This window comes from Acinetobacter sp. ANC 4204, assembly GCF_002135205.1.
GTDB lineage: Bacteria > Pseudomonadota > Gammaproteobacteria > Pseudomonadales > Moraxellaceae > Acinetobacter.
The window spans coordinates 457721-515391 of the sequence record NZ_NEFZ01000001.1 but is presented as its reverse complement, the minus strand read 5'-3'; the positions used below and the strand labels follow the sequence as shown (position 1 = coordinate 515391).

The 57671-nt window shown below is 40.5% G+C and carries 51 protein-coding genes, 4 tRNA genes and 2 pseudogenes (1 of these 57 cut by a window edge); 24 read left to right on the top strand and 33 right to left on the bottom strand.

From position 1 onward, the window contains the following. The 5 genes from folE to B9T36_RS02620 all read right to left on the bottom strand — a co-directional run. Positions 1–300: the 5' portion of a GTP cyclohydrolase I FolE gene (gene folE / locus B9T36_RS02640; RefSeq protein ID WP_171264403.1), read on the bottom strand. 249 nt of this gene lie to the left of the window's left edge; 300 of the gene's 549 nt are visible here — the first part of the coding sequence; it begins with the start codon at positions 298–300; its stop codon lies beyond the left edge, outside the window. Between the two features lie 93 nt (positions 301–393). Continuing rightward, positions 394–1080 (bottom strand): Smr/MutS family protein, encoded by a 687-nt coding sequence (locus tag B9T36_RS02635; RefSeq protein WP_086208014.1) that lies wholly within the window; start codon positions 1078–1080, stop codon positions 394–396. A gap of 254 nt (positions 1081–1334) precedes the next feature. Then, entirely contained in the window at positions 1335–2156 is an 822-nt protein-coding gene (locus B9T36_RS02630; RefSeq protein ID WP_228146957.1) for an SDR family NAD(P)-dependent oxidoreductase, read from the bottom strand. Positions 2157–2193: 37 nt separating this feature from the next. Continuing rightward, complete coding sequence (locus B9T36_RS02625) at positions 2194–3828, bottom strand: long-chain fatty acid--CoA ligase (RefSeq protein WP_086208013.1); 1635 nt, start codon at positions 3826–3828, stop codon at positions 2194–2196. Between the two features lie 72 nt (positions 3829–3900). After that, entirely contained in the window at positions 3901–4395 is a 495-nt protein-coding gene (locus B9T36_RS02620; protein ID WP_086208249.1) for a 2,4'-dihydroxyacetophenone dioxygenase family protein, read from the bottom strand. A 355-nt stretch (positions 4396–4750) separates the two neighbouring features. On the opposite strand from B9T36_RS02620, the gene B9T36_RS02615 reads away from it, so the two are divergent. Then, entirely contained in the window at positions 4751–7408 is a 2658-nt protein-coding gene (locus B9T36_RS02615; protein WP_086208012.1) for a LuxR C-terminal-related transcriptional regulator, read from the top strand. Between the two features lie 117 nt (positions 7409–7525). On the opposite strand, the gene trpC is transcribed toward B9T36_RS02615, so the two are convergent. The 4 genes from trpC to B9T36_RS19200 all read right to left on the bottom strand — a co-directional run bounded on the left by trpC (position 7526) and on the right by B9T36_RS19200 (position 10343). Further along, on the bottom strand, positions 7526–8332 hold the full coding sequence (trpC, locus tag B9T36_RS02610) for an indole-3-glycerol phosphate synthase TrpC (RefSeq protein WP_086208011.1): 807 nt from the start codon (positions 8330–8332) through the stop codon (positions 7526–7528). Between the two features lie 16 nt (positions 8333–8348). Beyond that, the gene (gene trpD, locus B9T36_RS02605) at positions 8349–9395 is read right to left on the bottom strand and encodes an anthranilate phosphoribosyltransferase (protein ID WP_086208010.1); all 1047 of its coding nucleotides are present in this window, start codon (positions 9393–9395) and stop codon (positions 8349–8351) included. Between the two features lie 16 nt (positions 9396–9411). Beyond that, complete coding sequence (locus B9T36_RS02600) at positions 9412–9996, bottom strand: anthranilate synthase component II (RefSeq protein ID WP_086208248.1); 585 nt, start codon at positions 9994–9996, stop codon at positions 9412–9414. 119 nt (positions 9997–10115) lie between these two features. Next, entirely contained in the window at positions 10116–10343 is a 228-nt protein-coding gene (locus tag B9T36_RS19200) for a hypothetical protein (protein ID WP_086208009.1), read from the bottom strand. A 148-nt stretch (positions 10344–10491) separates the two neighbouring features. Here B9T36_RS19200 and B9T36_RS02590 point away from each other — a divergent pair, with 148 nt between their 5' ends. The 9 genes and pseudogenes from B9T36_RS02590 (at position 10492) to B9T36_RS02555 (ending at position 17981) form a co-directional block, all read left to right on the top strand. Then, positions 10492–11211, top strand: coding sequence for a hypothetical protein (locus B9T36_RS02590; RefSeq protein ID WP_139841339.1), 720 nt, complete (start codon positions 10492–10494; stop codon positions 11209–11211). Between the two features lie 80 nt (positions 11212–11291). After that, a pseudogene (locus tag B9T36_RS02585) lies at positions 11292–11780 on the top strand (DUF2280 domain-containing protein). 10 nt (positions 11781–11790) lie between these two features. Continuing rightward, the gene (locus B9T36_RS18930) at positions 11791–11970 is read left to right on the top strand and encodes a hypothetical protein (protein WP_139841338.1); all 180 of its coding nucleotides are present in this window, start codon (positions 11791–11793) and stop codon (positions 11968–11970) included. Between the two features lie 883 nt (positions 11971–12853). Next, positions 12854–14269 (top strand): type I glutamate--ammonia ligase, encoded by a 1416-nt coding sequence (glnA, locus tag B9T36_RS02580; RefSeq protein WP_171264393.1) that lies wholly within the window; start codon positions 12854–12856, stop codon positions 14267–14269. 89 nt (positions 14270–14358) lie between these two features. Continuing rightward, the gene (locus B9T36_RS02575; RefSeq protein WP_086208006.1) at positions 14359–14634 is read left to right on the top strand and encodes a hypothetical protein; all 276 of its coding nucleotides are present in this window, start codon (positions 14359–14361) and stop codon (positions 14632–14634) included. A gap of 86 nt (positions 14635–14720) precedes the next feature. Beyond that, positions 14721–15206 (top strand): chorismate--pyruvate lyase family protein, encoded by a 486-nt coding sequence (locus tag B9T36_RS02570; RefSeq protein ID WP_086208005.1) that lies wholly within the window; start codon positions 14721–14723, stop codon positions 15204–15206. Beyond that, complete coding sequence (gene ubiA, locus B9T36_RS02565; protein ID WP_086208004.1) at positions 15203–16084, top strand: 4-hydroxybenzoate octaprenyltransferase; 882 nt, start codon at positions 15203–15205, stop codon at positions 16082–16084. The genes B9T36_RS02570 and ubiA overlap by 4 nt, the downstream gene beginning before the upstream one ends. Positions 16085–16192: 108 nt before the next feature. Continuing rightward, complete coding sequence (locus B9T36_RS02560; protein ID WP_086208003.1) at positions 16193–17647, top strand: alpha/beta hydrolase family protein; 1455 nt, start codon at positions 16193–16195, stop codon at positions 17645–17647. Between the two features lie 103 nt (positions 17648–17750). Beyond that, entirely contained in the window at positions 17751–17981 is a 231-nt protein-coding gene (locus B9T36_RS02555; RefSeq protein WP_086208002.1) for a hypothetical protein, read from the top strand. Position 17982: 1 nt separating this feature from the next. Here the strand turns inward: B9T36_RS02555 and B9T36_RS02550 are convergent, their stop codons facing one another. The 8 genes from B9T36_RS02550 to B9T36_RS02515 all read right to left on the bottom strand — a co-directional run bounded on the left by B9T36_RS02550 (position 17983) and on the right by B9T36_RS02515 (position 22005). Beyond that, a complete protein-coding gene (locus B9T36_RS02550; protein WP_139841337.1) occupies positions 17983–18450 on the bottom strand; it encodes a DUF2726 domain-containing protein in 468 nt (155 codons plus the stop codon). Between the two features lie 56 nt (positions 18451–18506). Then, positions 18507–18582 (bottom strand) — tRNA-Asn (locus B9T36_RS02545). Between the two features lie 281 nt (positions 18583–18863). Then, positions 18864–18939: transfer RNA gene (locus B9T36_RS02540), tRNA-Asn, on the bottom strand. Between the two features lie 200 nt (positions 18940–19139). Continuing rightward, a tRNA-Asn gene (locus B9T36_RS02535) sits at positions 19140–19215 on the bottom strand. A gap of 4 nt (positions 19216–19219) precedes the next feature. Continuing rightward, positions 19220–19295 (bottom strand) — tRNA-Asn (locus B9T36_RS02530). A gap of 144 nt (positions 19296–19439) precedes the next feature. Beyond that, positions 19440–20066 (bottom strand): superoxide dismutase, encoded by a 627-nt coding sequence (locus B9T36_RS02525; protein WP_086208000.1) that lies wholly within the window; start codon positions 20064–20066, stop codon positions 19440–19442. A 229-nt stretch (positions 20067–20295) separates the two neighbouring features. Then, positions 20296–20916 carry a superoxide dismutase gene (locus tag B9T36_RS02520; protein ID WP_086207999.1) on the bottom strand — a complete coding sequence of 207 codons (621 nt, stop codon included), beginning with the start codon at positions 20914–20916 and terminating at the stop codon, positions 20296–20298. A gap of 330 nt (positions 20917–21246) precedes the next feature. Beyond that, positions 21247–22005: a Nif3-like dinuclear metal center hexameric protein gene (locus B9T36_RS02515; protein WP_086207998.1), complete on the bottom strand. Its 759-nt coding sequence runs from the start codon at positions 22003–22005 to the stop codon at positions 21247–21249. A gap of 168 nt (positions 22006–22173) precedes the next feature. Between B9T36_RS02515 and B9T36_RS02510 the strand changes: the two genes are divergently transcribed. Next, a complete protein-coding gene (locus tag B9T36_RS02510; RefSeq protein ID WP_086207997.1) occupies positions 22174–23352 on the top strand; it encodes a S1C family serine protease in 1179 nt (392 codons plus the stop codon). Between the two features lie 733 nt (positions 23353–24085). Here the strand turns inward: B9T36_RS02510 and B9T36_RS02505 are convergent. The 3 genes from B9T36_RS02505 to B9T36_RS02495 all read right to left on the bottom strand — a co-directional run bounded on the left by B9T36_RS02505 (position 24086) and on the right by B9T36_RS02495 (position 28027). Continuing rightward, the gene (locus tag B9T36_RS02505) at positions 24086–25048 is read right to left on the bottom strand and encodes a Tim44 domain-containing protein (protein ID WP_086207996.1); all 963 of its coding nucleotides are present in this window, start codon (positions 25046–25048) and stop codon (positions 24086–24088) included. A gap of 87 nt (positions 25049–25135) precedes the next feature. Beyond that, positions 25136–26527, bottom strand: a complete 1392-nt coding sequence (radA, locus tag B9T36_RS02500; protein ID WP_086207995.1) for a DNA repair protein RadA — start codon at positions 26525–26527, stop codon at positions 25136–25138. A gap of 138 nt (positions 26528–26665) precedes the next feature. Further along, positions 26666–28027 (bottom strand): alanine/glycine:cation symporter family protein, encoded by a 1362-nt coding sequence (locus B9T36_RS02495; RefSeq protein ID WP_086207994.1) that lies wholly within the window; start codon positions 28025–28027, stop codon positions 26666–26668. 332 nt (positions 28028–28359) lie between these two features. Between B9T36_RS02495 and B9T36_RS02490 the strand changes: the two genes are divergently transcribed. The 6 genes from B9T36_RS02490 to B9T36_RS02465 all read left to right on the top strand — a co-directional run bounded on the left by B9T36_RS02490 (position 28360) and on the right by B9T36_RS02465 (position 34029). Beyond that, positions 28360–29763, top strand: a complete 1404-nt coding sequence (locus tag B9T36_RS02490) for an amino acid permease (protein ID WP_086207993.1) — start codon at positions 28360–28362, stop codon at positions 29761–29763. 133 nt (positions 29764–29896) lie between these two features. After that, entirely contained in the window at positions 29897–30121 is a 225-nt protein-coding gene (lptM, locus tag B9T36_RS02485; RefSeq protein WP_086207992.1) for an LPS translocon maturation chaperone LptM, read from the top strand. A gap of 32 nt (positions 30122–30153) precedes the next feature. Then, complete coding sequence (gene lysA, locus B9T36_RS02480; RefSeq protein ID WP_086207991.1) at positions 30154–31404, top strand: diaminopimelate decarboxylase; 1251 nt, start codon at positions 30154–30156, stop codon at positions 31402–31404. Positions 31405–31409: 5 nt separating this feature from the next. Next, entirely contained in the window at positions 31410–32255 is an 846-nt protein-coding gene (gene dapF / locus B9T36_RS02475; protein WP_086208247.1) for a diaminopimelate epimerase, read from the top strand. A gap of 149 nt (positions 32256–32404) precedes the next feature. Then, complete coding sequence (locus tag B9T36_RS02470; RefSeq protein WP_086207990.1) at positions 32405–33316, top strand: tyrosine recombinase XerC; 912 nt, start codon at positions 32405–32407, stop codon at positions 33314–33316. 341 nt (positions 33317–33657) lie between these two features. Further along, on the top strand, positions 33658–34029 hold the full coding sequence (locus B9T36_RS02465) for a hypothetical protein (protein WP_086207989.1): 372 nt from the start codon (positions 33658–33660) through the stop codon (positions 34027–34029). Here B9T36_RS02465 and B9T36_RS02460 read toward each other — a convergent pair. Both B9T36_RS02460 and B9T36_RS02455 read right to left on the bottom strand, forming a co-directional pair. Beyond that, positions 33956–34560 (bottom strand): annotated as a pseudogene (locus tag B9T36_RS02460) (GNAT family N-acetyltransferase). The gene B9T36_RS02465 and the pseudogene B9T36_RS02460 overlap by 74 nt on opposite strands. After that, positions 34560–35054, bottom strand: coding sequence for an Lrp/AsnC family transcriptional regulator (locus tag B9T36_RS02455; RefSeq protein WP_086207988.1), 495 nt, complete (start codon positions 35052–35054; stop codon positions 34560–34562). Before B9T36_RS02455 ends, B9T36_RS02460 begins: the two are co-directional and overlap by 1 nt. Before the next feature lie 114 nt (positions 35055–35168). Between B9T36_RS02455 and B9T36_RS02450 the strand changes: the two genes are divergently transcribed. The 6 genes from B9T36_RS02450 (at position 35169) to B9T36_RS02425 (ending at position 42668) form a co-directional block, all read left to right on the top strand. Next, a complete protein-coding gene (locus B9T36_RS02450; RefSeq protein ID WP_086207987.1) occupies positions 35169–35774 on the top strand; it encodes a LysE family translocator in 606 nt (201 codons plus the stop codon). A gap of 484 nt (positions 35775–36258) precedes the next feature. Next, the gene (locus B9T36_RS02445; protein ID WP_086207986.1) at positions 36259–37011 is read left to right on the top strand and encodes an electron transfer flavoprotein subunit beta/FixA family protein; all 753 of its coding nucleotides are present in this window, start codon (positions 36259–36261) and stop codon (positions 37009–37011) included. Between the two features lie 17 nt (positions 37012–37028). Next, positions 37029–37964, top strand: a complete 936-nt coding sequence (locus tag B9T36_RS02440) for an FAD-binding protein (RefSeq protein WP_086207985.1) — start codon at positions 37029–37031, stop codon at positions 37962–37964. 304 nt (positions 37965–38268) lie between these two features. Beyond that, a complete protein-coding gene (locus B9T36_RS02435) occupies positions 38269–38874 on the top strand; it encodes a hypothetical protein (RefSeq protein WP_086208246.1) in 606 nt (201 codons plus the stop codon). Between the two features lie 305 nt (positions 38875–39179). Continuing rightward, complete coding sequence (gyrA, locus tag B9T36_RS02430; protein ID WP_086207984.1) at positions 39180–42152, top strand: DNA gyrase subunit A; 2973 nt, start codon at positions 39180–39182, stop codon at positions 42150–42152. A gap of 72 nt (positions 42153–42224) precedes the next feature. Then, positions 42225–42668 (top strand): DUF3887 domain-containing protein, encoded by a 444-nt coding sequence (locus tag B9T36_RS02425; protein WP_086207983.1) that lies wholly within the window; start codon positions 42225–42227, stop codon positions 42666–42668. A 33-nt stretch (positions 42669–42701) separates the two neighbouring features. On the opposite strand, the gene B9T36_RS02420 is transcribed toward B9T36_RS02425, so the two are convergent. From B9T36_RS02420 to B9T36_RS02405, 4 genes are read right to left on the bottom strand one after another with little or no spacing between them, the layout of a single operon-like run. Further along, entirely contained in the window at positions 42702–43790 is a 1089-nt protein-coding gene (locus B9T36_RS02420) for an ABC transporter permease (RefSeq protein ID WP_086207982.1), read from the bottom strand. Further along, the gene (locus B9T36_RS02415; protein WP_086207981.1) at positions 43787–44917 is read right to left on the bottom strand and encodes an ABC transporter permease; all 1131 of its coding nucleotides are present in this window, start codon (positions 44915–44917) and stop codon (positions 43787–43789) included. Before B9T36_RS02415 ends, B9T36_RS02420 begins: the two co-directional genes overlap by 4 nt. Continuing rightward, positions 44917–46068: an HlyD family secretion protein gene (locus tag B9T36_RS02410; RefSeq protein ID WP_086207980.1), complete on the bottom strand. Its 1152-nt coding sequence runs from the start codon at positions 46066–46068 to the stop codon at positions 44917–44919. Before B9T36_RS02410 ends, B9T36_RS02415 begins: the two co-directional genes overlap by 1 nt. Positions 46069–46089: 21 nt before the next feature. Further along, positions 46090–47520, bottom strand: coding sequence for a TolC family protein (locus B9T36_RS02405; RefSeq protein ID WP_086207979.1), 1431 nt, complete (start codon positions 47518–47520; stop codon positions 46090–46092). A 428-nt stretch (positions 47521–47948) separates the two neighbouring features. Here B9T36_RS02405 and serC point away from each other — a divergent pair, with 428 nt between their 5' ends. Next, complete coding sequence (gene serC / locus B9T36_RS02400) at positions 47949–49028, top strand: 3-phosphoserine/phosphohydroxythreonine transaminase (protein ID WP_086207978.1); 1080 nt, start codon at positions 47949–47951, stop codon at positions 49026–49028. A gap of 424 nt (positions 49029–49452) precedes the next feature. On the opposite strand, the gene B9T36_RS02395 is transcribed toward serC, so the two are convergent. From B9T36_RS02395 to map, 7 genes are all read right to left on the bottom strand, one after another. Then, on the bottom strand, positions 49453–50409 hold the full coding sequence (locus B9T36_RS02395) for a TauD/TfdA dioxygenase family protein (protein WP_086207977.1): 957 nt from the start codon (positions 50407–50409) through the stop codon (positions 49453–49455). A gap of 159 nt (positions 50410–50568) precedes the next feature. Next, positions 50569–50703 carry a hypothetical protein gene (locus B9T36_RS19305; RefSeq protein ID WP_265733394.1) on the bottom strand — a complete coding sequence of 45 codons (135 nt, stop codon included), beginning with the start codon at positions 50701–50703 and terminating at the stop codon, positions 50569–50571. Continuing rightward, positions 50696–51904 (bottom strand): MFS transporter, encoded by a 1209-nt coding sequence (locus B9T36_RS02390; RefSeq protein WP_086207976.1) that lies wholly within the window; start codon positions 51902–51904, stop codon positions 50696–50698. Before B9T36_RS02390 ends, B9T36_RS19305 begins: the two co-directional genes overlap by 8 nt. A gap of 330 nt (positions 51905–52234) precedes the next feature. Then, the gene (locus B9T36_RS02385; RefSeq protein WP_086207975.1) at positions 52235–53449 is read right to left on the bottom strand and encodes an alginate export family protein; all 1215 of its coding nucleotides are present in this window, start codon (positions 53447–53449) and stop codon (positions 52235–52237) included. A gap of 89 nt (positions 53450–53538) precedes the next feature. Continuing rightward, positions 53539–54888: an MFS transporter gene (locus B9T36_RS02380; protein ID WP_086207974.1), complete on the bottom strand. Its 1350-nt coding sequence runs from the start codon at positions 54886–54888 to the stop codon at positions 53539–53541. Between the two features lie 414 nt (positions 54889–55302). Continuing rightward, entirely contained in the window at positions 55303–56361 is a 1059-nt protein-coding gene (locus B9T36_RS02375; RefSeq protein WP_086207973.1) for an OmpW/AlkL family protein, read from the bottom strand. 327 nt (positions 56362–56688) lie between these two features. After that, positions 56689–57516: a type I methionyl aminopeptidase gene (gene map / locus B9T36_RS02370; protein WP_086207972.1), complete on the bottom strand. Its 828-nt coding sequence runs from the start codon at positions 57514–57516 to the stop codon at positions 56689–56691. Between the last annotated feature and the right edge of the window lie 155 nt (positions 57517–57671).

Sequence of the window (57671 nt, the reverse complement as noted above, 5' to 3'; positions counted from 1 at the left end):
ACGTGCAAATTTAGACAAACCAAGTACATGGCCTTCAGGCAAATACGCAATATGTACGCGACCATAGAACGGTAGTAAATGATGTTCGCACAATGAATAAAATTCGATATTTTTAACCAATACCATTTCACGGTTGTCCGATGGGAAAACCGCATTGTTGGTCACTTCTTCTAAGCTTTTGCTATAACCAGACGTTAAATACGAAAAAGCTTTAGCAGCACGCATAGGCGTATCGAGGAGACCCGGACGATTTAGGTCTTCACCAACGGCAGTTAGAATGTTAGCGTAGGATTGCTGCATAGACATAAGACGTGTTCACTTACACTGATATTGAACAAGGACGGCATTGTAGCAGAAAACTATTGCAATGCCTTGTTTTGGACTAAAATCCGATTACTGTTTAAACTTTGGATTTTTCTCGCTGCGTTTAAGTAAGACTAAAACAGCACCAGTACCACCTTGTTTTTCTGGAGCGCTTACAAAAGCGAGGACATCACGGTGTTGGCGTAGCCAGCCATTCACATAGGTTTTTAAAATGGCTTCTGGACCTTTACCATGTACAATTTTAATCACATTTTGATTTTCATCTTTCGCCATTTGAATAATTTGCAAGACAGCCACACGTGCTTCTTCAACGGTACAACCATGCAAATCAACAGCTTCAAACCAGCGGATGTTACCTGCTTTTAAGTCTTCAAATACTTTATGTTGTAGCGTAGCAATACGATAACTGAGCGCTGCTTGGCTCGCTACAGGGTTGAGCATCGCTTGAGTATCGGACAGCTCAGTTGCATCAGTTTGCATTGGACCTTCGGCTGCCGCACGTTTAGCTAAAGTTTGTGCATCCATTTTTTTCTTTGGATTTTTTTCTATTTTGGCAATATTTGCAGTCTCCATTTTCTGGACACCGTGCATTTGTTTTTGAAACAACGCGAAATCATCTTCTGGCTCAGCTTGAGCGACTTGAGCTTTGGCTTCAGACTGTTTGATGGCAGTCGAATGCGGATTGGTGATCTGCTTTTTAAAGTCTTTCAGTAAATTAAACTGCTCTTTAGAAAGCGATGAATCATGTTTGCTCATAGGGTCAGAAAAATACGCAAAATAAGGAATGAGGTAGTAATTATAGTCTGAATTTGCAATGATTTGAACTGAATTGCACTTATAGGGAATAGTAATCAATTGAAGGGAAAATGATAGGTTATTTTAAAAACATGAGATTAAGTATCGCTTTTATCAGAGGCTGAAAATCATTGAATCTAAGTCAATGTTGTCCCGATAGGGCTCAACACATGACTTAGATTCAAGTTTGGCGTATTGCTTATACTTTAGGCAACTTAGCTTGCGTGTAAGCGACTGATGATTTTATCGAGCTTTTTATCAATTTGACCACGATATACATCAGGCAAAACACGTGAAATTTTTGCAAGTATACGGGCTTGAGTGCCAGGGATGATCATAAATTGAGAAGATAAAATTCCATCGTAAATTTCTGCGCAGGCTTTTTCAACGGGCATGCTACCTCCGAGTTGCTTTAAGGCTGCTGTAATTGGAGAACCATTTTTACGTTCCTCTGCCACGAGCGGCGTATCCACTTCTGGTGGACAGACTACAGCGACATCAATATTTTGACTGCGAAGTTCCATACGCAATACTTCAGCCAAGCCAACCACCCCAAATTTAGAAGAGCAGTAGCCTGTATAGCCATAGCAACCAACTAAACCTGCAGCAGAGGCAATAAACACTAGTTTAGGGTGTTTACCTTGTTGAACGGCTTGCTTGAGATATGCTAATGCAGCATGGGCTACGTTTCGGCTCCCGACAAGGTTGATGTTGATCTGACGTAAAAACTCCTCAGCACTCATGTCTTCAAAGGATTTGGCAACCACGATTCCAGCTGAGTTAATCAGTAGATCAGGCGGACCAAAGGCAGTAACGGCTTCTGCAAATTTTGCCTGTAGGGTATTTTCATTTTGTACATCAATTTCAAATCCACATACAGCAGGTGAGCGTTTTTGTAAGTCAATAACCGCTTCTTCAATCCCTGTATGAGCAAAAATACATACTTGATAGCGGTCTTGAAGTAAGCGTTTGCTGAGTTCAAGACCGATACCACTACTGCCGCCAGTAACCCATGCTGTTTTCATATTCTTTTTCATTTCAATCTCCTGATGTGTATTTTAATTGTTAGGGCGATCAGATCACTTCACTTGGGAGTAATGCATCCGCAAACAGTGTACGAAGTTCAGCTTTTACAATCTTCCCCGTACCATTAATGGGTAAAGCATCCACAAAAATGACTGCATCAGGAATCTGCCAACGCGCAAGTTTATTTTCAAAATAGGCCCGTGCTTCTTCTTCGGTTAGCGTTGAGTTTTCTTGTTTCACGGCAATTAGAATTGGACGTTCATCCCATTTTGGATGACGCGCGGCAATCGCTGCTGCCATACGAATTTCAGGGTGGCCGACGGCAATATTTTCAATTTCAACTGAAGAAATCCACTCACCGCCTGATTTGATCAGATCTTTGGCACGGTCGCAAATGGTCATATAGCCATCTGCATCAAGGGTAGCGATGTCGCCTGTATCAAACCAACCATCTGCTGTGGTGGCACTTTTTTCTTGATTGAAATAGTGATCAACAATCCAAGCACCACGGACTTGTAGATTGCCTTGGGTCTGACCATCGTTTGGCAATGGGCTCAGGCTATCACCATCCACAATACGGAGTTCAACACCAAAAGGTGGACGACCTTGCGTCAAACGCAGTTGTTCAAACTCTTCAGCACTTAAAGAGGCATGTTTTGCTTTAGGCTGGTTGACTGTACCAAGTGGGCTAGTTTCTGACATGCCCCAAGCATGAATGGTGTCACATGCGTAATTGTCTTTAAAATCGCGAATGATGGATGGTGGGCAAGCGGCACCGCCAACGACATTTCGGTTCATACTGGCTAAAGTTGTGCCACGCTTTTTCGCCGTTGCCAGTAAACCTTGCCAAATGGTTGGAACGCCTAAAGCCACGGTTACTTTATAGTCGTCAATTAAGCTGACTAGGCTGTCCCCATCAAGATTTGGTCCAGGAAGGACAACACTTGAACCTACCATGGCTGCTGCATAGGGGACTCCCCATGCATTTACGTGGAACATTGGCACCACAGGCATGACCGTATCATTGGCAGATAAATTTAAAGAATCTGGCAAAGCAATTGCCATGCTATGCAGTAAAGTAGAACGATGGCTGTACAACACTCCTTTAGGATTACCTGTTGTACCTGAGGTATAACATAATGAACTTGGAGTTTCTTCACTCAGCTGTGGCCAGTTAAAGTCAGTAGATTGATTTAGAATTAACTCATCATAGAAAATGACATTTGGTAGTACGGCCAAGACTTTTTCATCAGGTGAACCGTAGCAAATGAATTTTTCTACAGTGGGTACCTTGTCTTGAATCGCAGTGATTAAAGGTAAAAAGGTTGAGTCAAAGAAAATCACTTTGTCTTGCGCGTCATTAATAATAAAAATCAGCTGCTCGGGGAATAAGCGTGGATTAATGGTATGACAAACATAGCCACTCCCTGAAATTGCATACCAAGACTCTAAATGGCGGTGATTGTTCCATGCGATCGTGGCAAGGCGGTCACCTAAGTCAAGGTGAAATGATTTCAATGCGTGAGCAAGACGTTTGCTATTTTGTTGAACTTCGTGCCAATTGGTTGTGGTGATTTGTCCAGTGACTTCTCGAGAAATAATGGTGGTATCAGCATGATATCTTGCAGCATGCTCAATTAAGTTACTAATTAACAAAGATTGGTGCATCATTTTGCCAAACATTTCGGTCATCCTTGGATTGAGTCATTGTTTTATAAATGAGTTTTTTAAGGTGAGTTAAAAACCTTTCGGCTTTTATTGAGCGCTCATTACAACTTCTGAGCCAGGCTTGATATAACCTGGCATTTTCTGTCCTGTTTGTTCTGCTATCACATGCAGTGTGCGCTCAATCCAGCCTGCATCCATAATGAACATGAGTGAGTCATCATCATTCAAATTCACATTTGCACCATCAATTACCATAAAGCCTTCAGCCCCGTCAGGTGTTGCTAAGGTGTGGATGGAACCTGCAGGTTCGAATAAATAGCTGCCCGCAGTTTGAACATCTTCTGGATATTCGACATAATGCCAAGAACCTGCTGTGGTGTAAAAATGTACAACACCTGTATGGAAATGGCGCGGTAGCACTGTACCTGCATCAAAGCGTGCATAAATCACCCATTTACCATTATCAGGATCTAAAAAGCACGGTGTTACGTGTACACCTGGTAAAGCATTTTTGATTTCGCCATCTTTAATGTTCATTGTTAATAAGCGATCTTGATGTTTGATTGACTGTGCAATGCTCATGACAAACTCCATGTATGTCTTCAATTTTAAAAAACAGGTATCAATTTCTTGAAATATAGATACCTGTGATTTCCACTTTTTGAGCATAACAATCTTGTAGAGGATGCAAACCATTCGAAAGAATGGATTTTCTATGCTTTAGCTAAACTCCAAAAGAATGGTTTAAGGTATGGGGGATCATGATTTTGGCTCAATATCACCTTATTCCATCAAACAGGCCAGACTAATTTATCAGTGTATTTGGTGTAGAATCGACTTAAGATGACCACTCCATGACAGTGTTGTGTTTTATGCAAAATTCAGGGAAATGAAGGTTGCTGCAACAATGTAATCAGAAAGATTGGATGAATAAAAAATGCAAGTGTTAAAGACCAAACTCAGTCGCCCAAGCATGGCAAGTGACCGAGCCATGCAACGCCCTCAACTGCTCAGTCAGATGGTGAATTATTGTCAGTCTTCCTTGGTTTTTATACATGCTGCAGCTGGGTATGGAAAAACGACACTCATGTACCAACTGAGTGAAAGGCTTGCTGCAAATGGAAAAAGAGTGGGTTGGTTAACTTTAGATAGTGATGATAATGACCCCATTCGTTTATATCAGTATTTACAATTGGCACTACTTCCCAGAGAGCAGTTAGTCGCCATTGCACATGGTCAAATACATAAGCAACATATTATTGAACTCGCCCAACAAGTCGCTTTAATAGAGATTGATACCGTTTTATTTATTGATGAACTTGATGTTTTAGACAACCAAGAAAGCTTAAATATCCTGTGGTGGTTATATCAATATTTACCTCAAAATGCCCATTTGGTGATTGCTTCAAGGGTTAAACCAAACTGGAGTTTTGTCAAAGAGTATCTCTTAGGACGCTTAAAATGGGTAACGGAAGAGCATTTAAGTATCAAGTCGCAAGAAAGCCCTGAGTTAATTCACTTTTTACAACAACAAAATTTCGATCATGTAAGTTTAAGCCCTGAATTGGCTGAACAACTGATCCATAAAACAGAGGGGTGGTTTACAGGTATTCAGCTTACCAATTTATATTTGAAGGAAAATCAAGATATTCATGGGTTTATTCAAAATTTAAATGGTGCGCATCATCAGATTGTTAATTATTTGAGTGAGCAAGTTTTTTTACAGCAGGATGCTGAGATTCAACAATTTTTATTGCAAATTAGTGTCTTGAGAAAACTGAATGTGGCATTGGTGATTGCACTTACAGCGAACAATACTGCACAGCAAATGCTAGATGCTATCAGTCAAAAGAGTCTGTTTATACAAGCTTTAGATGATCAAAGAATGTGGTATCGCATACATCATTTATTTCGAGATTTTCTACAAGCGAAGTTTAAACTTTTACAACCCGACTGCTATAAACAAATGCATTGTAAAGCAGCAGAATGGTTTAAGCAGCAACGTTATTTGATGGACGCGATCTATCATGCTCAGCAGGCAGAAGATCAACAACTGATTCTGTCTTTGCTCAATTCAGTTTGTCGTGAATTAATTTTAGAAGGGCGACATTATACTTTTTTGGAGTTAGTCAAACAGTTACCAGATGCTATTTTGCTGCAAAATCCTAAGTTACTCTATGACATTATTTGGTCTCTGGTGCTGACTCATCAAGCGACTTTAGCCAATCATTATCTACAGCTTTGGCATAGTGTTGATCAGCATGAGGCTTTGTTACAACATGAAGACCAATTGGGTTTAGCGCCTTTAATTGCCGTCTTGGAAGATAAGTTGGAACTCGCTTATACACAAGCACAGCAAAACTTGGCACAACTGGCAAGCACAGCCTATTTTTCTCGTGCTCCGCTTATTGGGATTGGGGCGCTCTATCAGATTTGTTCAGGACATATGACTGAAGGGCGGAAGCTACTCTTACAGACGCGTATTCTCTATTTGCAAGGCCATAACTTATATGGTTTAGCGATGGTCGATTGTGTTGATGCTTTATGTGACTATTTGCTTGGAGATTTAACACTTGCAGCAGAGAAATTTAGTCAAATTGGGCAAAGTGACGAATACCGTAATCTAGGCTTAGATGCGGATAATAAAGCGGCCATTATGAATATTCTGAGTAGTTTTAAAGCCGATCTATATTATGAAATGAATCGAATATCGCAGGTTGAAGATGCATTAATTGATTTCAATGGCGGTGACCATTTGGCCATGCCTGATATGGTTATGGTCGGCTATATTCTTCAGATGCGTTTAGCGACTTTGCGCCAAGATCAGGCCGCAATACAGCTGTGTTCAAATCAAGCCCATACCCGTAGTAGTCAATGGTCACTTCCACGACTTGCACATACGGTGCAACTTTATGTGCAACAACAGTTAAACCCTTATTCAGACTTGGCTGACGTTGGACAAGGCACCTTTAAACCTTTTCTAAATTTTACTCATTTGCTACGTGGGGACGATTTAATTCCTATTCGCACACAAATTTTTACAGGCCAAGTACGGCTCGCTGTAGAGTATCTTAGTCAACAGTTAGACTTTTTTAAGATTTATCCTATACGGCAGGCACGAGTTCAAGTTTTACTGGCATTAGCACTATATCAGTTGAAACAGGCTGAACAGGCTTTAGACCATTTACAACAAGCGCTTGAGCGACTCATGCCCACACACGCTGTGCGCGTCATTTTAGATGAGCATCCGTTCATTTGGGATATGTTAGCTGATTTAAGTCAGCATCTAGCTCGACAGCAACAAAAACATCTGACCACGCTTATAGCGTATATCCAGCACTTACAAAAGTTGCATCAAACTGAAACCAGTGGGGGTGTTTCGTTAAATAGCACGAAGGTTGAACCTTTATCGAAGCGTGAAATACAAATTCTGGAAAAATTAAGTCAGGGCTGTACTGATGCAGAAATATCCGAGTCGATTTTTTTATCCATCAATACGGTGAAGTGGCATTTGCGTAAAATCTATAACAAGCTACAGGTACGATCGAGAATGGAAGCAGTGAATGAAGCCAAAAAACAGGGTTTAATTGAATAATTTGAGATCGCATCAGTTTTGTAGGTGGTGTTATTTGACAAGATCTTCAACAGCTTTTTGAAAGGACATATCACAAAGTATTCAGGGCAAGACTTAGCTCTTACCCTGAAATTTTGATTAGAGTGTTTCGGGTGTTCCAAACAGCTCAGTGAAAGCGTGGTCAGGTCGTGGTTGTTTCATAAAACTTTCACCGACCAAGAAAGCATGGATGTCATGCTCTTGCATCATTGCCACATCTGCAGGTGTTGCAATACCGCTTTCAGTGACCAGTAAACGTGAGGGTTCAAGCAGTTTTTTCAAACGAATCGAGGTGTTTAGGTCGACATCAAAGGTTTTTAAATTGCGATTATTTACACCTAACAAACAACGTTCAGAGAGGCGTAGTGCACGTTCAAGCTCTGCTTCATCATGTACTTCAACCAACACATCCAAATTCTGCTCAAAAGCTGTTTTGGACATTTCTTCGAGTTGTTGATCAGATAAACACGCCACAATCAGAAGAATACAGTCAGCATGTAAAGCACGTGCTTCAATCACCCCATAAGGGTCAATTAGAAAGTCTTTACGCAATGCTGGTAGGCCACAGTGAGAACGTGCAATTTGGATGTTTTCATCGGCACCTTGGAAGAAGTCGGCATCAGTAAGCACAGACAAACAGGCTGCGCCTGCTGCTTCATACTGTTGCGCAATTTCAGCAGGATCAAAGTTTTCACGAATGATCCCTTTAGACGGAGATGCTTTTTTAATTTCAGCAATCACACCAGGTTTTTTACTTAGTAAAGACTGAGCAAAACCACGTACAGGCGTTGCCTCAAGTGCCCATTCTTCAACATCTTTATAGCTACGTTGTTTGAGGCGTGCAGCAAACTCTTCCTGCTTACGATCTACAATTTTGCCTAAAATCGTATTTGCGATATCTACCATGACAAAATCCTGTCTATCAAGCGTCGTATTGTTTAAGAGTTTTAGTGAATTCGGCAAGGATGCTCATTTTTTCTAAAGCCTGACCACCATAGATAATGTCATGTGCCAAAGCCACACCTTGCTTATAGCTGGTGCAAAGTCCTGAGACATACAGACCAGCACCTGCGTTTAAAGCAATCATATTGGCTGCTTTTTCACCTTTTTCAGATTTCTTTTTACCTAAAGCATCTTTAATCAAAGTCAGGCTTTCCGCAGAGTCTTGGATCATCAAACCGGTTAAGGTTTGCGATTCGATACCAACATCTTCAGGTTGGATTTCCCACTCGACCACCTCACCATGTTTCAGTTCAGCCACATAGGTACTTGATGCAAGGCTAATTTCATCCAAACCATCTTTAGAATGAACCACCATGACATGTTCTGCACCCAGTTGTTTCATGACTTCTGCAATTGGACGGCACAATTCAGTCGAAAAGACGCCAATCACTAGACGTTTTACCCCAGCCGGATTCGTAAGCGGGCCGAGTAAATTGAAAATACTGCGGATGCCTAACTCACGACGTGGGCCGACTGCATATTTCATGGCCTTATGATGATTTGGTGCAAACAAGAAACCAACGCCCATTTCACGAATACAACGTTCAGTTTGTTGCATGTTTAAGTCAAGCTGGATGCCTGCTTGTTCTAACAAGTCAGATGAACCTGATTTGGTTGAAACACCACGGTTACCATGTTTAGCAATGGTTGCACCTGCTGCTGCAATCACAAAAGCAGATGCGGTCGAGACGTTAAATAAATTCTGACCGTCGCCACCTGTACCTACAATATCGACTAAATAAGGCACATCACTGACATCAATTTTGATGGCAAACTCGCGCATGACACGAGCTGCGGCGGTAATTTCATCAATACTTTCGCCTTTTAAGCGTAAACCCATCATCAGTGCACCAATTTGGGCATCTGTTGCTTCACCATTCATGATGGTACGCATGACCTCTTCCATTTGCGGTTGGGTCAATTCAATATTTTTGGTGATGTTATTTAAAGCCTGTTGAATATTCATTTTTCACTGCACTCATTTATGCATAAATTTCTAAAAAGTTCTTAAAGATTTGATGGCCATGCTGACTCAAGATAGATTCAGGGTGAAACTGAACGCCTTCAACGGCAAGCGTCTTATGTTTTACACCCATGATTTCTTCAATGGAACCATCTGTTTCATTGGTCCAGCAGGTCACTTCTAAGCATTCAGGCAAAGTTGCTTGATCAATCACCAGTGAGTGATAGCGCGTTGCTGAAAATGGAGACGGCAGGTTGCTAAAAATGCCTTTATTGGAGTGATGCATATCAGACAAACGACCATGCATTACTTTTTTGGCACGAATGATATCGCCGCCAAAAGCTTGACCAATTGCTTGATGTCCTAAGCACACACCTAATAATGGAATTTTTCCAGCAAAGTGCTGAATAGCTGGAATGGAAATTCCTGCTTCTGATGGTGAACATGGGCCAGGACCAATCACCAGATACTTAGGTTGCCATCGCTCAATATCTTCTAATGTCACGGCATCATTACGCACTACTTTTACTTCTTGATTTAACTCGCCAAAATACTGGACGATGTTGTATGTAAAAGAGTCATAGTTGTCGATCATGAGAAGCATTTTGAGCATAACCTCTTGAAATTTATTATAGTAATTAACATTGCTAAATAGTGTTTCTCACAATGTTACTCACTTTGCATAAAGTTATTAATAAGTGAAGGCCTGAAAAAAGCCACTTATTAGGCGGCTACTGTATCAGATTCTGATGTATTTGTAACAACTGACTGAACATAAGAAAGAAGCCAGTAGCTCTTTCGGCCATCCTTACATGGCTTATTATACCGACCCTCTCGAATACGTGAATCTAGTGTTTCAGGTTCAATATTTAGCATGTGAGCAAACTCTTGTCGCCCAATGCACCTTTCAATTAAATTTTGCTTTAAGAGTTGTTCAACAGCATTAGTCATGCGCTCTAGAACTGCAGAATCAACTTTATCTGCGTGTTGTGGGAACTGTGTGATTAATTGAACTACATAAAAGATTTAATTTAAATTATTCAGATATTTAATGTATATTATTGACGCTTAATTGAAGAAACAAAGAAGAAAATAAACGATGAAATTACGAATAGTAACTAGCTCTATTTTATTATGTATTTGCAGTGGGTTTACTCAAGCAGGGAGTGCATCACAAGCTATGGCATCTCTGCCACACTATCAACAGGGAAACACTGGTAGTTCAACCAGCAAAGTAGATGATAAATACGCTTATACTAAAGAGCTAAGAATTATTACACGCGGTACAAGAGCTAAAACTTCTACAGCTCAAGTAGCTAAACTACTTTTATTGGGTAGTAATACGGCAATTTATAAAGACGAGCTGGTTGGGAATGTGATTGAAGATATTCAAGACAGATCTAAACTTCAAAACCCACAAGAAGATATTAATAAAAATCTAAAGGACTATGTGGCTTCGGGAGCATATAAAAATATTCAAAAAACTGAAGTAAATAGCATTAACAGTATTGCTGTCGTGGCAGCTCGCCCATACTGGTCATTGGTTTACGACTCAAGCGATAAGAATATAGAAAACGGCTATAGTTTGAATTTTGGAGTGATTACAAAAGCATTTGCTCCTTATAGTGCAGATAATTTCACAGTGAATTTTGACGTGAATAACAAATCGTGCAGCTATAATAGCGGACCGCAATCATTAGAGGCGTGGAAAGAAAATGATTATGCACTTGTTAAAGTACATCGCGACAAAGCAATTGAATCTTGTACCAAGAAATATATTGAAGATATAAATACGGCTATACATAAGGCTGAAATCTAAAGTGATTTAAGTAAAAGAGATCGGCAATCGCCGGTCTTTTTTGGCTATCTTGTTATACGTAGCTATATAAAGGGGTATTTATGGTAGCACTTAATGATCCTGTAAAAATGTTTATAATTCAGTATTTTGCATACTTTGAAACTCCCTCAACAAGTAGTAAAAGCTGTAAAGCAAGAATATAAGATTGAAATCACACGCCAACAGGTAGCACTTTATGACCCAACCAAGGTTGCAGGTCGAAATCTCAGTAAGAAATTAAAAGACTTGTTTACCCGCACATGCAAAGACTTCCGAGCAAATATCGAAGACATTGCGATAGCTAACAAGGCATTTCGCCTTAAAGAGCTTCAAGGTATGTACGATGATTCAGGAAAAACAAAGGGCTTAAACAGAATTTACTGAAACAAGCCTTCCAAGAAACGGATGGCCGTGTAACAAAGCAAGAGATCACGGGCAAAGATGGCAAGCCAATCGAGACTTTAAATTCCAATGTTTCAACTGAGAGCTACAAGAAAAATTTGAATAACTATTTTTGCTTTAGGTATAGACAAAAATATTTAAAAAACTGAAGTCAATAGTATGAACAGAATAGAAATCGAGCTGGCTCGCCCATACTGGTCATTGGTCTATAACGTTAGCGATAAAACCGTAGATGATGGCTACAGTATGAATTTGGGGGTACTTAAAAAAGTATTTGCGTCCCATAGTACAGATAAGTTTACTGCGAGTTTCAACCTGAATAACAAAGGGTATTTATAGCAGTGAAGTACAACCACTGGCGACATGGAAAGAAAATGATTATGTGCTGGTCAAAGTTCATCGCGATAAAGCCAAAGAGGCTTGTACTCAAAAATATATATTGAAGAAATAGATGTTGCTCTACTCAAAGCTGAAATTTCATTTTATATCGGTCAAATGCTTGGCTAAATGTCGATTTTTTTATTGATGTTGTTGTATCTCACTATGCAAAGCGAGCTTAATGGTAGGGCGAAAGTGCTTATGAAATTTGTATAATTCAGTCTATTGTCTGCTTTGTGAATGTTTTCATTATAGTCTTGGGGCAAACAGCAACTGGACTTGATTTTATGTGTGATTTTGGTGTGTGAATGGCGATAAAGTAGAGTGAAGGTGTAAGCACAGTTCAATCACCAGTAAAATGTCACCAAAACAGAGCATATTTTTTTGAATAGACTGAACTATTCGGCTTGTAGCTACTTGTGTATGATGCTTTGTTGTTTTTTTATTTCATATAAAAACATATACTTGTAATCAATATGCAATTTTTTTTAGATAATCTTCATTTGGAAATATGTGCAATATATAGAAATAAAGATCAAAATAATGGACGATATACTCGCATATTTTAGAAAAAATGAGTAAAAAAAGCACAGAAAATACAAAAACGCACCATTATGAATCATGCTGAAAATCTTTTAGATTAAATATCATGAAGCATGCGTGAATATGGTGCATTTAGTTTTTAGCTCAGTATAATAGAGTAAAAGCAAACGCTTCAAAACGGTTATTCTAATAAGGAATTCAACATTTTAGCTAAGCTTTTTAAAGTTGGTACGGTAATTGCTTTAAAAGAACCAACTACTAACACGCACTGAAGAGTGCAACAAAAAATCATCGGAGTAAAATGAGCATGGCGAATAAGGTCCTACAACTCATCCAAGAAAGTGGTGCAAAATGGGTCGATTTCCGTTTTACGGATACGAAGGGTAAAGAGCAACACGTAACTTACCCAGCAGATACTATCGATGAAGATACTTTTGAAGACGGTAAAATGTTTGATGGTTCTTCAATTGCGGGTTGGAAAGGCATTGAAGCATCAGACATGATCTTACGCCCAGATGCTGCAACTGGTTTTATTGACCCATTCTTCGCTGAGCCAACAGTAGTTGTTACTTGTGATGTTATCGAACCATCAACTGGTCAAGGTTATGACCGTGATCCACGTTCGATTGCTCGCCGTGCTGAAGAATACCTAAAATCGACAGGTATTGGTGATACTGCATTCTTTGGTCCTGAACCAGAATTCTTCGTATTTGACGAAGTGAAGTGGGAAGTTGACATGTCTGGCGCACGCCATACATTGATCGCGGAAGAAGCTGCTTGGTCTACAGGTAAAGATTACGAATCAGGTAACTCTGGTCACCGTCCACGTGTGAAAGGTGGTTATTTCCCAGTTCCTCCAGTTGACTCTTCACATGACATGCGTGCTGATATGTGTGCACGTATTGAAGACATCATGGGCCCAGGTCGTGTAGAAGTACATCACCACGAAGTTGCATCTTGCCAGTTAGAAATTGGTGTAAGCTTCAATACAATGGTTCGTAAAGCAGACGAAGTACAACAGTTCAAATATGCTGTTTGGAACGTTGCACACCAATATGCAAAAACCGCAACTTTCATGCCTAAACCAATGGTGGGTGATAACGGTTCTGGTATGCACGTTCACATGTCTATCTCTAAAGATGGCAAGAACTTGTTTGCTGGTGATGAATATGCTGGTCTTTCTGAGATGGCGCTTTACTTCATCGGTGGTGTAATCAAGCATGCTCGCGCATTGAACGCAATTACTAACCCTTCTACTAACTCGTACAAGCGTTTAGTTCCACACTTCGAAGCACCAATTATGCTTGCTTACTCAGCACGTAACCGTTCTGCTTCTATCCGTATTCCTTACGTTTCTAGCCCGAAAGGCAAACGTATTGAAGCTCGTTTCCCAGATCCAATGATGAACCCGTACTTAGGTTTCGCAGCATTATTGATGGCGGGTATCGACGGTATTCAAAACAAGATTCACCCAGGTGAAGCTGCTGACAAGAACTTATATGATCTTCCTCCAGAAGAAGAAGCAAAAATCCCTACAGTTGCGCACAGCCTAGATATGGCTCTTGAAGCGCTTCAAGCGGATCATGAATTCTTACTGAAAGGTGGTGTATTCACTAAAGAAATGCTTGATGCATATATCGAACTTAAAACTGAAGAAGTGCGTCGCTTGAATACGACAACTCACCCAGTTGAATTTGATATGTACTACAGCTTGTAATTCTGAACTGAATTTCACTGAAAAAAACCCGCGTTAGTCGCGGGTTTTTTTGTATCATCTGTTTAACTTGAAAAAAAGTGATGAGAGTGATGGCACAACGTAAGAAGCACACCAGTTTTTATCCTTGGGTTGACCCTAAGAATCATGACAAAGGGTTTAAGTTAAATTTTTCGATGGTGACGTATATCGAAGTTGGTCGTACCTCTGAAGGTTATAAGCAGGCAGAGTTTGTTGCATTGAAAAGCCCTGAGTTGGCATTGGATTATGATTATCCCCAAAGTTTTTATTTGAGTGCCGAAGGTTTTATTTTAGTGAAAACACCACAAGGTACATTTGAAACCATTGCAAAGACAGATAATTGTTAGTGGCTGATCTTAGAATAGCATCAAAGGCATTTTCATAACTCAATAAGCGTGAAGTGCGCAGTAAAATCAATGGTACAGGTAGGCTTATGCAGCAGATTCCAACGGAACTAAAAACATGGTTATATGCTTCGGGTTCACTTACGCAACAACTAACGGATTTGGCAGATGGAGCGTTTAGGGTTCAACCTACCAAAGAGCATTTTCAGCGTCTTCAATTTATTGATGCTAAATGGATGAATATGCCGTATCAGCATATTTCATGGGTGCGAGAAAGTTTTTTATATGGCAGTGATGCAGAGCCTTGGGTTAAAGCTAAAAGTATTTTTCCGATTTTAAGTTTACAAGGTCGTGCTCGACTATTTAAACATATTGGAAAAAAACCTATAGGTTGGTTTTTATTTCAGCGTACCAATCCAGCATGTGAACGCCGTGTTATTTGGTTGGATGATGGCTGGACAAGACAGAGCTGTTATACTTGGCATGGCTGCAAGTTTATTGTTCAAGAAACGTTTTTAGCGAGCTTTGAACAGTTCTTGCAGAAGCAAAATTCAGCAAGTGAAGGACAGTCATGACCGCTGCACATCAGATTACTTGGCGTGAACGTTTAGAAGCCTATTATTATTTATGTCGTTTTGACAAGCCAATTGGTACGGAGTTGGTATTTTGGCCCACCATGTGGGCATTATGGATTGCTAACCGAGGTATGCCGACTCTAAACATCTTAATTCCGATGATTTTAGGCACAATTTTTATGCGTGCAGCAGGCTGTGCCATCAATGATTTTGCTGACCGTAAAGTTGATGCACATGTAGAACGCACCAAGACACGTCCATTAGCAACAGGGATTATTAGCGCTAAAGAAGCAATTTATGTGTTTTTAGCTTTGGTTTTCGCTAGTGCTTGTATGTTGTTGTTTTTACCAATTGAAACGTTCTATTGCTCCTTTGGCGCGTTGTTCCTTGCCTTTATTTATCCTTTTATGAAGCGCTATACCCATTTGCCACAGGTGTTTTTGGGTGCGGCATTTTCATGGTCAATTCCTATGGCCTATACCGCTGTTGGAGAGCCTTTAGGCCTTACATGTTGGTTATTGTATTTTGGCAATCTTGCTTGGACAGTTGCTTACGATACTCAGTATGCAATCACTGACCGTGAATATGATTTAAAAATTGGGGTGAAATCAACAGCCATCCTATTTGGTCGTTTTGATATTCAAATTATTGCGCTATTACAAGTTGCGAGTGTTGTCTTAATTGGGACGGCACTTTACTTAGAAAGTTTATTGATACCGTTTGGTTTAATAGCATTATTTATGGTTATGCTGGATTTTCTTTACCAATGGACTAAAACCAGAGACAAAAATCCACAGCGTTGTTTTTGGGCATTTCGTCATAATCGTTGGGTAGGTTTGATTATTTTTGTTGGAATCTTTTTAGAATTAAATATTTAAAATAAACTTTTGTTCAAAAAGCATCCTATACAGGGTGCTTTTTTTATGCCTTAATAAAATGGCATGTAGTTTCATGCTTAAAAAACAATGATCAAAAAAGGATATTTTATGAAACATTCGAAAATAGCTTTAGCCCTGACAGTTGCTGTTTCAACACTGTCTTTAACCGCTTGTAATGATGATGACAATTCGTCTAGTTCACATCAACAATCAAGCTATGTGTCTGAAGGGAACTATGCTTTAGATACCGTGGAAAATAGTTCATCTATTAAAGTCATGACTTATAACCTGACGAATGTGCAGGGGAAGACAGCGACCGCAACGGCAATGGTTTTATTTCCACAGGTAACTCAACCTAAAGATGGTTATCGTGTGGTGGTCTGGGAGCATGGAACGGTTGGAGGTGCAGATGATTGTGCCCCAAGTAAAAACGTCATTCATCCTCGCTTCAAAATTTTAGCAAATAGCTTATTGGCTGCAGGTTATGTCATTGTTGCCCCTGATTATGAGGGGTTGGGTACACCAGGTGTACATCCTTATTTGAACTTATCTAGTCAGGCTAATTCCGCAATTGCAGCGGTAAAAGCGGCAAAAGAGCATTACGGTAAGCAGTTAAATGGCGCTTGGATGTCGATTGGTCAATCACAAGGTGGGCATGCTTCTTTGGGTACAGCAGAATTTGCCAATACAGATACAACTTATAAGGGGGCAGTAGCAGGTGCACCTGCATCTAGTCTAGGGCAAATTATTCAAATTTATCTTGATCCACAGTTTAATCTGGATACGAATGGCGTGCCCAAAGCACATGGTCTTAATAGGTTAGATGAGCAATTACAACAGGTTCGTTATGCAGTTGCAAACAAGATCATTACAGCAGAACAAGGACAAGCGACAATTGATCAAATTGCAGATGGTTATGCTGAACTTTTGGCTTATGCAGCACTGGCAAGCTCAGGTATTAAAGCGTATCAACCTGATTATGATTTAAAAAATATCTTTACCGCTGATGCTGCTGATATTGCAGAAAGTGCGTATGGTCGTAATGGTGATGATGGTGCCTGTTTGAGTTATCCAGAACCGAATAGTGCCAATGGATTACAAGAACAATTTAAAGCTGGCGTTGTAGAGTTTTTGGCAGATCCAACCCATTGGACTTCACAGTATGGTATTGATTTAAATAAAATGAAATCAGATCCAGTGGTTCAGAAATTCTTGGTTGATAATCAGCCTGCAACTAATGCGACTGCTGCGAAAGTGATTAAAACTCCTGTATTTATTATTCAAGGTGCAAATGATCAAGCCGTACTGCCTGTGGTAACACAAGCCTTATATGCAAACATGAAAGCGAACGCGACCAGCTACTTCCCACAACAGGCTTATGCTGATGGTTATAAATTAACGATTGTACCGAATGCGAGTCACACCCAAGCTATTGTTTGTCAAAATGCAAATGCGGTTGATTTTATACAGACTTATATGTCTGCGGGGACAGGTATAGTGTTAACTGATGCAGAAAAAGATGCGAGTAGCAACCAACATTGCACAGGTATCGTGCCATCATAGTATAGATGGAATGATTTGATTGTAGAAAGAGCCTCATGATTAAGGCTCTTTTTGTTATAGTGTTGGCCCATTGAAATTTTAATATGTGAAAAATAGGCTTATTATGGTGAAATCAGCAAATAAATTAAGCCCAAAAGTCATACTGGTGGCAAGTCTAGGAATTGTGATCCCGCTTTTTATTTTGACGATGGCCTATGTAGCAGTAAAAAGTGATGCGAAAAACCAGGCTGAATATCAACGGATTAAAGAGAAGCAGCAGCAACTCATTCAAGAAAAAATGGCGGCTGAAAAGCGATTAGCAGAACAAAAGGCGAGTGGAGCAGTAGAGCGCTAGCCTATGCGCTTTTTGCAGAAGCATAATAATCCAGTTGTTTGTGTAATTGTCGTATGCTGGGAATTTCAGTAAAACGTAGAACCATATAACCTGCTTCATTCAACATCGCATCACGCTCTGCATCTTCTTGTTCTTTGCCTAGGTGGGAAGGGTCATCCAACTCAATAATGACCACCACATCCAATTGCTCATTCAATAAAACAAAATCGGTAACTTTACGGTTAAATTTGGCCCGTATTTTATAGTGATCACTGGTAATCAACGAACTAAATGAAACTTGAGCGAGAATATGATAGCGCGGAAAGGCTTCTTTTAAGCGAATAAACATTTTACGTTCAAACGGCGTAATGACGTGTTTGGCATAAAATTTTTGCTTAGAGCGAAACAGGTCAGGGTAGACCATCATCACTAAGATAATAGTGGCGAAGCAGCCGATGATAAAAAAGATGATTTGACTCAGATTGAACACAATATTTTCTATCGCAAAGAAAAAACCCACTCGAATGGAGTGGGTTTTTAGAATTTTGGCTCTCCAACCTGGGCTCGAACCAGGGACCTGCGGATTAACAGTCCGTCGCTCTACCGACTGAGCTATTGGAGAATCTGCACGCATTCTATGTGCCAAAGCACGCAGGGTCAAGTCTTTGCGCTGATATTTTTATGAAATTTACGTTAAATGATTTAAAAATAAACGCTTTAGCTTTTATCGAAGCTGTGCTGAATACTATATCTTTAGCGTCATCAACTTAGCTTAATATTTAATGGTATTGGTCAGTTCTATGAAAACATGGATTGAGAAGGAGTAGATATGGGTTTCTTGATTGCACACTGATGATATAAAAGAAAAAAGCCCAAGGCATTGTGCTTGGGCTTTTTAAAATTTGGCTCTCCAACCTGGGCTCGAACCAGGGACCTGCGGATTAACAGTCCGTCGCTCTACCGACTGAGCTATTGGAGAATCTGAAATGCAGTATAGAGAAATTTATACATGGGTCAAGTTACAAAGCCAAAAAAAGCTAAATTTTAGATTAATTGTTTTTTTTCTAAGCAGATTGATAGGCTTATCTGCATTTTTAGGCAAAAGAGAAGGCGCTGATGTTTGAAAAAGTTGATCTATAAAAAAAGCCCAAGTCATTATGCTTGGGCTTTTTAGAATCTTGGCTCTTCCACCTGGGCTCGAACCAGGGACCTGCGGATTAACAGTCCGTCGCTCTACCGACTGAGCTATGGAAGAATAGTGGCTCTCCAACCTGGGCTCGAACCAGGGACCTGCGGATTAACAGTCCGTCGCTCTACCGACTGAGCTATTGGAGAATCTGATGCGCATTTTAGGGAGGAAAGGGAAATGGGTCAAGTAAATAATATAAAGAAATGAATTGTTTGCTTTATAAATATGCGTTTAGGCATCAAAAACAAAAAACCGCTCAAAAAGAGCGGTTTTTTCAAATAAGACGAATCTTATTTTTCAACGCCAGCAGCTTGACCTGCATATTTCGCGTTTGCATAATCCCAGTTTACAAGGCTTTCAAGGAAAGTTTTGATGTAAACAGGACGTGCATTACGGAAGTCAATGTAGTAAGCATGTTCCCAAACGTCAATGGTTAACACTGCAACTTTACCGTGTGCAAGTGGAGTGTCTGCATTTGAAGTTTTAAGGATAGAAAGGTTGCCATTTACTTCGTCAGCAACTAACCAAGCCCAACCTGAACCAAATTGAGTTGTAGCAGCAGCAGCAAATTCTTCAGCGAATTTTTCGTAAGAACCGAATGCTTCATCAATTTTAGCAGCTAAAGCACCTGTTGCTTTACCACCACCGTTTTTAGCCATACAGTTCCAGTAGAATGTGTGGTTCCAAACTTGCGCTGCATTGTTGAAGATACCTGCTTTAGATGCATCGCTAGCAGAAGCTGTGATGATTTCTTCTAAAGTTTTACCTTCAAGGTCAGTACCCTTGATTAGGTTGTTTAGGTTAACAACGTAAGTATTGTGGTGTTTGTCGTGGTGGAATTCTAAAGTTTCTTTGCTGATGTGCGGAGCAAGATCTTCGTAGCCATATGGAAGTGCAGGTAAAGTAATGGTTGTCATGTTTCATTCCTTGCAAATTTGCTGGGTTTTACTTTAAGTGCATTTATTGTAAATGATTCTAGAGACAATAGGGCAGTCTTTTAATACACAAAATATGCAAAAATTTTCGCAAGGAGACATATCGGATACACAAGATGTAGTTAGAGCCTTTTGCACGAAATATGTGCATTTGAGCAGGCTCTAAGTTACTTTAATGGGTTTACTGATCTGAATAGACTGCGATCAATAACTAATCTTTAGATTGTAGAGCCATATCATAACGACGATTAACTTCATCCCAATCGACCACATTATAAAAGGCATTGATATATTCAGGACGACGGTTCTGATATTTCAGATAATAGGCATGTTCCCATACATCTAAACCGAGAATGGGGGTATGCCCCCACATAATCGGGGAGTCCTGATTTGCACTACTTTCAACAATGAGTTTGTTTGTAGGGGTCACGCTCAGCCATGCCCAGCCACTGCCAAAACGGCTAATCGCTGCTTTGGTAAATGCATCTTTAAACGCATCAAAACCATCGAGTTGCTCATCAATAGCCGTTGCCACAGCTCCTGTAGGTTGTCCACCGCCTTGTGGACTCATGACGGTCCAAAACAGTGAGTGGTTGGCATGACCACCTGCATTATTGATCACCATATTTTTAAGATCAGTAGGAACATCATTCACTTTTGCAACCAGTTCCTCTACTGAAAGTTTCTCCCATTCTGTGCCGGCAATCGCGCCATTAATGTTATTGATATAAGTTTGGTGGTGTTTACTGTGGTGAATTTCCATCGTTTTTGTATCAATATTAGGTTCGAGCGCATCGTATGCATAAGGAAGAGTGGGTAAAGAATATGCCATGTGTTTGATTCCTTTAATCATTCAAAATTGTTTATGGATGTTTTTCAAAGCAGTTTTATTATCTGCTTAAAAGTAAATGAGAATCAATATGTTTATTATTTACAATTTTATGGTATGAATTGAAATAAATTTTATGATTCATATTCGTTTGAATCTTAAGCGTATATGAAACAATGATTTTTTGAGTTGATGCTATGCTCTGATACAAGAATAAAAATATTGAAAATAGTATTTTAAATTAATGGCTTGTTTAAATTATGGTTTGGGCTGATATGGTCAGTAAAAGCTTATGGGAGAGCGGGATGAAAAGAGCTTCATCCCAGTGATTGCTTAAATCGGGTTATTTAATTCGAAATAAACATACTCAACATCAAATTGTGCTACAAGGGCTTGACCTAATCGTTGCACGCCATAGCGCTCAGTCGCATGGTGTCCGCAAGCAAAATAATGCACATCGAGTTCTTTGGCTTCATAGAAAGTACGTTCACTGACTTCACCTGAAATATAGGCATCACAGCCTTGTTCAGCGGCTTTGACAATAAAATCTTGCGCACCACCAGTACAAAAACCGACTTTTTGGATCATGGTCTTGTCTGCAGGAAGATGGGTCACATCAAACTTTAATTTTTCAGAAATGAATTGTTTAAAGTCTTCCACAGGCATCGGTTGTTTTAAATAACCGATATTGCCAATAGGATGACGTTCAGAGGGGTCAAGCGCTTCAATCTGTTCTAGATCGAGCAAATCAGCAATCGCTGCATTGTTTCCAAGACTTGGATGGCTATCGAGTGGAAGGTGATACGCAACTAAAGAAAGATCATGCTGAATGAGACTCTTAATACGTTTACCGCGCATCCCTGTGATAGGGTAAGCTTCACCTTTCCAAAAATAGCCATGGTGCACCAGTAACAGATCCGCATTTTCTCGAACTGCAGCATCAATCGCATCTTGTGATGCTGTAACCGCAGCTAAAATTTTACGCACTTCAGCCTTACCCTCAATCTGCAGACCATTGGGTGCATAGTCCTTAAATTCGGGAGATTTTAGGGTTTGGTCACACCATTGGATAATGTCTTTTAATTTTGCCATATCGACTTAAAAACTCATTTAAATTGATTAGATCGGAACTTATTGTTTATTGTAACTAAAGCATGACAAAACTCTTGCTTATTTTTGTGCTAGAGGTTGAATTTCGCTTTACAATAGGCATAAATTACTTAGTCATCAATGAATTAAAACATTTTAGAGGGTGGAATCGTGCGCAGGACTTTTTCCTGGTTACCTTGGGTATTACTCATTTTAGTCATTGCTGGATTTTTTGCGTGGCAGCAGTATCAAAAACCAAAAGCGCCTGTAGCTTCGGACGGTATCAAAATGCCTGCTGAAAAGGTCGAACCTTTAATTAATACGACGCGTACGGGTGGGGTGGTTTCTTATAGTGCTGCGGTGAAAGTGGCTGCGCCAGCAGTGGTGAATATTTTTACTACACAGAAAGTTAAACAACTCGATCATCCTCTACTTAATGATCCTGCATTCCGTGAGTTTTTTGGTAATCAAATTCCAGATCAGTTTAGTCAAAATAAAAATGAAAACAGTTTGGGGTCTGGAGTAATTGTTCGCCCAGATGGTTATATTTTGACAAATAACCATGTGATTGCTCAAGCAGATCAAATTGTGGTCGCACTGAATGATGGCCGCCGTGCAGTGGCAAAGGTGATTGGTACAGATCCTGATACGGATTTGGCTGTGATTAAAATAGAACTATCCGATTTGCCTGTCTTACCGTTTAAGTTGAGTGGTAATGAAGTAGGTGATGTTGTATTGGCGATTGGTAATCCCTTTGGTGTGGGTCAAACAGTAACTCAGGGGATTGTGTCGGCAACTGGGCGCTCTGATTTAGGCATTAATACCTATGAAGATTTTATTCAAACCGATGCTGCGATTAACCCAGGTAACTCAGGTGGCGCGCTGATTGATGTTGCAGGGAATTTAATCGGGGTCAATACCGCAATTTTCTCGCAATCTGGTGGTTCTTTAGGCATTGGTTTTGCGATTCCTGCAAAAATTTGTCAACAGGTACTAAATTCTATTCTCAAAGATGGTCGTGTTGTTCGTGGCTGGTTAGGTATTAGCTTACTTCCTGTCGAGCAAGTGAATATTTTAGAGCCGAAAGGACCAGGTGTGGTTGTAGCGGACGTATTGAAAAATGGCCCAGCTGCCAATGCTGGTTTAAAGAAAGGCGATAAAATTATTAAAGTAAATGAAGAGGTGATTACTTCAACTTCACATTTAATTAACTTTGTTGCGTTACAAGCTCCCAATAGCACCATTCAAATCTCGATTGAGCGTGATGGAAAACCAATGAATGTTGCTGTGGTCGTGGGGGAGAGAAAAGAGCAAAGTCAAGATTCACAGTTTATACCCTTACCTGAATAATACTGTAAACCATAAAACTAGAATGCCTCTGTACTCAGAGGCATTTTTTATGGATGCTATGAATCAATGTAATTAAAGTTGCGGGTGGGTACAGGTTCTGGGCTTAAGAATCATTTGGTTATTTAGAGTTAAGGAATCGAAGACACTTACTGACTTTTTATCTCATTGTGTATGAGTTGTCCTTAACAAGATCGAGATGCTTTGGATACTTTCTGCAATTTATAGTGAAATCTATACGAGCCTGTGACAGACAGAGCAGTCTATTTACTTGTAGTTGACTGAAATATTAATTCAAGCTCTTTGAAAAATTGTCTGGGTGGAGACTTATCAAATTTTCATGCAATTTATCATTAGCTCTATTGGATTTAGTTGAAATTTGAACAACTTATCATGATGATGAATCATCTTCGCCATACGGTAAGGCTAAAACTATACTTGAGCATAAACGAATCCCTTTGTGTGTCTTGAGCTACGTTACAGTTTGGAGATATTTAGGTTACATATGCCTTTTCTAAATATATTCTTCATCGAATTCAGTTTGTTAGTACAGTGGATGGTTTCCGTTATAGGCAATTATGGCTCGATTTTTAGATAGAACAGTCTCTGGAGAATTGCTATTTATGAGGTGTTTTATATAAGTGAAGTTGGAGGGTGTTTTGAATCGACAAGCCTGTTTTAGAGATACGATGCGTAAAAAAATAGCGACCGAAGTCGCTATTTTTGTATTTAAAAATTAAGCTTCTTGTTGGATACCTGCAACTAACCAGTCTTGGCTAGAACCCGCAGGTTTTACAAAATGCCAAACTTCAGTAAACGGCTGAGGTAAGCTGTTAAGATCTTCACTTACTGTGCCCGTAAAACGTACACTTACTACGTATTGACCATTTTCAGTTGCAGAATCTGCAACCATCGCATTCAGGTTTGAAAATTCAGCTACATCCTGATCTTGATTTGCCATGATATCTTGATACATAGACTGATAAAGATCTGGTGTTAAATAACGCTGAATCTCAGAAATGTTACTTGCTGTATTCATAGATTGAATATGGTTAAAACGTTGACGCGCGATACGTAAGAACGCAGCGGGCTCTGTACCATCAGGAAGCTGACTGCCACTGTTGGTATATGCTGCGCCAAAAGGTGCATTGTTCTGCGGAGCAGCAGTTGAGCCACCTACGGATTGACCAAAGATGTTGGTACTGTCGTTAGATGTACGTGGTGCAGCTTGTTGGCCAAACGGTGATTGATTAGAACCACTGTTTGGCGCATAAGGATTAGCCGCTACTTTTTTTTTTGCGCCCATTTTACGGAAAATGAAGAAAGCAACAGCAGCGGCAAGTAAAATCCAAATCCAACTTGGAATGCCACCTTTTTCTTCCTGTGCTTGCGCTTGAGAAGCAGAATTGTCATCTGCCAATGCATTTGCAGCAACAGCACCAATTGCAGCACCCGCTACACCTGCTGCAACCATACCCCCTACGCCTGGGCCAGATTTAGCTGGAGCCGTTGCAGGCGCAGTAGGTTGTTGAGCTGGAGTTGCTTGACGAGGTTGTTGATAAGACTGAGTTGGTGCAGCTTGACGGCTCATGCCGTGGCTTTTACCACCACCTGCACGTTTAGCTTCTGCAGCTAAAGGTGCAACTAAAAGAGCCGCTGTTAATAAACCAGCAATCAAGCCACGCTGTCGAACTTCCATCAAATTTTCCTACTCTATAAAAAATAAATATTGACTCTACCTTTATGCAGTCTTTTATCCTAAATTTCAATAAAAAACGTGTATATTTTAGTTGAGTTCATCACTTAAGCTCATTGCTTCGGTTAAAGCTTCATGTAAGCGTGCAACTGAAATGACGGTAACACCTGCAATATCTTTTTGTGGTGCATTACCACGAGGCAGAATAATGTACTTAAATCCATGTTTAATGGCTTCTTTTAAACGCTCTTGACCATTAGGAACAGGGCGAATTTCACCTGAGAGTCCGACTTCACCAAAAACAGCTAACTGTTGTGGCAAGGCTTTCGCTCGAAGACTAGAGGCACAGGCCAATAAGACGGCTAAATCAGAGCCTGTTTCGGTGATCTTTAACCCTCCAACCACGTTCACGTAAACATCTTGTCCAGATGTTTGCACGCCACCATGACGATGCATGACTGCCAAAAGCATATTTAAACGGTTTTGTTCTAAGCCTAAAGCGACCCGACGTGGTTGACCATGCGCATCATCCACCAAAGCTTGCACTTCGACCAAGAGTGGGCGAGTACCTTCACGGCTAATCATCACGATTGAACCGGGAATCGCCTCATCATAACGGCTTAAAAAAATTGCCGATGGATTCGCTACTTCTCTTAAGCCTTTATCTGTCATGCCAAAAACACCGAGTTCATTGACTGCGCCAAAACGGTTTTTAACAGCACGAATCATTCGGTAACGTGAGTCGGATTGACCTTCAAAATACAACACGCAGTCCACCATATGCTCAAGTACACGGGGCCCTGCCAGTGAACCTTCTTTGGTGACGTGTCCTACAATAAACAGTGCGGTTCCACTATTTTTAGCAAAACGTGTCAGTAAGGCTGCAGATTCACGAATTTGAGATACACCACCCGGTGCAGATTGGAGTGTCTCGGTATACAGTGTTTGGATCGAATCCAGAATAGCCACAGCAGGGCGTTCATGTGCAAGTACTTCACAAATACGCTCAACACAGGTTTCTGCCATAACTTTGAGTTTATCTGTTGGTAGGTCGAGGCGGCTTGCACGTAAAGCAACTTGAGAGAGTGATTCTTCACCAGTGACATACAAGGCTGCGCTATTGGCTGCCGCCATATGGGTTGCTGTTTGCAGTAAAATGGTCGATTTACCAATACCAGGATCCCCCCCGATTAGGACGACAGAACCTGTAACTAAGCCCCCCCCTAACACCCGATCAAATTCGCCTATCCCTGTTGCTAGGCGTGTTTCATGCGAAACTGAAATTTGGTTTAATGTGGTAATTGCTGCGGCTTGACCTGCATAACCCCCGCCCATTTTAGGCTGTGCGCGATGGCTGACAGCAGGGGCAATACTGACTTCATTTAAGCTGTTCCATTCACCACACTCTGAACATTGGCCTGCCCATTTTGGGTGATCTGCGCCACATTGTTCGCAACGATATACACTTTTTACTTTTGCCATGCTCGATTGGGTGCACTATTTTAAGATTAGACTGCTTCACAGCATACAGAGGATTGGATTTGAAATGAATGCTCAAAATCAAAAAGCCACCCGAAGGTGGCTTTGATATACAGACTTGCAAAGGAATTTTCAAAGAGACTAATACAACTCACCTGATTTTCGTTTTTCGATAAAATCACGTGACTCTTTCACAATGACTGTTGAGAGTAATAGCAAAGCAATTAAGTTTGGAACGGCCATCAAACCATTAAAGGTGTCTGCAAATAACCATACGAGATCAAGAGATGCAACGCAGCCAATGAAAACGGATGCGATGTAAATAATGCGGTACAAGAGGACATACTTTTCGCCCAGTAAATAAGTACAGCATTTTTCACCGTAGTAGCACCAACCTAAAATGGTCGAATAAGCAAAGAACACAATACCAAAAGTCACGATCCAACCACCGACTCCAGGAAGTAACTTATCGAAAACATGGGTTGTTAAAACTGCGCCTGTTTCTCCTCCAAAGCTATTGCCAGCCATGATAAAGCCCATGACCAATACAATCCCCGTAATACTACAAACAATAATAGTGTCAATGAAGGTGCCTGTCATAGAGACCAAACCTTGACGCGCAGGGTGATCTGTTTTTGCAGCAGCGGCGGCAATTGGTGCTGAGCCCATACCTGCTTCATTTGAGAAGACGCCACGTGCAACACCATAACGAATCACCGCACCAATCGCACCACCCGCTACTGCTTCACCAGTAAAGGCATCCCGGAAAATTAGCTCAAGTGCAGGCATAACCAATTCAAGATGGTTAAAGATAATGATCAGACCGCCGAGGACATAGCCGATAGCCATGATGGGAACAATGAAAGAAGCTGCTTTGGAAATAGACTTAATTCCACCCAAAATCACTAAGGCAGAAAATACAGTAATGACGATGCCTGTGATCCATGTTGCAACTCCTGTGCTGTTTTCTATAGCCAGTGCAACGGTGTTGGACTGTACGGAACTACCAATACCAAATGAAGCCAATGTGCCAAAAAGGGCGAAAATTAGTGCCAACCATTTCCATTTTAAGCCACGTTCAATGTAGTACATTGGGCCACCCGACATTTCGCCTTTTTCATTTTTGATGCGGTATTTTACGGCCAGTACACCTTCACCATATTTGGTGGCCATACCGAACAGCGCAGTCATCCACATCCAAAACACAGCCCCTGGACCACCTAAAACACAGGCTGTTGCCACACCTGCAATATTACCTGTACCAATAGTCGCTGATAGCGCGGTCATCAATGACGCAAAATGAGAAATATCTCCTGCATGTGATTTGGCATCCTCGTGTTTTCCAAAAACTTGTTTAAAGGCCAAAGGCAACATGCGAATTTGCCAAAAAAATAAACGTAGGGTGAGAAATATACCTGTCCCAACAATGAGGACCAGCATGTAGGGCCCCCAGACCCAGCCACTAATCATTTCCATAAATGTTTGTAAATTTTCTGTATTCATTTTTCTTTTGATCCTCTATGTTTTAAAACTTGAAATTTCTATAAAAAATTTGAGTTTTATTAAGCAATTGATATGCCATAGTCATGCATCCTGCACGATTTCTTGTCTTTTTTAGTCTTGGTCTATTTGTTGCATGGAATTTATTTTTTGACAAGCATTTTGAGATTTTTTTCTGAACAGCCCTTGGAGCATGATTTATTTCAAGGGAAATATAAGAAAAATTAATTAACTTTTCAAAATATGTTGAAAAAATAGATTAATGCAATTTTGTTTTTATTTTTGTGTTTTTTTCGGGTAATTTTGGCGGTTGGATATATAAGATGACATCAAGAATGAGTTTAGAAAATACAGAATCGACCTCTGAACAAGGCGATTTAAAACGGAGTTTGTCCAATAGGCATTTACAATTAATTGCGATTGGCGGTGCAATTGGTACAGGTCTCTTTATGGGGTCGGGGAAGACCATTAGCCTTGCTGGGCCGTCTATTCTCATCATCTACATGATTATTGGTTTTATGGTGTTTTTGGTCATGCGTGCGCTTGGCGAATTACTACTATCGAACTTGAAATATAAGTCATTTATTGACTTTTCAACGGATTTGATTGGGCCGTGGGCAGGTTATTTTGTCGGTTGGACATACTGGTTATGTTGGATCACCATTGGTATTGCTGACTTATCAGCCATTATTTATTACCTGCAGTTCTTTAATGGAGGCTTGCCTTTCACTCCGGGTGAAGGGGTGATGATCAGTATTGCCGCCATAGTCTTTATCATGGGTTTAAACCTAGTGACGGTGAAGTTGTTTGGTGAGCTTGAATTTTGGTTTGCACTGATCAAAATTATTGCAATTGTTGTGCTCATCGCTGTGGGTTTGTGGATGATCTTCACAGGGTTTACCTCAACAGCAGGTGAGGTCGCATCCTTTACGCATCTTTGGTCACATGGTGGGATTTTCCCTACAGGCGTGACAGGCTTCCTTGCTGGTTTCCAAATCGCTATTTTTGCCTTTGTTGGGGTGGAATTGGTAGGTACGACTGCTGCTGAAACCAAAGATCCTGAAAAGAATTTGCCTAAAGCAGTCAACTCGATTCCAATCCGTATCATCATTTTCTATGTGTTGGCTTTAGTGATTGTGATGTCTGTGACTCCATGGAACACAATTGACCCTACAGTCTCGCCATTTGTGAACTTGTTTAGCCAAGCGGGGATTGCTGCTGCTGCCATCATCATGAATTTGGTGGTGCTGTCTTCTGTGATGTCATCCATGAACAGTGGTGTGTTTTCAACTTCGCGCATGTTGTTTGGTTTGTCACGTGAAGAGCAAGGTCCAAAAGCATTTGGTCATTTAAACAAACGTGCTGTTCCTGCCAATGCACTGTATTTTTCTGCAGTGTGTTTGTTGTTGGGCGCAGCGCTTCAATATTTTGTTCCAAATACAGTTGAAGCCTTTACTTTGGCAACCACACTTTCGACGATTTTGTTTATCTGTGTTTGGATTATGATTATCTGGAGCTACATTGTTTACTATAAAACTCGTCCAGAATTACATGCAAAATCAACCTTTAAACTACCAGGCGGTTTATTTACCTGTTGGTTTGTGATTATTTTCTTCATTGGTGTGATTTATGTGCTGTCTTTAGAAGCCGACACCATGAAAGCTTTAATGGTGAGCCCAATTTGGTTCATTATTTTAATTATTGGTTATTTTGGTTTTTACAAACCGAAAAATAAATAATCACTGTGATTGAGAAAAACACCAGTCTTTAACTGGTGTTTTTTTTTCACACACTATAATCTTTAGCGCTTAGTGGTTTGGTCATGTCTCTTGATCAGGTTATACTTCTTCAAAATATTAAATAGGTGGTCAGATGCGTTCTGTCATTTGCTGCATCAGTGTCTTGGTGATGAGTACTGCATTCATTGGTTGTGGTCAATCTGGTGCATTACATATGCCAAATGATCCAAACTACGACAAACGGGCAAAATATTTGCTTTATAAAGATGCCGCTGAAAAACCAGTTGCACAAAAGGAAGACTCAACATCCGTTAAGCAAGAGTTTGCTGCACCTTTAGTTGAAACCAATCAACCTTAATCCCTTAAACGCTTCATAGAAAGGATACATTCATGAGTTTTACCCGCAATCATGGGGTTTTGCAGGCCGAGCAATGCTCACTGCAACAGCTTGCGCAGCAATTTGGTACGCCACTGTATGTTTATTCAAAGGCCACTTTTGAAAAGCATTACACAGAAATGGATCGTGCTTTTGATTTTATTGATCATCAAATTTGCTTTGCGGTCAAGTCGAACTCAAACATTGCAGTATTGAATGTTCTTGCGAAGCTGGGTGCTGGTTTTGACATTGTGACGGGTGGGGAACTGGCTCGAGTGCTAAAAGCTGGTGGTGATGCTTCTAAAATCGTATTTTCGGGTTTAGGTAAAACTGAAGCAGACGTTCAAAAAGCCTTAGAAGTGGGTATTGCATGCTTCAATGTCGAGTCTTATGCAGAGTTGGATCGGATTCAAAAAGTTGCAGCCAAGCTCGGCAAAAAAGCACCGATTTCACTGCGCGTTAATCCAGATGTAGATGCGAAAACGCATCCTTATATTTCAACAGGCTTGAAAGAAAATAAATTTGGAATTCCGTCTGATGCGGTCTTTGAAACCTATGCCTATGCTGCAACCCTACCGAATTTAGAGATTATTGGGATTGACTGCCATATTGGTTCACAGTTGACTGAGACACAACCTTTTGTTGATGCCTTAGATCGTATGATTTTGATGATCAATCAACTGAAAGCGATGGGCATTCAGTTGAAACATATCGACATTGGTGGTGGTTTAGGCGTGACTTATAAAGATGAAGTCCCACCAACTGTGTTTGAATATGCCAATGCAATGAAGCCTGCTTTAGAAAAATTAGGTTTGAAAGTGTATATGGAGCCAGGACGTAGTATTTCTGCAAATGCAGGTGTGTTACTGACCAAAGTTGATTTATTGAAGCCGACTGTGCATCGTAACTTTGCCATTATTGATGCAGCTATGAATGACTTGATTCGTCCTGCGTTGTATGAGGCGTGGATGGATATTCAGCCCGTTACACCTCGTTCGGATGTTGAGGAACAAGCGTGGGATGTGGTTGGGGCGATTTGTGAAACGGGTGACTTCTTAGGTAAAGAGCGCATGCTTGCACTGAAAGAAAATGACCTGCTTGCTGTATTGGGTGCCGGAGCCTATGGTTTTGCCATGAGCTCAAACTATAACAGTCGTGGCAGAGCTGCTGAGGTGATGGTGGATGGTGATCAAGCGCATTTGATTCGTGAGCGTGAAACCATTGAGTCACTTTGGGATAAAGAACGTTTATTGCCTGAAGGATAATGCAGATGTTTTTAGAATTTACCAAAATGCATGGTCTAGGCAATGACTTTATGGTGGTTGACCTCATTAGCCAAAGAGCTTTTTTGGATACGGTAACGATTCAACGTTTGGCTGACCGTCATTTTGGCATCGGGTTTGATCAGCTTTTGATTGTTGAACCACCTGACTTACCCAATGTTGACTTCAAATATCGCATTTTTAATGCCGATGGTTCTGAAGTTGAACAGTGTGGTAACGGGGTTCGCTGTTTTGCCCGCTTTGTGCATGAGCGTCAATTGACCACGAAAACCAAGATTAAAGTACAAACCAAAGCAGGAATTGTGGAACCTGAACTCGGCCAAAATGGCTGGGTGCGGGTGAACATGGGCTATCCAAAATTTTTGCCGCAGGAAATTCCATTTATTGCGGATGCGCCTGAAGCTTTGTATGACATTGCTTTGGCAAATGATGAACAGCTTACAATTGATGTGGTCAACATGGGTAATCCGCATGCAGTCACTATTGTTCCTGATGTGATTAGAGCTGATGTTGCAAGGATTGGTCCTCAGGTGGAGTCACATGAGCGTTTTCCACAACGTGTCAATGCTGGTTTTATGCAGATTATTGATGAAAAACATGCGCGTTTGCGTGTGTTCGAGCGTGGCGTAGGCGAAACACTTGCATGTGGTACAGGGGCATGCGCCGCAGCAGTTTCTGGTATGCGCCGTGGCTTACTAGCCCCATCAGTTGAGATCGAGCTAGCTGGTGGTAAGTTACATATCGAATGGCGTGACGGCGATGTGGTTTGGATGACAGGTCCAACCGCAAATGTCTACGAAGGACGTATTGATCTGAGTTATTACCAAAACTAATTGAGACTCACATAAGAAGCACTGATTCGTCAGTGCTTTTTTATGCAAAATGAAAGACACATCTAAAAAGCTTAGACAGTGTTACTATGCAAAATATAAGCATTCTTTATTTGACTGAACAATAGAGGCGATTTGTGACCTTGGAGCCCATGCAACTGCTCGCGATGTGGTTAAAACAACGAGAAATACAAAACCAGTCTGTGCATACTTTGCAGGCTTATGAGCGTGATGTGTCTGATTTTTTACTGTTCTGTGAGCAGAAAAAACTTCAACTTAATGATGTTGAAGCAACCGATTTGCGTGAATATGTGGCACAAAAAGTTGAACATCAACAACTTAGTTCTAGCAGTTTACAGCGGATGTTGTCTGCGATTCGTCAATTTATGAAATGGGCTGAGCAAGGGCAATATTTGGCTTTTAATCCTAGTGATGACTTTCAGCTTAAACGTAAACCACGTCCTTTACCGGGCTTGGTCGATATTGAAACCATCAATCAAATTTTGGATCAGGCTTTACCTGAAAAAGAAGTCGAACAGCAAATGTGGTACCGCGACAAAGCATTGCTTGAGTTGCTCTATGCCAGTGGATTACGCCTAGCAGAAGTACAAGGCTTAAGAATTAAAGATATTGATTTCAATCGACAGTTACTACGTATTACAGGTAAAGGGAATAAAACTAGAGTCGTGCCATTTGGTTCTAAAGCCAAAGAGGCAGTGATGAAATGGCTAAGCATTTATCCACTGTGGAATGGGGACTTTGTTCCTGATGCACAAGTTTTTATTACACAAAAGGGCAATCCTTTGGGGATGCGCCAGATTGAAAATCGGGTCAAGTTTCAAGCACAGCGTGCAGGGGTAAATATTGATCTGCATCCGCACTTACTCAGGCACTGTTTTGCCAGTCACATGCTGTCAAATAGTGGTGACTTACGCGCGGTGCAGGAAATGCTAGGGCATAGTAATTTAAGTACTACACAAATTTATACGCATGTTGATTTTGACCGCCTAGCGCAGGTGTATGACCAGACGCATCCCAGAGCACAGCAGAAATCTAAAAATTAGTGCATTGGTTTTTAAAAATAAAGTCACAAAAGTTTGGTAATATTTCGTTGAATGTTTTCAGCCAAAAGTTGATTTAAGTGAGCTAAGAATAAAGTGGATACAAAAAAAGCAGAATATTAATAAAAAATTCGGCATTATTTTTGCTTTGTAATCATTGAAATAAACCCATTTGGTGACTGCGCTTAACTCGAAAAAACACTATTATGAACTTTTGTAGAATAATCATTTAGCAAAAATTAGAGTATAAACTTAAAAATAGGATTGGCTTGTTGTTCCCTGTTCAGAAAAATGGTGACTTTAAGCTTATATTGAAAATGACAAGTGTGAATATAGGTCAGTAGATGATTTCAGATATACAAGCAAAGTATGATCAACTTAGTTCAGCGCAAAAAGATATTTTTGCGGGTTATGGACTACGTCAAGTTAAACACTTTGTTGAAATTAGTTTAGCCAATATTGAGCCAGTACTGCCTGAAAATGCATTTGTTCAAGGGGTTAATGCTGCGGGTAAAGTTCAGGCGTTCAATCCAGAAACTGGACAATATTATCTTTGGATTTCTGATTTACAGTGGCAAGCAACAACTCAGCCATCAAATAGCATTGATTTGAAAGAGGACTTTCTTGAAGTCTGGAAAATTTTTAATCTTGAACAATATGAATTGATTGATTTAAGTCATATTCATCGTGATTTTTTAGAAAGTCAGTTGGCTTAATGCTATAGAGTGTATGCTCAAATAGCGGGCTGTTTTGATCGAGTTTTGGATGATTAAAATAGCCACGATGTTGCATGGCCAGACGTTTCATCATGGCTTCAGAAGCTATGTCCTGAACTGCGGTAAAGGCAACGATTTCATTTAATTTTAAAATAGAAAAAGCAAAAAATAAGCAAGCCTGTGCCGCTTCAGTTGCATAACCTTGATGCCAAAACTTTGGATCAAATTGCCAACTGATTTTAATACAAGGTGAAAAATCAAAGCGTTCAGGTTGAATATGTAAACCTGTATATCCAATAAACTTTCGCTTGTACTTCAATTCAACCGCTCAAAAGCCCAACCATTTTGATTGATGAATTGTTGAAATGTTGGCGCAAGGGCATCGTTTTCTGTTTGCGTGAGCGGACTTGGAAAATAACCTATCACTTGGGCATCGGCATTTAACTTTGCAAACGCATCAAAATCATTTGCATGCCATGATCTTCAGCGTAAACGCTGAGTTTCAATGCTAAAAGGTTTTGACCTGGTCATCAAATTTCATCAAGCGGGAGTTGAAAACTTTGCTTAATAATTTGGCTAGGCAGGTCTGTTTTGACACTGGTAATGCCATTCTTTTTAGTTAAATGTGTCGATTGAAATTTGCGATAGCTTTCTAAATCAGGTACCACGACTTTCAGCATTGCATCGCATTCTCCTAAAATAATGTAGCATTCCATAACTTGAGGGAGTTCTTTCATTGCCTCAATAAAAGTATCAATGGTTTCCGCATCCTGTCCCACCAACCAAATACGTGAAAACAGAATCAATTGCAGACCAATTTTTTGCGGGTCGACCACAGTTGTATAGTTTTGAATGACACCTGCTTCTTCTAAAAGTTTGACACGTCTTAAACACGATGAGGGTGAAAGGCCAATTTCACGGGCTAGGTCATTATTTTGAATACGGCCATTGTCTTGCAAATAGCGAATGATATTTTTATCAATACGATCAAGTTTTATACGCACAGACTTTGGTGATTGTTTCATATCTTAGAATATAATTTGAAAAATACGTTTTATTATAGAATAAATTGAAAGCCAATTTTGTAATATTTCGCACATACTAATTTTCACTTTCTAAAACATGAAAGGGGAAAGGAAATGTCTGTATATGTACTCTTTGCACTCACAGTGCTGCCACTGATTTTTACACCTGGGCCAGATATGTTATTTATTCTGTCTCAAGTCATGGGCAAAGATGCAAAAGCAGGCATGATGGCAACAGTTGGCGTGTGTACAGGCTACTTACTCCATTCCATTTTAGTGGCTTTGGGTATTGCAGCCATTATTGTATCGTTTCCTGTTTTGTTTGAAACTATTCGTTGGTTAGGAATTGGCTATTTATTGTATTTGGCCTTTGGTTTATTAAAGTCAGTGTTTAGTAGCAAAAAACTGCAACTGGAACGTCAAGTGGAACGTAATCCAATCAAAAAAGGCTTTTTTACCGCGCTATTAAACCCTAAGGGAATGTTGATTTACTTTGCAATTTTACCGCAATTTATAGATAAGTCAGGTCATACAGTTAGCCAAGGCCTGATCCTTTCTTTGCTGTTTATTGCTATGATTTTTGTGGTGTACTGTAGTTTGAGCTTTGTTTTTGCAAAAATCACACAGAAGTCTCAAATAGATGCGCGTAAACAAAAATGGATTGATGGCACTTCTGGAAGTTTGTTGGCTTTGGCTGCAACATGGCTCATTGTGAACTAAGCTGAGATCAAAAGCATGTCTGAATGACATGCTTTTTTTTAATTGCGCTTTCAATAAAGCGTCATAAATAGCTTATATGATGTGATGTGGAAATGCAGAGAGTGTGACTTTAATTTACTCGAAAGCATTTCTATCTTAAATGACAAATTTCAACACCAAGACAAAGATGTGAACAGACAGTCAATAACTCGTAGTTGAAGCAAATTCGCAGAAAAGAAATCAGATCTGCCAATAATACAAATCAAATAAAAACATAATAAAAATCAATCCTTAATATATGTATGATTTTGTGCAAATAAACTGCGTATAAAAAAGTATGAACGCGACGTTCAGCTAAAATTACGCATTTTTACAGCTCTTTGATGAATTGTGACTTGACCGAAATGCCGTACACATTGCAAGATAGGGCACCTAAAAAAATTTAAGTGAAGAGTTAAACTAACTTTTCTCAACATTTACATTTGCTAAAACAGCCGAGGATTACATGAAGGCTCTTGTTGCTGTAAAACGTGTGGTTGATGCCAACGTTAAAGTTCGCGTTAAGCCGGACAACAGTGGTGTTGACTTAACAAACGTTAAAATGTCAATTAACCCATTCTGTGAAATCGCAGTGGAAGAAGCGGTTCGCTTAAAAGAAAAAGGAACTGTTTCAGAAATCGTTGTTGTTTCTATTGGTCCTAAAGAAGCGCAAGAACAGATTCGTTCTGCAATGGCGCTTGGTGCTGACCGTGGTATCTTGGTTGAAGCTGATGACAGCCAACTGGGTGCTTTAGAAATTGCGAAAGTGTTGAAAGGCGTTGTTGACGCTGAACAACCTCAGTTGATTCTTCTTGGTAAGCAAGCAATTGATGATGACTCTAACCAAGTGGGTCAAATGCTTGGCGCACTTCTAGGTGCAGGTCAAGGTACTTTTGCTTCTGAAGTTAAAGTTGATGGCGATAAAGTACAAGTAACGCGTGAAATCGACGGTGGTTTACAAACTGTTGAGCTTACACTTCCAGCAATCATCACGACTGACTTACGTTTGAACGAGCCACGCTATGCTGCTCTTCCAAACATCATGAAAGCGCGTAAAAAACCGCTTGATACAAAGTCGCCTGCTGATTTTGGTGTTACGACAACAACTAAACTGAAAACAGTTAAAGTTGAAGCACCTGCTGAACGTAAAGCTGGTGTACAAGTGAAGTCTGTAGACGAGCTTGTAGAAAAACTAAAAAATGAAGCGAAAGTGATCTAATACAGAAGGATAAAATCATGAGTATTTTAGTTATCGCTGAGCACGACAACAAAGCACTAAATGGTGCAACTTTAAACGTTGTTGCTGCAGCTCAAAAAATCGGTGGTGATATCACTGTATTAGTTGCAGGTTCTGGCGCACAAGCAGTTGCTGATGCTGCTGCAAAAGTTGCGGGTGTAAGCAAAGTATTACTTGCTGACAATGCAGTTTATGCAAACCAATTGGCTGAAAACGTTGCTGCTTTGGTTGCAGACATCGCGAAAGGCGGTTACAAACACGTATTGGCTGCATCAACTACAACAGGTAAGAATATTCTTCCACGTGTAGCTGCACTTCTTGACGTAAGCATGATCACAGACATCATCGCTGTTGAATCTGCAAACACGTTCAAACGTCCAATCTACGCAGGTAATGCGATTGCAACAGTTCAGTCTGATGAGGCAATCATTGTTGGTACTGTACGTGGTACAGCATTTGACCCTGTCGCTGCTGAAGGTGGTTCTGCTGCAGTTGAAGCTGTAAGTGATGCAAAAGATGCAGCTATCTCTAAGTTTGTTGCTGAAGAGATCGTGAAATCTGAACGCCCAGAATTAACTGCTGCGCGTATTGTAGTTTCAGGTGGTCGTGGTGTGGGTTCAGGTGAGAACTACCATACTGTTCTTGATCCATTGGCTGACAAATTGGGCGCTGCTCAAGGTGCATCACGCGCTGCGGTTGACGCTGGTTTCGTTCCAAACGACATGCAAGTGGGTCAAACAGGTAAAATCGTTGCACCTGATCTGTATATCGCTGTAGGTATCTCTGGTGCGATTCAGCACTTGGCAGGTATGAAAGATTCTAAAGTGATCGTTGCGATCAACAAAGATGAAGAAGCACCAATCAATGCAGTAGCAGATTACTGGTTGGTAGGTGATTTGAATACCGTTGTTCCTGAGTTAGTTTCTAAAATCTAATCACGAATAACCGTTTCAAAAAAGTGCCCCTGTGTAGGCAGTTAAACTAAAATTTAACTGCATTCACAGGGGCATTTTCTATTTGTCATTTTATGGATTGAGTTGTATTTTTCAGGTGAAAAGACCTGATGTCCCTCATTTAAGTTTGTCGTTTTAAACCATTGTATTTTGTAAAATGTGATCAAAATTAAGAATTCTTTAAGATTGGTGTGTTAGCTCATTTTTGTATTTGTGATATTATTTGCCATCTATTTTTAAGCTTAACTTATACAAAAACTCTTTTGTTAAGTTGGGGGTCACTGTTTTGCTCATTGATACTCGGGTGTCTTGGTCTGTTCTGATCATCACTCTTTTGTGTTTACTTTTTCCCTTTCTCGCAGACTTTCAGTTTCCACTCATTGGTGGTGCCGTTGTTCGTGCTGTAGAAAATATTCAGGCCATACTCTTGTTGACGTTTGCAGCAATTAGTTATTTCTATATGCAACCGATGAAACTGCCTGAGACTAAAAAATACTTTTGGCTATGGTCTGTGCTGTGGTGGTTACTTTTATTCGGTCGTAGTATTAGTTGGGGGCGTGATTACTTTCCAGATGTGCCTAAAATGTATTTTCGAGGTATCTCGATTATTCTAATCGGCTCTGTTGTGTTTATGTTGTTTGCAAAGCCGTTACGAAAAGAGATTGCGTTTAAAATGAAGCATGTGGCCATTCCAGCATGGGCTATGTTAATGACTCTAATGGGGCTAATTATTTCAGATGGGATTGAGCATAGTCGTATTTATGGTGGGATCTTTTTACATTATGTTGCCTATAAAGACCTCATGGAGGAGCTGTATGAGTTTCCTTTGATTATTGGTCTATTTATGATGGCTTTCAATATTATGCAGCAAGATAAGCAAGTATTAAAATAATAGCTTTTATCAACATGTATGATCTAAAGCCCTCAAAAATGAGGGCTTTTTTACTTTTTATATGATGCCAAAAGACAATAGTGGTAAGCGTGAAAATGAGATCCTATACATGTGTAAAAAATAACCCCTAAATTAAAGAAAATTAACGAGATTAACGACGACTAAGCGACACAAAAATCAGAGTATTTATGCTATAATTTACGGCTATATTTTAGTTTTTAGTTCAGTCTTTTGAATTAATAATTTTGCAAGTTTTACGACATATAAATGCAAGCGGCTTTACGTTTGTAGAATAAGGAGTATGCATGAGCGTATCGGAAATCAGACCGATTGCGATTGAGGATGAACTCAAGAACTCGTATCTTGACTATGCAATGAGCGTGATTGTTTCTCGTGCTTTGCCCGATGTTCGAGATGGTCTAAAGCCTGTTCATCGTCGTGTGCTTTATGCAATGCACGAATTGGGCAATGACTACAACAAAGCTTATAAAAAGTCTGCCCGTGTGGTTGGTGATGTAATCGGTAAATATCACCCGCATGGTGATTCTGCTGTGTATGAAACCATCGTTCGTATGGCTCAAGACTTTAGCTTGCGTTATCAATTAGTTGATGGTCAGGGGAACTTTGGTTCGGTCGATGGTGATAGCGCAGCTGCGATGCGTTATACCGAAGTGCGTATGCGGAAGTTGACTCATGAAATCTTGGCCGATCTTGAAAAAGATACGGTGGATTGGGAAGACAACTACGACGGTTCTGAGCGTATTCCTCAAGTCATGCCGACGCGTATTCCAAATTTATTGATTAATGGGACGACAGGTATTGCTGTGGGTATGGCGACCAATATGGCGCCACACAACATGACTGAAGTGGTGAACGCTTGTTTGGCTTATGCTGAAAACCCAAATATTTCAATCGAAGGGTTGATGGAATATATTTCGGGCCCAGATTTTCCTACAGGTGGCATTATTTACGGTAAAGCGGGTATTGTAGATGCTTACCGTACGGGTAAAGGTCGTTTGCACATTCGTGGTAAATACCATTTTGAGGAAGACCCAAAAACAGGTCGTACCACGATCGTGTTTACCGAGATTCCGTATCAAGTCAACAAAGCGAAAACCATTGAGCGTATTGCTGAACTGGTAAAAGAGAAAAAACTTGAAGGTATTTCAGAGCTACGTGACGAATCTGATAAAGAGGGTATGCGTATTGCCATTGACTTGAAGCGTGGTGAAAACGCTGAGGTTGTGGTGAATAATCTGTTCCAAAATACACAGCTTGAAAACTCATTCAGCATTAACATGGTCTGCCTAGATAATGGTCAGCCAAAGTTAATGAATTTGAAAGACATTGTTGCGGCATTTATTCGTCACCGCCAAGAAGTGGTGACACGTCGTACGATGTATGAGTTACGCAAAGCACGTGAACGTGGTCATATCTTAGAAGGTTTGACTGTTGCACTTGCAAATATTGATGCAATCATCGAAACTATCAAGACATCAGCAAATCCATCTGAAGCACGTGAGCGTTTGCAAGCAGGTGAATGGGCAGCAGGCAATGTAATTGCATTGCTTGAAAAAGCAGGTTCAGTTTCTGTACGTCCAGATGAAATTGAAGGTGAGGATCCAAGTCGTCCGTTTGGTTTGGACGGCCAGATTTATCGTTTGTCACCTGCACAAGTGGGTGCGATTCTTGAACTTCGTTTACACCGTTTAACTGGTTTGGAACAAGACAAGTTACAAGCTGAATATACTGAAATTTTAGGTCAGATTACTGAACTTACAGCGATTCTCAATGACTTTAATTTATTGATGGGCGTGATTAAAGAAGAGTTAGCTTTAATTTTGCAACAATATGGCGATGCGCGTCGTACCGCAATTGTTGAGTCGCGTATTGACTTCTCTCGTGAAGATTTAATCCCTGAGGAACAAGTCGTATTGACTGTTTCTAAAACAGGTTATGCAAAAACTCAACCGCTGTCAGATTATGCTGCGCAGCGTCGTGGTGGTCGTGGTAAGTCTGCGACATCAATGAAAGAAGATGATTACATTCAACACCTGATTGTGACATCGAACCACGCAACTGTGCTGTGTTTCACCGATGTAGGTAAAGTTTACCGTCTGAAAGTGTTTGAGGTGCCACAAGCGTCACGTGGTTCAAAAGGTCGCCCAATGGTGAACTTACTTCCATTGGATGCAGATGAAACGATTACAGCGATTCTTCCTGTGATTGATGCACCGAAGAAATTTAAAGAGCGCTTAGCTGACTTTAAAAACTTTGTTCGTAGCAATGTGGCGACATTACGTGAAAACAGTGTTTTTGAAGCGCACTATGAAGCACTGAAAGCGTCATTTGATGAATTGGCAGAAGATGCGGATGAACTATCTGATGCACTGCGTAAGCAATTGAAAGAGTTAGGTGTTGAGCTTTCAACATCGGATTTGGACAATGAAACGTTGGTGGAATTTGCTGATCTAGCAGAGAAAATGCGTAAGAATTTCTTTGTATTTATGGCAACGGCATCTGGTACAGTAAAACGTGTTGAACTTGAACAGTTTAGTAATGTTCGTTCAAATGGTTTACGCGCAATAGAGCTCAATGAAGAAGATACTTTAATTGGTGTAGCTATTACCGATGGCGAGCAACAAATCATGTTGTTCTCGAACGAAGGTAAAGCTATCCGTTTTGCTGAAACTGATGTTCGTGCAATGGGGCGTTCTGCTAAAGGTGTCCGTGGTATGCGAGTGACCATTGGTTCTGCTCAAGCGGATGAAGTGGAAGAGTCTGATTCGGAAGAAGATGATTCAGATGCAAACTTTATTAGTCGTATTGTTTCATTAGTGGTTGTGCCTGAAACTGGAGAAGTTTTATGTGCTTCTGCCAATGGCTATGGTAAACGTACACCAGTAGATGATTTCCCAACCAAGAAACGTGGTGGTAAGGGCGTAATCGCCATTAAGACCTCTGAGCGTAATGGCGAGCTTGTGGGTGCAGTAGCGATTGATGAAACCAAAGAATTGATGCTGATTTCTGATGGTGGCACTTTAGTACGTACCCGTGCTTCTGAAGTTGCGCAGACCGGTCGTAACGCTCAAGGTGTTCGTCTCATTCGTTTAGGTGAAAATGAAACCCTGGTAGGTGTTGAGGCGATTGAAGCAGTTGAAGATGAAGAGGAAATTTTAGACGAGTCCTTAGATACTGTTGAAGAAATGGTGGCTGATGACACAAATCTAGAAGTACCTGAGAATTCAAGTGATTTGAATACACCAAATGAAGAATAAGTGAATGAAAATGAAAAGGGCGCTTCGGCGTCCTTTTTTATACAAACAATACAGCGATTGTTGGGAAAGATTATGAAGCTAAAATTATTGATACTAGGCTGTGCATTGGCTTTAACAGCTTGTGATAAATTGGGACAAAAAGCATTAGACTCAATTCCAAATCCGAGTCCTGTACAGGAAAAAGTGGCTCAAGACGCCTATCAAGCTTTTACTCGAGGTGATTTTCCACAGCTCTATACTTATTTTGAGCCAGAGTTACAGCGTGAATTTAAAACTCATGAAAAAGACATGCGTAAGTTCGCAAAAACCATTCCTAAACAAGCTATTACGACTCAAAAAATTGTATCGAAACACATTGAAAAATCCACAGCAAAACCGAGCTTATATGCTGTAACGTATGAATATGCTTATAGCAATAAAAACCTAGTTCAGTATGATGTTGGTTTTGACAAAGCAGGCGGAAGTACAAAAATTCGTAGTTTTGACGTGAAACTTTATGGGGCTTCAACGGATTAACAACTGAGACTAGAGTATTTGAGGCATCGGTGTTTAGCGGTGTCTTAGACGCCAATAGGCAAGACCTGAACATACCAGACCAAACACAAATAGGTATAGGAGTTTGGGGAGAACAAGAGCAGTTGGTACACCCATTTGGTTGAGTTGGATAAACATTTGAATCCCTTGGGTGGAAGGTAAAATGTGACCTAAATATTGTATCCATGTTGGCATTGCAGCATGTGGCCATGCTGTACCTGAGAGTAGAAATAGCGGAATAGACGTAAATACAATGACATGTCCTGCACGCTCAGGCATATCGAAAAATGTTGAAATCAACATGCCTAAAGCCACGATACAGCCTATAAAAATCGGTACAGCCAGTAGCATGCCGCTAAAATTCCCTCCATGTGGGTAGTCATTGATCCAGTAAACAAAACCGAATAGATATAAACAACCGAGCATACCAATGGTCAAAATGGCTGAAAAAATAGCAAAAAACTCAGTTGTCGTTGGTCGCCATTTTTGTTCGCGATATCCAGCCAATAACATGCCTAAACCAAGCACGATGGTTTGATGAATAATCAACGGGGCTATGGCTGGGAAAATATAGCTGCCGTAGCCCGACATGGTGTTAAACAGTGGTGTTTGATGAATAGAAATAGCGGGTGAGAAGTGTGCGATATTACCAAATTTTTCCACATGCTCGCGTACAGCATTTTCAATTGAGGTCGCGAGCCCTAATCCAATTTGCTTGGTTTTTAAAAAATTTGCTGCACTGAGATATAGTCCAATTCCACCGACTTCTCCATGCTGAAGACTATTGGAAAGATTCTCAGGTAAAAGCAAAATGCCATCGGCTTGCTGCTGTTTAATCATGTTCTCAGCTTCAAGGAAATTGCCTGTGACAGCTTTAACTTCAACATTTGGACTGAGCGAAACCTGTTGAATAATGTTATTCGTCACAATACTTTGCTCTTCATCCACAATTATAATGGGCAAAGCTTCTGCTTGTTGTGCTTTGTAGGCAGTTGGATAGAAAACACTATAAAAAATCACCGAGAGGATGAGTGTGGTTAGAATCGACTGATTGGCAATGATGTCTTTAAATGTCTTGAGGTAATAGTGCAAAAATAACTTCATGACGCTACTCCTTTGATCCGTTTTTTGAGCAGTAGGACAGAGGTCACAGCGTAAAAGACCACATAAAGGATCAGAATGAATAAAGGCAACAGCGATGAGCTGATTGGGCTACCAATGACCCATTGTTCGGTTTGTAGTTTGGCATAGGGTGTATAAGGGATAATATTGGCCCAGAATTTGGTAAACAGTGGCGCGTTATTTAAGGGGAGGGTCACTCCTGCAAAACTGAGTGATGAGCCTCCATAGACCGCAATTAAACCAAAGGTTTTAGATAAATTATTGGTGGCTAAAACAATGCTGCTACTGATTAAGGCATAGGCACTATAAAATAAAAGCTGTGCCAGCATGATCAACCAAAGTTGACCTGCAACAAACCAACCACGAATTTCGATTAACCAAAACATCCAAGCCCATGTCCAAAGACTAAAAATGAGTACATAGGTCAGGTTTTTAGAGAGAATAGCTGTAAAAGCCGATTGTTTGTTTAGCCAATTTTGTGCTGTCTGGAACTTAAATTCCTGACCAACTGAGAATGCGACACAGCAACAGAGCAGTAAATGCAAAATCGCAGGAATCATAAAAGGTTCTAAATAGAACTCATAACTCAAGTTTGGGTTATATAAGGTCGAGACTTTAACGTGGGGTGTCGGTATATCTAAGTAAGGAGTGATATTTTCTAAATAACTTTCACCAGCATAGTCTGCCATGGCTTCAACTGTGCTGACTAACATGGCTGATGAAATGGTGTTACCCACACTAAAGTAACTTTGGTTATAGGCAATGCTGATTTCAGCATCTTTAGCTTGCACAAAACGTTGTTCGGCACCATTGGGGATACTGACATAGCCCCAAATTTTGGTTTGGTTCAGTAACTTTTCGACTTCTGTGTTTTGATCGCTGATGATGACTACATCTAAAGTATGGTTGAGTCTTAAGTAGCGTTGTATATTTTGGCTTAGCTCACTTTGGTCTTGGTCAATAATTGCAATAGGCAAATGTTCAGGCTTGCCTTGGGCAAACATGCTGGAAAACAACACGATAATAAACAGTGGGGCAAGCGTAACTAAACATAAATCCCACTTATGTTTAAGTAAATAATTCAGTTCCCGCAGTAGCCCAATTAGCATTATTTGCTCTCTTTGACTTTAAACAGCACACTCATGCCGACTTTTAAGTCAGGAATGTCTTGGGCAGGGGTTAAATGAAGTTTAAAACTGCGAATGTCGTAGCCCCCTGTTTGACGGGTGGTTTTAATGGTTGCAAATTCACCTTCGGCATCAATACTTTTAATATCAAAGTTGGCGTTTAGGTTTAAGGCTGGAATAAAGCCTTGAATTTGTTTTGCTTGGTAAATGTTGGCATATTGGTCTTCACGAACGTTGAGTGACACCCAAAGCTCGCGATCTTGAATAATACTCACAATCGGCACACCCATTGCTACTAGCTCGGAGGGCTTACCATAAGTTTTAGATACGGTGCCATTAATTGGCGAGAGTAGTTTGGTTTCGGCTTCAAGCGCATTCGCTTCTGCAACTGCTGCTTTTGCAATTTGAACTTGTGCATCGGCTGAGCTTTTCTGTTGTGGTGTACTGCCACGCTGTGCACGTTCATATTGTTGATATGCCGCTTCTGTCATTTGAGTCGCAGACTGAGCAGCAGCATGCATTTCATCACGACGTTGGCGTGAAATAACACCTTGTTGGTATAAGTTAGCCCCACGTTGATAGGTGGTTTGCGCTAAGTTTTGCTGTGCTTTGAGCGCTTGCCAGTTGGCATACAAACTGGCAATATTTTCTTCCTGAGAACCACGGTCAGCGGTGGATTGTAGTGCTAAAGCGGCTTGTAAACTGGCAAGAGCTTGTTGTTTTTTTGCATCAACTTCTGGGCTGTACAGTCGAACGAGTTCTTGGTTTTTAGTGACTTTTTGTCCATCATGCACATAAATTTCTTCGATTCGGCTTGGTACTTTGGTGCTTATATGAAGCGTTTCAGCTTCAACACGGCCTTGAATATCAACAGTTTTAGGTTGTTGATAGGCTTTCCAAAGACCAAAAGCAATTACGCCCAAAACTAGGATGAGTGCTACTGTGCCGAGGACTTTAATTCTTTTTGACTTTTGATTTGTGTCGGTCGTATCTGATGATGAATTATCCTGATTTATTTTAGTCTGGGCTTGGTCTTCTCGTTGCTCTGTTGTTAACTCATCTTGTGAGGGCGCTATTTGATCTTCTACTGTTTCAGATTTTTGTGGATCGGGCTGATTTTGATCTTGATTCATTAAATGGCTCTCATCAAAGAATTAACGAATAAATCGTGTATTGGGTTGTAGAAGATAGGTTTGAAATTGATCAATCGAACCGTGGCTCTGTAATAATGTTGCCAGTGACATGACATATTTATAGGCATTGAGTGCAGTTTCTGCTTTTAGAGCACTCAGTATGTTTTGTGCATCAATCACCTGAGTGGCGGTACCCATATCTTCTTTAAAGGACAGTTCTTGTATACGTAAATTTTCTTGCGCTGCTTTTATATTTTGCTGCAATAGCTGATCACTTTGCTGCGCTGTGGTGGCTTCGCTATACGATTTATAAATTACATTTTCAATTTCTTGCTTGGTTCGTGCTGTCATCAATTCAGAAGCATAGCGTTGTAACTCTGCTGCTTGGACATTTTTATTTTTATCAATGCCTGAGAACAGATTGTACTGTGCGGCTAAACCAATAATCCAGTTGTTTTTATCATCTAAACTATATTCACCGAAGGCAAAAATATGCGGTTTTTTGGCGGCATTTTGTACCTTAACATTGGCTTGAGCCAGTTGCGTATCCATTTGCATTTTCTGTACTAAAGCAGAGTGATCTGTATACGATTTGAGTAGTGCATTCAAATCTTGATTTTGTGTACTGTTAATGAACAATGGTGTGGTTAATTCTGTAATTTGGCTGCTTTGTAAGAGATTATTCAGTTGAAATAAACTGGCTTTTAAATTGGATTGGCTCGCTTGTTCACTCCGCTGGGCATTGTTTTTTGCCACTTCAAACTGCATGCGTTGCCCTTTACTGATAAAACCTTGTTGTTCAAGCTTGAGTGCATTGTTGTAATGTTTTTGCATGGACAGCAAATTATATTGACTAGAGCTCAATAGTTGCTGTTGCAGTTGAACATTGAAATAGGCTTGAATCAATTCAAAGCGTTGTAGGTCTTGCTGTTGTTTTGTATTGAGTTCGCTACGTTTGGCCTTAATGTTGGCGACTTGTTTTGCACTTGAGGTTAATCCACCTGTATAAAGTGGCATCATTGCTGAAATGCTCGGGCGAATGACTTGATCTTCTAAAGTGACCTGTGAACTGTCTGGAATCAGTCCTACGCCTTGATGGATGGTCTGATCAATACCTTGTTGTAGACCGCTTAAATCGCCTAAATTAGGGTTTGAATTTTGCCATTGATCAATTTGTGTGGCTACACCATCAGACAGTGTTTGTTCTAAATTATTTTTGAGTGCTCCAAGCGGTATATCAAGCTCATTATGAAAGGCATAAGCACGTACGTTCAGATCGACACGAGGCAACCCCAAGCCTTTTACTGCTTCAGCTTCAAGTTTTGACGCTTGCTGCAAGGCTTGAGTGGCTTGTGTGCTATAAGAATCTTGTAACACATTTTGTTCAGCTTGCTGGTAGCTGATGGGCGCTGCAAAAGCAGTAGAGTTAGTGCCAAAACTAAAAGCTAACATGCTGAATGATAAGATTGATGGCAGTGATATACGCAATGAGAATTTGTTGGTCGGTGTGTTAAGCATGTTGGATAGTCTTTGTGGCATGGACACGACTCTTTTCTATGTTTTGCACATTATACGCATAATCTAGTTATGCTGAATGTTGACTCAGTTATTGAATTGTTTAATTTGCAAATGTATATCAATAGATTAGCGATATTTTTACACAAAATAAATGCATTTGCCTTGGCGTAGATAAATGGCTGATACCTTTCTGTAGGGGATGTGACTTATGGTTCGTTAAAATTGGAGTGTTGATCTTGATTGAATTTTTGACTGTAAAGGTGAGACAACATTGAAATTTTTCCGTTGAATTTACTGCAAGCCCCGTCTATCTGTGGTTAAATGCCATCATTTTATTGTGTTTCACTTTGAAAGGAAAAATCATGCGCGCGTACAACTTCTGTGCTGGTCCTGCTGCATTACCTACTGCCGTTTTAGAAAAAGCTCAAGCTGAAATTCTTGATTGGCAAGGCAAGGGTCTTTCCATCATGGAAATGAGTCACCGTAGTAAAGACTATGTTGCAGTTGCGGAAAAAGCAGAGGCAGACTTACGCAAACTCATGAACATTCCAGAAAATTACAAGGTATTGTTCCTTCAAGGGGGAGCATCACTTCAGTTTTCTGCGATTCCTTTAAACTTGTTGGGTAAAAACAGCAAAGCGGATTATATTCATACGGGAATTTGGTCTGAAAAAGCGTTAAAAGAAGCGCAGCGCTATGGTGATATCAATGTCGTTGAAGCGGGCACGCAGATTGATGGAAAACTAGCGATTGCAGACGCAAGCACTTGGAATTTGTCCCAAGATGCGGCTTATGTGCACTATGTAGACAATGAAACCATTGGCGGTCTTCAGTTTGCGAGTGTTCCAAAAGCTAATGCTCCACTGGTTTCAGATTTCTCTTCAAGTATTTTGTCTGCACCAGTTGATGTTACTCAATTTGGGATGATTTATGCAGGTGCGCAGAAGAACATTGGCCCTGCGGGTTTAACCTTAGTGATTGTTCGTGAAGATCTGCTAGATCAAGCTAAACCTGAAATTCCAAGTATTTTGAAATATTCTTCACAAGCGAAGAATGATTCAATGGTGAATACACCATCAACTTATGCATGGTATTTATCTGGTTTGGTGTTTGAGTGGTTGCTTGAACAAGGTGGTGTCGAAGCAATTCATAAAGTGAACCTTGCAAAAGCAAATCTGCTGTATGGTTATATTGACTCAAGCGATTTCTATGCAAATCCAATTGCTGTGCAAAACCGTTCGATTATGAACGTACCATTTACTTTGGCGAATCCTGATCTAGAGAAGTTATTCCTTAAAGAAGCAGAAGAAAACCATTTGTTGAATCTTGCAGGTCACCGCTCAGTTGGTGGGATGCGCGCAAGTATTTATAACGCGGTTCCATTAGAAGGCGTTCAAGCACTTGTGAACTTTATGGATGACTTTGCGAAACGCAATGCTTAAGCCATAGAGCCATTAAAGCCAACTTAAAAGTTGTAATGCCAGTCAGTTCAGAAACTGACTGGCATTTTCTTTTAGACTTTATCAGATATGCGGAAGCGTCATCCGCAACCTGTCTAACTTTTAGCTTGGGCTGTTTTTTTTAACAAAAGTTGTTCAAACGACGCAAGTGAACAGGTTTTGCGGATGACAAATGTTTTCCTTGCGAAGCTTCGCTTCTCATTTGGCTAAACAAAAGAACAGAACGAACTCCCAAAAATTGATTTAGAACAGTAAGACTCCGTTGAGAATAGCCCAACAGTAAATGCATTTACTGATCAGCCGTACATCGCTTGATGGGCTTTTTTTATTGGTTTTTTCACACATTATCTAAAAGAATCGTGACATTTTAGTGTCATGCCAATGAATGATTCCTTTTAGGTATTGCCTAGTACGGACGTCCACCAGCAAGACTAATCCGTTTCAGTAAGCGACGTTGATCGACGGGAAAGGGGCGGCGTGAGTGCAAAGTCACTTGATTATCCCAAAAAACAATATCACCTGTTTCCCAATGATGCTCATAACGAAACTCTGGTTTCAATATGTGCGCACGAAGTTCAGCAATCAATTCACTGCCTGTCGTATCATCGACATTGACCAATTCAACTTCCGAACGCGTATTTAACCAAAGTGCTTTTCGCCCAGATTCTGGATGTGTGCGGACTAAAGGATGTGGATAGGCATGCCCTAAAATCGGTTGATCTTTAAAACGATAATAAGGTGAGTCTGCATAACCCGAATTGCCTGTATTGCTCTGCGCACGGACGAATGGGTTATAAGTAATCAGCTGTAGCTGGTCGATTTGTTTTTTGACATCATCGGAAAGCGCATCATAGGCTTTGATGGTATTGAACCATGATGTTTGTCCGCCATCTTGAGGAAGCTCAAGGGCATAGAGCAGAGAGCCAAAAGAGGGAAGAGGTGTCCACTGGTGATCCGCATGTGGGGTGAGTTCGCCGTGACCTGTGTAGTCGCCTTGCCCAACTGCATTAGAGACAGGAACCACATCGGGGGGGACGCCTGTGTCGGACTGGCTGGCGAGTACCGGATTGTCGGCACTTGGGCGAAAAATAGAGCCAAAATAACTGGCAAAGGCTAAATATTGTAGATCATCCAGAGTTTGATTTTTAAAAATTAAAATCAGGTGTTCAGCCAAAGCTTGTTTTAAGCGATAGATGGTTTCTCCTGCTTGGGCTTTACGGGCATCTAAACCCAAAACCACCGCGCCTAAGGCTTCTTTCGCAAGTGGGATAATGTGTATTTCTTCTGGGTTTTGAAATTGTTCTGGTTGATGCCAACGTGGGGCATCATGAATTGCTTGTGAAAGTTGGGTTAATGCGGTCATGTTGATTATTTTCTCTAGATATGGGGTCTAGAGAAAATGTAGTCAATATATGTACAAGCTTAAAATTAAAAGAAATTCTAAGCTTATGAGAAAAATGCTAAGGCAATGATTATTTTACTTTTTATTTAAAACGAAATATGTAGTTCAAAATGTGCAGATTTAATGTGCGCAAAATGCCTGATTAAAATACTCAAACAGGTCTGGCGTATTGAACCAAAGAGCAATGGATAAGCCGAATAGTGCAACCATTGAAAGACCAATACTACACTTCAGCCATAAAAATGAATTAGTCATGGACAACCGCCTTTTCATCGACAAAGAAATGTACCAGTACACCCAATACACTCAGGGCGATAGAGAACAACCAAATCAAGTCATAATTACCTGTAACGTCATGATTCACACCACCCAGCCAGCCACCGAAAAATGAACCGACTTGATGGGTAAAGAACACAATACCACTCAACATGCTCAGGTACTTAATGCCAAACATATTGGCCACAATACCGTTAGTTAAAGGTACGGTAGATAACCATAATAAACCCATCACGACGCCAAAGCTATAGATGGTGAGTGTGCTCAGCGGTAGCAACAAGAAGGCAATAATCGCAATGCCACGGAGCCCATATAAACCCATGAGTAACTTCGGTTTGGAATATTTACCGCCTAGCCAACCTGCGGTATATGTGCCGACAATATTGAATAAACCGACCAATGCCAAGAACACTGTTCCTGTGGTGGCATTAAAACCATGATCAATCAAATACCCAGGTAAATGGATACCAATAAACACAACTTGGAAACCACATACTAAAAAACCGAGTGCTAAAAACCAAAACGGTTTATGGTTTTTAGCAATGATGAGGATATCTTTAAAGCTGAGTTGAACTTGGTTGGTTGGTGCATTGGCTACAACAAAAGCAGGGGCTTTGAGCATCCAGGCTAAGGGCACAATAAATGCGATCAAAATGGCACTCACGACCAATGCCGCCGACCAGCCATAGTTTTGTAGTAGAAGCAGAGTGGAGGGCAGCATAATGAACTGACCAAACGAACCTGCTGCACTGGCAACCCCCATAGCAAGGCTACGTTTTTCAGGTGGTGCAGCACGCCCCACCGCAGACAAGAGTACCGAAAAAGAGGTGGCAGATAATGCTAAACCTAAAATAAGGCCGACACTTAGGTTGAGTAGCCAACCTGTGGAGCTGATCGCCATCAGGAGTAATCCGATGGTATACAGAACACCACCAATAGCTACGACAATTTTAGACCCGTACTTATCAGCTAAGGCCCCTGTAAAGGGTTGTGCAGCGCCCCAAATCAGGTTTTGCATGGCAATAGCCAAACTAAAAACATTATGTCCCCAACCAAATTCATTGCTCATAGGAACAAGGTAGAGTCCAAAACCATGCCGAACACCGAGTGAAAGTGCCAAAATCATGGCACTGCCAATGAGCATATAAATCAAAGGTTTGGAAAATTGACTCTGAGACATACGTTAGATGCGCAATGAAGATAAGAATAGTCGCTATTGTACGTAATATATCGAAGTAATTCGATATTTGAATGAATTATTTGAAAAGTGTTATAAAAAATTTGGGTCATTAGGCAGAAGTTGCCCAGACCTGAATGTATCAATTAGCCTGCTTCCAAAGGGAAAAGATGCTTACATATCTCATTTGTAAACTGAGCCAGACAGAACTGTGGTGCATCGAAAGGAAAATGAGATGTGTAGTGCATGTTTAAACAGAGACTTTGCCTACTTTGGGCTAAACAAAAGTAGGCAAAGGATTAAATTGAATGAGAACTCGATATTCAGATGAAATTAGTATTTATAATCGAGTTGTAACCAGAATTTATCGGTATTTACGCCATAGTCTTCAGCTTGATAGCTTGAAAATTTGCCGAGTGCGGACAAACCTTTGAGTGGAAGAGGGTGGGTAAATGACACAGCAAACTCTTGTCCATAATCCATATTTTTTTCATCGCTACGATAATGGTGATATTCCGTACCTAGCTTGCCTTGCTTTAAAATATTAAGGTTTGAGCTGAGGTACAAATCAGTTAGACCATTTGCAGGTGTATTGAGAAAAACATCTGTCCAACCATTAAATTTATGTTTCGTTGCTAAAGGGGTTTGAAAGCCAATTTTTCCGTCATCACTTCCGAGGACTTCGTAGCCAATTGCAATTTCACCTAATGGTTTAGCTGCACCTACGTTATAGCCAAGTTCGAAGGTATAATAGTCTGCATCATAAGATGTTGGTTGGTCAGCATATTCAGATTGTTTGGCATATTCAGCCACATAACGTAAATTTTTATTTTTGCCTGTTAAACGTAGACCATAGGTTTGATTTGACCACGCTGGTAAGTCTTCAAAATCCATGAAATAACCATAAGCTGTAGCATTCAATAGTGGATTGTAATTAAATTTGGCTTGAATTAAGTGAATTTCACTGTCTTGTTCGCCATCTTGAGCGGCTACATATTTGGGCTTTGGCTCTTCGCTTCCAAAAATGGTATTGACCTGATCTATGTATGCATAATACAAGCCCAACTGCTGTGTTGGCTTAATATTTAAACTGACTGCATCGAAAGTTTGGTCGTTTTGACGCCATGCAACAGAACCCACAAAACGTTGATTATCTAGATTAATTACTTGACGACCAACTGTTAAATCGGCCTTAGGACTATAAACGTACTTTAAATAAAGCTGATTTAATTGTAGGTTTTCAGGGTCAGGTACACTGCTATAACCTGTTTCAGCATTACGTGTACTGTTAAAATGATCATTAAGTTCAAGTGTTCCTTCACCTTGCACAAAGCCGCTTAATCCATGCCAACTGCCTGTTTGTAGTGCAGGACGAATGCGGAGAGTAAAAGCTTCTGCGTTATCAAGTTTATTATCTTGATCTACCATTTCATAGCGTAAGCGCGTGTCTAGTGAAAACTTGGTTTGTGATAAAAAGTTATCGGCTGCATAGGATGTCGTTGCTGAAATGCAGGCAAGTGAAAGCGCAGAGAGAGTACGCAATTTCATAGAAATTCCCCTGATTTTTTTTAAAGATAAGTTTAGAAAGTTAGGGGGATGGTGTGTCTTCACCATCACCCTAGAAAAGGCATGAAAGTTTAAGAGGCGAGGCTGTTGCGTTCTAAGACAGCTTGTTCAAATAATTGTTTTTCTTTTGCTTTATGTTCAACTGAGAAGCGAATTAGAATTACGCTAAATGCAGCTACAGTGACCAAACCACCTAAAATAAACAGGCAAGTCTGAACATCTAATACACCTTTAAGTAAGAAGCCTGCAGCAACAGCACCCACGTTACCACCAGCACCAATAATGCCTGCTACACCACCTAGAGCATCACGATCAATGAAAGGAACCAGAGCGTAGGTTGCACCACATGCCATGTGGGTAAACAGGGCGAAAACGGTCATGCTAATAATGGCAAGCATTGCTGTATTCATCTGTGAGAATACGATTAAGAATAAGCCTTCAAGTAAAACCAATAAGAATAGTACTTTAGTGCGACCATCTAGGCCTTTAGAGATAGCAACTTTGTCAGATACGATACCCCCTAAAGCGCGTGCAAATAATGCAAGTAAACCAAAGATACCAGCAGCTAAGCCTGCTTCTTTTAAGCCCATGTTAAAGTGATCGGTATAGTACATTGCTGCAATATTGTGGATGAAAATCTCAATACCGAAACATGCTCCATACGATACAAATAGGATCCATACACGGTAGTTACGAGCAGCTTGAAGTAAAATTGCTGTTCCACCTTTTTTACCGCTACCCACTTCAATTCCTTGAGCGCGAAGTTCTTTAAAGTTCCCTTGTGGACAGTCTTGAGTAAATTTCCAATACAGCATCCCAACGATCACCATCATGATCCCTGGTACAAGGAGGGCAATACGCCAGCCCATTGCTTGTTCAACACCAAACATTAGGATTGCACCCAGAATAAGTGGCATTAATGCTTGAGTTGCGCCTCCACCTGCATTGCCCCAGCCAGCAGCCGCAGCATTTGCAGTACCTACTACGTTGGGTGCAAACATCACACTAGTATGGTATTGGGTAATAACAAAACTTGCTCCAATTGCACCAATCAGCAAGCGGAAGAATAAAAATGATTCATAGGTATTGGCAGAAGCAACACCAAACACAGGAATGCTGCCTAATATTAGAAGTGCTGTATACGTTTTTCTAGGGCCATATTTATCACATAATGGACCAACAATAAGACGGATTAGAATGGTAATGGCAACCGCAGCAATATTAATATTCGCGATTTGGTCTTTGGTTAAATTAAATTCGCCTTTAATCACAGGCATCAGCGGTGCACAGGCAAACCATGCGAAGAAACAAACAAAGAATGCGAGCCAAGTCATATGGAAAGCGCGCATTGCTGGCGTGGAGAAACTAAAGAGTTTTATTTGTGTTGCTTTTTTTGCTTCGCGATTAATTGTTGAAGACATAAGCCATCCCCTGAACTGAACGTAAAAGTGATTGCAAATAAAAGATAATTTGCAAACCGATCAGAACGGACATCTTTGGCCGTCTATATAGTTGAGGAATCTACGTTGATTTCTCATGTTGTCTAAAAAGCAAACAGTATGCCAACACATAAAATAAATGAAAAAAATCGGCTTTATTGGCGATAGAACGTGTTTTTAGTGGGATGTTTAAACATTTTCGTTGGGGGAAGGGAGTGTCTTAATCACAGTTTGTGGATGTGATTTAATGATCAAAAATAATTCGTATGAAAAAATGGTCAATAAAAATGCATCATAAAAATGCATATTCTAAAATAATTTGATGATGTACATCTTCATAACACTCCATGATTCATCATAATCCTCATGGAGCATTTGAGGTTCAAATATGTAAGCTTAGAAGCGATAACCTAGGCCTGCATAGGCAAGAATCGGGTTAATTTCGATATCTGCTTTTGATTTAATCAACTCGCCATGCGTGGCATCTTTTACTGTAATAGTCGTTTCATTTTTAAGATGGGCATAAGATACAGAACCCACTGCAAACCATTTATCATTAAAGTCATAAGTGAAACCAACGGTTGCAATGGGAGCAAAAGCATCGGTTGCTTCCAACTCCACTTTAGGGTCCGCTGAACTGGTTTTACCCTCAAGTGATGCGCCTGCATTACCTTCTTTAATATTGGCAATCATATGACCTGCTGCAATGAGATCTTTCTCTGTTTGCGGGTTAATTTCCAACTCATTAAAGTAAGCGTACATCAACCCAACACCAACATAGGGGCGGAATTTATTTACCCCCGTTTTACCAAAGTGATATTGGAACTCGAAAGCAGGTGTCCATGCACGTGCTGATGCTGCTGGACCATTTGCTTCTAAGTCAGTAATGAAAATATCATTTTCAAGTTCTAGGTTTCCAAACACTCCGCCTAAGGGTTTCGCTATCGCAGAAAAAGGTGCATAAATTTTCCCTTTACCTTGTAAGTCAACTTTAGGTGGAATCCCAGCTTTCATTTCAAAAGAAATATTATCGGTAAAGAAGTAGTTGGTCATGATGCCAAGCGTTGTAACATCATCAGCTTCTAAACCAGTACCCGGATTATCCCAACTTTCTAGGCCGTGAATTTCGGCTGTGCCACTCAAGGCACTTGGAATGGTATCTAAAGTATTCAGAGCGACTTGTAAGACTGGTGAGGGGGTAAAGCCCTCTTTTAAATTGTCTTTTACCGTTTGGGATTGGACATCTCCGACCGTTGCTGTCTCACCTTGTTTAACGGCTGTATTGACACGGAAGGGTTGGGCTTTACCTTGCGGCATAACATGTAAAGCACCGACAGATACAGAGAAACGTTTAAATCCATCACCATCTTGTAGACTAAAATAAGGTGAATCTGCATGCGTGAGTATAGGTAAGGTAGCAATAGACGTTGCTACGCAAAGCAATGTTTTTTTCATTTTGGGACTCCATGTCCAATGAGCTATTCGTTTTTATAGAGCGTATTATTAAGCTTGAAATTAGAATAAAGCTGTTGTTTTTAAAGGATATGTGTTTTTGACATTTGTGAATGTCAAAATGAGATTTGTGTGATCGTGTTACTTAGTTGCACGCTTTGTTACAGAAAACTGATCCTGTTTGAACATGGATATTCAGGTATTACAGCAACTAGCTAGCTGTAAATTAAGAAATAAATGTAAAGTAAAATGTTTAACCCACCATAAAAAAGACCACCATGTGGTGGTCTTTTTGACAGTCGGCATTGTATTTCATGCCAATGACAGCATTTAAGCTTGAAAACGAGATAAATCTTCTTCAGGACGCGCTGTTAAGATTTCAGCGCCTGTTTTAGTCACTAAAATGGTATGCTCGTATTGTGCTGACAAACTATGATCTTTGGTGACGACTGTCCATTTATCGCCCAATAGTTTGGTTTTCCAGTCACCACCATTGACCATAGGTTCAATGGTAAAGGTCATGCCTTCTTCTAAAATCATGCCTGAGTTGGGTTGACCATAGTGTAAGACTTGAGGTTCGTCATGGAACACAGTCCCAATACCGTGACCACAGTATTCACGCACCACGCCAAAACGCTCTGATTCGACATATTGTTGAATGGCATGACCAATATCCCCAATGGTCGAACCGGGCTTCACTGTCGCTATTCCACGGTACATCGCTTCTTGTGCTACTTTACATAACCGATTCGCAAGAATAGAGGTTTCACCACCCACGATGTACATCATGTTGGTATCGCCGTGGAAACCATCTTTAATAACCGTCACATCAATATTTAAAATATCGCCTTTTTTCAACACTTTTGCATCTGACGGAATGCCGTGACAGACCACATGGTTTACTGAAGTACAAATCACATGTTGGAACGCAGGGCGACCCGGCGCTGCGCCGTAACCTAAACATGCTGGAATAGCGTCTTGTTTATTGACAATATAATCGTGACAAATCGTATCTAACTCAAGTGTAGTTACACCTGGTTTAATATGTGGCTTGATCATATCCAAGACTTCAGCCGCCAGTCGTCCAGCGACACGCATCTTTTCGATGTCTTCAGCGCTTTTGATGAGTCGACGGGGTGCTTCGTAAGTACTGTTCATGATCTCTAAAAACTTTTGGAAATTTGTGTGTGACTATGGTATAAATAGCCGCCCATTTTATCAAATGCTTTTTCGTGAATATATTTATGTCAAAGTGATGAATGGGCTTTAAAAATCCGCACATATATCGACACATTTCTCTGGGTGCCCTTTGG

Coding starts and splice junctions, on each gene's coding strand:
- B9T36_RS02615 (WP_086208012.1), top strand. CDS start 4,751: ATGCAAGTGTTAAAGACCAAACTCAGTCGCCCAAGCATGGCAAGTGAC.
- B9T36_RS02515 (WP_086207998.1), bottom strand. CDS start 22,005: ATGGCAAAATTAAAAGACATTATCCAATGGTGTGACCAAACCCTAAAA.
- B9T36_RS02385 (WP_086207975.1), bottom strand. CDS start 53,449: ATGAAATTGCGTACTCTCTCTGCGCTTTCACTTGCCTGCATTTCAGCA.
- B9T36_RS02590 (WP_139841339.1), top strand. CDS start 10,492: ATGAAATTACGAATAGTAACTAGCTCTATTTTATTATGTATTTGCAGT.
- serC (WP_086207978.1), top strand. CDS start 47,949: ATGCGCGCGTACAACTTCTGTGCTGGTCCTGCTGCATTACCTACTGCC.
- B9T36_RS02600 (WP_086208248.1), bottom strand. CDS start 9,996: ATGCTTCTCATGATCGACAACTATGACTCTTTTACATACAACATCGTC.
- B9T36_RS02620 (WP_086208249.1), bottom strand. CDS start 4,395: ATGAGCATTGCACAGTCAATCAAACATCAAGATCGCTTATTAACAATG.
- B9T36_RS02495 (WP_086207994.1), bottom strand. CDS start 28,027: ATGAATACAGAAAATTTACAAACATTTATGGAAATGATTAGTGGCTGG.
- B9T36_RS02440 (WP_086207985.1), top strand. CDS start 37,029: ATGAGTATTTTAGTTATCGCTGAGCACGACAACAAAGCACTAAATGGT.
- B9T36_RS02410 (WP_086207980.1), bottom strand. CDS start 46,068: ATGAATCAAGATCAAAATCAGCCCGATCCACAAAAATCTGAAACAGTA.
- B9T36_RS02630 (WP_228146957.1), bottom strand. CDS start 2,156: ATGAAAAAGAATATGAAAACAGCATGGGTTACTGGCGGCAGTAGTGGT.
- B9T36_RS02445 (WP_086207986.1), top strand. CDS start 36,259: ATGAAGGCTCTTGTTGCTGTAAAACGTGTGGTTGATGCCAACGTTAAA.
- B9T36_RS02405 (WP_086207979.1), bottom strand. CDS start 47,520: ATGTTAGCTTTTAGTTTTGGCACTAACTCTACTGCTTTTGCAGCGCCC.
- B9T36_RS02455 (WP_086207988.1), bottom strand. CDS start 35,054: ATGAAACAATCACCAAAGTCTGTGCGTATAAAACTTGATCGTATTGAT.
- B9T36_RS02505 (WP_086207996.1), bottom strand. CDS start 25,048: ATGGAAGTTCGACAGCGTGGCTTGATTGCTGGTTTATTAACAGCGGCT.
- ubiA (WP_086208004.1), top strand. CDS start 15,203: ATGACCGCTGCACATCAGATTACTTGGCGTGAACGTTTAGAAGCCTAT.
- B9T36_RS02490 (WP_086207993.1), top strand. CDS start 28,360: ATGAGTTTAGAAAATACAGAATCGACCTCTGAACAAGGCGATTTAAAA.
- B9T36_RS19200 (WP_086208009.1), bottom strand. CDS start 10,343: ATGACTAATGCTGTTGAACAACTCTTAAAGCAAAATTTAATTGAAAGG.
- trpD (WP_086208010.1), bottom strand. CDS start 9,395: ATGAATATTCAACAGGCTTTAAATAACATCACCAAAAATATTGAATTG.
- B9T36_RS02420 (WP_086207982.1), bottom strand. CDS start 43,790: ATGAAGTTATTTTTGCACTATTACCTCAAGACATTTAAAGACATCATT.
- radA (WP_086207995.1), bottom strand. CDS start 26,527: ATGGCAAAAGTAAAAAGTGTATATCGTTGCGAACAATGTGGCGCAGAT.
- trpC (WP_086208011.1), bottom strand. CDS start 8,332: ATGGTAGATATCGCAAATACGATTTTAGGCAAAATTGTAGATCGTAAG.
- B9T36_RS02465 (WP_086207989.1), top strand. CDS start 33,658: ATGATTTCAGATATACAAGCAAAGTATGATCAACTTAGTTCAGCGCAA.
- B9T36_RS02395 (WP_086207977.1), bottom strand. CDS start 50,409: ATGACCGCATTAACCCAACTTTCACAAGCAATTCATGATGCCCCACGT.
- B9T36_RS19305 (WP_265733394.1), bottom strand. CDS start 50,703: ATGACTAATTCATTTTTATGGCTGAAGTGTAGTATTGGTCTTTCAATG.
- map (WP_086207972.1), bottom strand. CDS start 57,516: ATGAACAGTACTTACGAAGCACCCCGTCGACTCATCAAAAGCGCTGAA.
- B9T36_RS02470 (WP_086207990.1), top strand. CDS start 32,405: ATGCAACTGCTCGCGATGTGGTTAAAACAACGAGAAATACAAAACCAG.
- B9T36_RS02625 (WP_086208013.1), bottom strand. CDS start 3,828: ATGTTTGGCAAAATGATGCACCAATCTTTGTTAATTAGTAACTTAATT.
- B9T36_RS02520 (WP_086207999.1), bottom strand. CDS start 20,916: ATGGCATATTCTTTACCCACTCTTCCTTATGCATACGATGCGCTCGAA.
- B9T36_RS02560 (WP_086208003.1), top strand. CDS start 16,193: ATGAAACATTCGAAAATAGCTTTAGCCCTGACAGTTGCTGTTTCAACA.
- B9T36_RS02635 (WP_086208014.1), bottom strand. CDS start 1,080: ATGAGCAAACATGATTCATCGCTTTCTAAAGAGCAGTTTAATTTACTG.
- B9T36_RS02575 (WP_086208006.1), top strand. CDS start 14,359: ATGGCACAACGTAAGAAGCACACCAGTTTTTATCCTTGGGTTGACCCT.
- lysA (WP_086207991.1), top strand. CDS start 30,154: ATGAGTTTTACCCGCAATCATGGGGTTTTGCAGGCCGAGCAATGCTCA.
- glnA (WP_171264393.1), top strand. CDS start 12,854: ATGAGCATGGCGAATAAGGTCCTACAACTCATCCAAGAAAGTGGTGCA.
- B9T36_RS18930 (WP_139841338.1), top strand. CDS start 11,791: ATGAACAGAATAGAAATCGAGCTGGCTCGCCCATACTGGTCATTGGTC.
- B9T36_RS02570 (WP_086208005.1), top strand. CDS start 14,721: ATGCAGCAGATTCCAACGGAACTAAAAACATGGTTATATGCTTCGGGT.
- B9T36_RS02555 (WP_086208002.1), top strand. CDS start 17,751: ATGGTGAAATCAGCAAATAAATTAAGCCCAAAAGTCATACTGGTGGCA.
- B9T36_RS02450 (WP_086207987.1), top strand. CDS start 35,169: ATGTCTGTATATGTACTCTTTGCACTCACAGTGCTGCCACTGATTTTT.
- B9T36_RS02390 (WP_086207976.1), bottom strand. CDS start 51,904: ATGTCTCAGAGTCAATTTTCCAAACCTTTGATTTATATGCTCATTGGC.
- B9T36_RS02425 (WP_086207983.1), top strand. CDS start 42,225: ATGAAGCTAAAATTATTGATACTAGGCTGTGCATTGGCTTTAACAGCT.
- gyrA (WP_086207984.1), top strand. CDS start 39,180: ATGAGCGTATCGGAAATCAGACCGATTGCGATTGAGGATGAACTCAAG.
- B9T36_RS02415 (WP_086207981.1), bottom strand. CDS start 44,917: ATGCTAATTGGGCTACTGCGGGAACTGAATTATTTACTTAAACATAAG.
- lptM (WP_086207992.1), top strand. CDS start 29,897: ATGCGTTCTGTCATTTGCTGCATCAGTGTCTTGGTGATGAGTACTGCA.
- B9T36_RS02380 (WP_086207974.1), bottom strand. CDS start 54,888: ATGTCTTCAACAATTAATCGCGAAGCAAAAAAAGCAACACAAATAAAA.
- B9T36_RS02525 (WP_086208000.1), bottom strand. CDS start 20,066: ATGACAACCATTACTTTACCTGCACTTCCATATGGCTACGAAGATCTT.
- dapF (WP_086208247.1), top strand. CDS start 31,410: ATGTTTTTAGAATTTACCAAAATGCATGGTCTAGGCAATGACTTTATG.
- B9T36_RS02375 (WP_086207973.1), bottom strand. CDS start 56,361: ATGAAAAAAACATTGCTTTGCGTAGCAACGTCTATTGCTACCTTACCT.